Consider the following 57,671-nt stretch of genomic DNA (forward strand, 5'->3'; position numbering starts at 1 on the left):
CGAGGCGCAAGCTATGATCATGATTGGTACTTACATATTCCAATTAATGAATCGGTATCTGGTAGCTTAACAATGAACTTGTTCAAAGAAGACAGTGTCGAGCAAGTAAATGGTTTTCCTGTTACTACACAGGTAAATGATGCGCTTGATGTGAAGGTATTAGCTAACAGCAAATCACTGATGCATATCAGTAATCAGGCTTTTGTGAATACTTTGAGTGATGTCGAGAAAATTAAAGGCAAGAAGTTTTCATTCACCTTTAATTTAGATACACCTTTTCCTGCAAGCGCTTTAGGTCAACCACCTTATGACCCTTACCTACATGTGCTTAACACAGGTCAAGAAATTCATTTGCCAGGACAAGTCACTCGAATTGCAAGTTCAGCAAATTTTGGTGACACCAGCAATTTTAAAGATGAAAATAATTATCCGTATGCACTGATTTTCCCAGATGATTTTTACCCACCTTTAGAGGGCGTTGATATTGGCGATGCATACAGCGATTACTTAAATTATACGCAGAGTCCAGATCAAACAAACGAGACCTGGTATATGGCACCCGATACCAATAAGACAAAGAACATAGGAAAGGCATTCTGGAAGTGGTGAAATAAGGCGCGAAAGCGCCTTTTCTTTTGGTTCTTGCAGTAGTTATTGAGAAAGTGTTGGTTTTTAGAATTATTTTCAGATTTTTTTGCTATGTTCTAGATTCCATTTTTTGTTCTAAGCTAATAACAGAGTCATTAAAAGGATAGTTTTGTGCGTGTTTTATTACTGCTTACTTTGTTATTGAGTGGGGCTTGTTATGCTAAGCAACTCACCATAGCAATAGGGGGGTATCCCCCATTTTCTGGTAAAAAGCTTGAACAACAAGGCATTGTGCCACGTATTATTCGAGCTGCATTTGCTTCTGAAGGGCATACGGTCAAGTTTGAATTCATGCCTTGGGGAAGAAGTTTCAAAGCTGCCAAAGGTGGGCGCTATGATGCCGCTGCTTATTGGTTTTGCACCCCAAAAAGAAAGCAAGAATTTTATTGTTCTGAGCCACTTTACTATGAAGCCACTTACTTTTATTTCAATAAACGAAAACCACTCGAAACCTGGTCATCGTTAGAAGATCTGCAAGGTTTTAATATTGGTGCAACCAAAGGATACAGTTATACCGCTCAGTTTTGGCAGCTTGCGAAGCAAAAAAAACTTAAAGTTGATTCGGTGACCTCAGATTTACAAAATCTAAAAAAGCTTGTGAAAGGCAGAATAGATCTGTTCCCTATGGCAACCATTCCTGCAAGTCACCTAATCAAACAGCACTTTAGTCGTGAAGAAGCACAACAAATCTCATTTAATAGCAAGCCCCTTCTGATCCAAAGTAGTCATTTGTTATTTTTGAGAAAAAATGCAAACTCAGAACATTTACTGGCATCATTTAATCGTGGTCTTGCAAATATTAAACGTACGGGGCTGTATGAGGTTATTCTAAATTCAGCTGGGCCAGTCGAAGCATCATCTAACCGATACATATTTTTAAAATAGATGATACTTCGAGTTTCTGGCTTCAAATTAGCTTATCACTGACGTTTCAGGCACTACCAATAATAATCTAAAGTTAAGTACCAAGCGGCAAAGTCACCTTTGTTGATTCGCATGTCCCGGTCAAACCAAGCATCTTGGTTAAGATACTCTAAATAGATCCAGCCAGGGCCATAGTTATATCTTACCCCTGGTGCCCAAGCACTAACTGTCGAATCTAGGCCACCTAAAGTGTCAGACTTTGCAAACGTTGCATCTATCAAAAACGTCCAATCACCCATTTGATAACTCAATTCGGCATTGTATCTGGTGTTTTTAATCTCTTGAGGTAAGTTGTTGGCAGTGAAATAGGCATTCGGGAGCTGACGTTCACCATCGATATAACTGAGTTTTAACCCCCAACTTTCAAAGTTACCTAAGTAGTAAGCTGTCATCGCTTGGTGTTCACCATCAGTTTGCTTATTGCCCGTTAAAAACTCTTCGAGCTCTGCGGTTTGGGCTGAAACCCCTAAGGTATGTGAATCCGAAATATGCCACTGGAAATCACCAACTAGCGTATTCAGCTTTCTATATGTTTGGCGGCTTCCCCAGTGCCTGTTATCGTCGGTGCTGTCAGTTGACGTGCTTCGCCAATCATCTCTTGGATAATAAGCAATTTGAATCGCGGTATTATTAAAGTTGCCTTGATACTTTAAGCCAACGTCCATTTGGTCGCCATAAGCAGCCAAAAATATATCACCGGGCCAAAAATTGGCAGTTTTCCAAGCAAATGGCAACTGGCTTTTACCAATAATTAGCTTGTGAGCCTCACTAAAGTCATAGCTAACCCAGGCTTTATGCAAAACATAATCAGAACCTGTAGTGTTGTTCTCTGGGTCTGAGAATCCTCCAGGACCAAGTCTAAGTTCAGCGGAATAATGCCAAGGGCTGGTTTTATCTTCTTTTTTATCTAAATAAAAAATAAGCGCTTGATCGCCTAAATTGGTGTCATAGCTGTTTTCATCATAGCTGTAATTTATCCAAAAGCCGCCGGCATATCCCACTTCAGCAGTTACATTTGCTGATAGAGCAATACAGGGTGCTAATAGTAAATAAGAGAGTCGACGCATAATATGTCCTAAAAATACAACTACATTGCACTAATGATAGCGTACTTTAGCAACTTGACGTAACTGGATACGCTGACCATATTTATAAAAATAGTAATTCATGAATATATTATGTCGATTTCGAAAAAACTAATTTGGGCGTTATTGGCAACATTGTCAGTACCTATTCTGATTATTGCCATCATTATGGTGACTCAAGCTAGGCAACAAGCATTTGATAACTTCTCATCTGCGAATACTCGCGAGGTTGAGCAGGTAGATAACGCCATCTCAATGTTTTTTTCTGAGATAAGTAAAGATGTTATGTACATCGCACAACATCCTGATGTAACAAAAGGTCACTCAGGCATTGCTACTTATATGTCGAGCAATTCTGAAAAAACAATGACGCCAGAGCAAAATGGCGCTATTGAGGCTAATATTTTTGATTTGTTTAATCAGTTTGGCTCTTCTCATCCAGGCATAGCTTATATTTATATGGGAAACCAACAGGGGGGTTACACCCAATGGCCAAAAGGTAGCGTAAGCGCAAATTATGACCCACGGCCCCGTCCTTGGTTTAAAACTGGCCTTGAAGCGAATTCAGAACCCGTCAGAACAAACGCTTATTATTGGGAGCCGGATGATGCGGTCATAGTTTCAACGGTAAAATCAATAAAAGACAGTAGTGGCCAACCTTTCGGTGTAACCGGGATGGATGTATCTCTAAAAGGGTTAACTGAGCTTATTCAGAACATAAAGTTGGGAGAATCTGGTTATTTGGTGTTAGTGGAGGACACAGGTACTATTTTGGTTGATGCAAAGCACCCAAAAAACAACTTTAAAGCTTTTTCTCAAGCGTCTAACAACTTATATCAATCCTTATCCACAAAATCGTCAGGGCAGTCTGAAATTGATATCGGTGGTGATACGTATATTGCAAATATTTATACATCACCGACATTAAAGTGGAAGTTTGTCGGTTTGCTTAAAAAGAGTGAAGTAATGGCATCTGCGAATGCGATGACGTGGATTATTGTAGTCGTCAGTATTGTATTGCTATTGTTGCTTTCACCTTTAAGCGTGTATTTGGCGAGGTTAATTTCAAACCCAATTATTGAGGTAACCGATGGCCTTGAGCAAATATCTCAAGGAGAGGGCGATTTGAGCCAAAGGCTGAAAATTCGCAGTAATGATGAAACCGGTAAGCTGGCAAATAGCTTCAATCAGTTTTTAGGTTCAATAGCGGCATTAGTCAATGAAATAAACGATAGCTCAGGTAGCATTAATCAGTCTTCAGACAAAACCAAAGCACTTTCGCAAAACTTAAGCAATTCAATTCAAATGCAGCAAATGGCTTTAGAGCAGGCTGCAACGGCAATCAATGAAATGGCCGCTACGGCGAATGAAGTGGCGGCAAGTTGTGCAAATGCTGCCGATTCAGCTAATCAAACCAAAGATGCTGCCACAGACGGTAAAATTGTCATCGAGAAAACGGTAGACAGTGTGCAGAGCTTAAGCCGAACGCTGAGTGATTCAGCGGCAAATATTGAGCAATTAGATAATGAAAGTGAAAGCATTACCTCTATTTTAGATGTGATCCGTGGTATTGCAGAGCAAACTAATTTACTCGCCCTGAATGCAGCCATTGAAGCTGCGAGAGCGGGAGAGCAGGGCCGAGGTTTTGCAGTGGTTGCTGATGAGGTAAGAGCCTTGTCGGTAAGAACATCAGAATCAACAGAAGAAATCTCTACTCAGCTTTCTAAGCTTCGCCAGATGACACAAGGCATTTCACAAGAAATGAAGTCGAGTTTGCAGACTTCTAGTCAGACAGTAGATTACACACAAGAAGCACAACAGGCATTCAATTCAATTACCGACTCAGTTGATTTGATCAGTGATATGAATTCGCAGATTGCGACTGCAGCCGAAGAGCAGCAGCATGTAGCTGAAGATATAAATCGTAATGTGGTCGATATAAAAACAGTAGCAGATGAAGTGGCAGAAGTGTCGGTGGTTGCTGAGGGGAATGCACAGAACTTATCTGAATTGGCTGCAAGGCTGAATGCCCTAGTTGGTCGATTTAAGACATAGCCGTTAAACAACTCAAAAGTAAAATGTAAAGGGGGTTTACAGCTTGTTTAGGCTATTTACCTTCTGATGGCGTATTTGTTTCTACGATATCATCAATAGTGAGTTCGTTATGGGCAAAGGCATAAAGTAACTCATAACTCAGTGGTTTTCTGGTTTTACCTCTTAACTCAGTCACAGTTTGCAGTTGCGTTTTTTCATCGCAAGTAATGAGCCCCATTGCCCAATCTCCGAAGTTTCGCTTATCGATAGGGTTGTGTATCAGGGCTTCAATATTGTGATGTCTGGGATCTGATTTTATCAGTTCAAACAGTGCGAGCACTTTTTTTTCTTGGCCCTCTAACACTTGCATAAAATGTTTTCCATCATAGAGCAGCATACCTGTGATTTTTTTAATATGATTTCGCTGCTCGCATTCGTGCCTGAGAACTTCTAACTCTGTCCAAGAAAAAGGTTCTGACGCTGTACTGGTATAAATAAATTCGATAAGCATCTGAGTTAAGTTGTATGTTTACTTGCTATAAAATATAGAAGGTTTGATGCAGAAATAACAATTAAAATGCTGTTACTTTGTCAGTCAGCTTCAGTATTTTGACAAACAGAGAAAAGGCGTTTGATGTTAAGACCAAGACTAGCACGAGTAAGCCCTAGTCTTGTTGTCACTTAGTAGGTTAACTAAAGCAAAGATTTTAGAATTAAGAAATCATTGCTTACTTGAAGTACATAATTGTTAGCAGCTTTGATTAAGGGCTGACTTTGCTGAGGTAAAAGTTCATGGATGGCTTTTTGAAAATCCACTGAGCGGCGATCCCCACGCATATGCGCGAGTGCCAGCGCTTCACCACAGCTCAGTGCATACTGAATAACACCGCCTTTTTCGGCTGCTCTTTTACCTAACATAAAGTGCTCAGAATCAATGCCTACGCGGGCGTGATGGCGTGAGCGAAGTAACCAATGTTTGTCTTGCCAAATTGCATCATCGAGAATTAGGTCGGGTCGGCGCTGCATTTTTCTTTGACAATTTACTGTTAAATGCGCCGCAGAGAGTCGGTTGTTTACTGATACCTTAGAGAAGTACTTTATGGGCGCAGCTTCTCTTTGCTGTTTTATTTCAACAATATGCGTTTTAGCTGCATCATGGGGCTGGCTCGGGCCCACTAAAACATAGTAGCGGCCTAAATTATTTGAGCCTGTGCCCGCGTTATGACGCATGACGATGTCGAGTATTTCATCATCCATAAAAGGCCTGAATTGCATGTACAGGTTCTCATAGATGTCATCAGGCAAAGGAATAAACTTGTCAGGGTTTTGTTTAAATCGCCATTGCACTAAATCAACTTCTTTAGCCAAGGTGCTTTTAGTCATAAAGGCTTCGCCACCGACTACTCTAGTGAGCGCTTTTTGCCAGCGCTTATACAAAATATGACCTTTTGAAAATTCAGTGAGTGCAGTTTGACTGTTGTTTTTCTGCTGTAATGAACGCTCACAAGTTTCGATATAGGCCGTTAAAAAAGCCTGCTGCGCTGAATGTATCTGCTGTTCATCAGCAAGAGGTTTTGCTTTGAATTTTTCACACTCAGACTCTGCCTGAATTTGAGCGGCCTCGGCATGCGCAAGTGGAAGGCTAACTAAAAATCGGAATAGATCCCAACTGGCATGACCAAAGCAGGCGTCATCGAAGTCATTAGGTGAAAACACCACAGTTTCACCGTGGGAGCCTTCTTCACTTAAAAAGCCAAAATTACTGGTATGACAATCGCCCATAATGGTTGTAAGAGGAAGGTTTGATAAAGCTTCTGGAAGCTGAATAATTTGGCTTGCGATATCTCGGTACATCAACGGCGCTGAGCCGCGTAAAAACTGGAATGGGCTATTTACCATTTTTTGGTGTTTTGAGAGTTCAGAAGAAGGCGCGCACCCATCATGCTCTTTGAAATATTGAACCAGCGTTTCTTGTCTTTCCACGAGTATTCCTTTGATATATCTTTACTCGCTTTTTTAGTTCTTGCGAGCAGTACTTAATCTTCATTGTAACCATAAATACTTTGCTCGCAATGGTGTCTTTATTGCTTTATATCTCAACACAACGCCGGAACTTAGCGAAGATGAGTCGCTACCTCTGCTAGCACAGCTGAGAGCACAGGGTCGTTGCCTTGCTGATATTCTAGCCATGAAGTTTCAACGACTACATCGGGGTAGACAGCATCTGTATCGTCAAAAAGAAACGGGTAATAGCGTTTTGATACACTCAGTTTTCTTTTCGAGTTTGGCAAAACAAAGCGATGGCTTTCTGAGAATTGGTTTGGATCACCGCCAGTTGGTGTGCCAAAAATTCGCGCATTGAGAATTTGTTTAAACTGTACGGTGTTACTCATTGCTGCAGAGAATGTGTGCTCATCAGTGAGAACAAGCACACCTGTTTTCCAATCAAATTGATCCATAGGTAACAGACAAGATGAAAAAGCCAACCCTGTGTAAAAACTGCCCCCGCCATTGCCTCTGAAATCGATTATCAGATACTTTGATTTCGCAGCCATTAATTGTTTTTGCAGTGCTTGGCACTCAGCAATGACCTGCTCAAAACTGGGGTAGGCGTTAAAATCAAAGTAAGCGACTTTGTGCTCTTTTAACAAGCTGAGAGTTATCCCCGGCATGGCAATATCTAGTTTATTTAATTTATCGGTGTGATTTTTAAAAGCGGAACTGAGTTTGGCAAATTCACTCATCGCAACTGGGGTTATTTGTTCGCTAAGCGTATTGCCCTCAAGCTCAAATACAAACTGTGCCGCAGCATTCTCTTTTACAAGACCCAGACCCAATAACAGCTTATGTAGGGTTAAATAAAATTCGAAGCGGGCTTTGGCGCTAAATTGGTTATCGACGCCAGGCAATATAGGTGTGATTAACTCAAAGAGTGCCTCAACGGTTAAGCCATTGATGGTTTTAAGTTCGGCACCGATAAGGTGCTGATATGGCTTAGTTGCATCAATGACTCGTAATTTTTTATCAAAAAATTTGTACCTAAGCGGAAAATGCTGGTGGGGCCCTGACATCATAAAATAGTTAGTGTGCCCGTCACCAATGGCACCAGTTATCGCCATTAGCCGCGCTTCTACTTGAGGCTCACTGAGTAGTGGTAAATCTTGTTTTAGCTCTTTTAAAAGTTTAACGAAGTCACTCTCTGCAAGCGTATGAAACGGTTCAATGTGCTTGGTTCTGACTTGGTTTTCATAAAAGTTAATGTCTTCTAGCCAAGCTTGTTGTTGCTCAGTCGAAAGGGTGTTCGCATAGGTGGCAAAGCTACATAAGGCGATAACGAGTAATTTCAAAACGAATTTCATGCGTGAGTGCCCTTAGCATACTGTGAAGGTGAGAGGCCAAATTGCTTAATAAAAGCACGGCGAAAACTGTCGTAATTGTTAAAGCCTAATTTTTGCGAGATAAATTGCAGGCTGATGTTTTCTTCACACAATAGATCTCTGGCATGATTAAGTTTGAGTACCCGAAAATAATGACTCGGCGTGCAGTTAAGGTGTTGTTTAAATAGTCGTGTGAGTTGTCGCTCACTCAAACTGCAAAACTCTGCCATACGAGTAACGGTGACAGATTTGTCTAATTGTGTACTTAACCAATCAATTAATGGCGAGAGCTTTAAACTTGCACCAGACTGTAGTTCTAAAATATCTGAATATTGCTGCTGTGAGCCTGCTCGTTGTAGATAAACCACCAAGTCTTTAGCAACTTTGGCAGCCATGCTATTGCCATAGTCTTCGCGAATAATTGCCAATGCTAAGTCAACACCAGAAAGCACCCCTGCGGATGACCAGATATTTTCATCGCGAATAAAGAGCGGCTCAGGCGTGACGGTTTTATTTGGGTTCTGCTTAGCTAAGCTCTCACAATGACGCCAATGTGTTGTAATCGTCAGGGCTTTCTCGTCAAAGAGTTTGGCGAGAATAAACGCCCCGGTGCAAATGCTAAAGACGCGTTTTGCTTTTTTTGCTATGTCAGAAAGCGCTTTGAGCTGCTTTGTAGTTAGTTGCAAGGTACGCATGCCTGTGCCTCCACAAATGATCAAATCGTCATACTCAAAGTCATCGTTCAGACAGTAATCGACAGACACGCTTTGTCCGTAAGCGGTTTGTACAGGCTGTTTACTGATCCCTAATAGCTTGCACTGGTAGGCTTTGGCTTTAATGCTGTTAGTTTCCATAAAGGCATCAAGCGGGCCAAATAGGTCAAGAGCTTGAAAGCCATCGGCGATGAAATAGACTTGTTTGATGGTCATATAAGTTGTTCTATAAAATTAGACTCTTTGATTAAGCCTATATTAACGTGACTAAATATGTCGTTTAAAACACAAAAACGACAAAAAAAGACATTTTGTGAGTGTGAACGCCAAAGCAAATACGTTTTCTGCAGGAATATCAGAGCGAGTTGGTCTTTGTTGTCTTTTCGTTTTAATCAAAAAAGTGCCCCGACGGGCGGGGCGATTGGGGAAGTTATATTTCAATATTAGTATATGGTTATATATTTTCAGGTTGATTAAGAGTAAACCACATAAAAACAGGGTTAAGTATTACGAACAATAACAGTGTAGATATTTTGGTATTAGCAACAAGGTATTGTTTAATGTTACTTAAAGGTAAAGTGTTTCTGTTTTGGAAATTGTCTATTCAATTTATTTACAGTGGAAATTTTTGTACTAACCTCAGTCTATAAGGGAAATTTATTACTGAGTTAAACCATGAAAAAACTGACTTTATACACACTTTGTTTTTGTACTTTTCCTGCGCTAGCAGATACATCTGTTACAGTAACCGGTGTGTCTGATTATTTGTTTAATGGGGTAAGCCAAACTCAAGAAGACCCAGCCATTCAGGCAAGCTTTGATTGGGCGGGAGGTACCGGGTGGTATGCAGGTGTCTGGGGTTCAAATGTTGATTTTGGCGAAGATACCAACATCGAGTTTGATGGTTATGTAGGTTACTACACGGCTCTGAATGATGTGCTTAATTTAGATGTAGGTATCGCGCAGTACACCTACCACGGTGCTGATGTGAGCTCTAGCTATAACTATGCAGAAGCCTATGCAAAGTTTAATTACGGTAACACTAACCTTAACTTTTGGTATGCGTGGGACTACTTTGGTACTGGAGCGGGTCATAGCATTGTGATGCTGACTCATAACTTCCCTATTAACGAGTCATTCTCGGTTGATGTAGGTATCGATTACTCCATGAGTATGGATGATGATAAATGGACTTGGGAGGGTAAAGACGATGACTACATTCATTGGCGAGTGACGGGGAATTACTCAATCAGCGGCTGGGACTTATCTTTGGGTTATGAAGACACCGATCTCGACACCTATGGCGATTCGACAATCTTGTTTACCGTAGGTAAAACCTTTAGCTTATAAACACCTTCTATATTTCTCTGAACGGCCATTTCCATAATTCATTCAGGAAATGGCAATTCTCGATTTTCTTCCTATGCTTAACATTAGTCATGAACTTGAAACATAAGTTTTTCATACTCTTATTTTTACCTAAGGTGTTATTTGATGAAGTTAAAAAGGTGCTGTATTGCTCTGTTGTTTGCTTCGACCTACGCTATTGGCTCTGAGCAATCGCTCACCATCTATACAGAAGAATTTCCACCTTATAACTTTCTAGAAAAAGGCGTTGTCGTTGGCGTGAATGCCGATATTGTGGCTATGGCTTGCAAAATGGCAAATATAACATGCACGTTTGCACTATACCCTTGGAAGCGCGCGATGACACTGAGTTTAAAAGACGCTCGTAGTGGTCTAATATCGACTTCAAGGCTGCCAAGTAGAGAGCAGACATTTCAGTGGGTTGGGCCGCTTATTTCAAGCCCTGGGTGCTTTTATAAGCTTACTGAACGTGATGATATTCAAATAAATAACAACGAAGAGTTGGCAAATTACACGGTTGCTTTGCATAAAGGCGATGCATATGAAGAAGTGCTCAAGCAGTGGGGGTTTAAAGAGCACATAAATTACATTCCTTTTTCTGAAAAGTTTGCAGAAATAAAAGCCTTTACGGAGGGCAAACTCGATTTGTTTATTGCCTCAGCGAATAGTCTAAAGTTCCACATTCAGAATTATCGACTTCGACCAGAGCAGGTTGTACCAGCCTACTTTATAGATGATCCTCGGCTGGGTGGAAATTACTTGGCCCTGAATAAGAGGGTGCCTCAAACGTTGGTTACTCAACTACAGAGTGCAATTGACGAAATTTATTCAAAAGGCTTGGACTTACCCATCAAAGAACGCTACCTAGAAACCATCACACAAATTTCAGAGCAAGAGCTCTCGCTAGAAGCCCGTTGCACCCACCAATAATATGCATTCGATGAATAGCCGCTATTAGCTTAAGAGATTGTGAATTTTTAATTTTAACTGCTTAAGTAAGTATTACCTTGTCTTAAATTGGAATCATAAATGTCTGTTTTTACGACCCCCGATCTGTACGACGAATACGGCGATACTTTACAAGTTATGGATCATGGCTTGTCACACTTTGGTAAATCACGCTATATGAAAGGCCAAGCCGTGATTATCCGCTGCCCAGAAGATAACAGTCTAGTTAGCGAGTTTTTACGACAACCTGGCGAAAATAAGGTGTTAATCGTTGATGCTCAAGGGTCTAAATCATACGCTTTTCTTGGTGATAATCTGGCTATATCAGCCATTAAAAACCAATGGTCAGGTATTATTGTAAACGGCTGTGTTCGCGATGTGGAAATATTAAAAACATTGCCATTTTGTGTCATGGCGCTAGGGCACGTACCGCGTAAAACTAAAAAGCAAGGCTTAGGCAGTATGCTAAGCTCGCTTACTTTATTCGGTGCAGAGGTGTCAGAAGGTGATTGGGTGTATGCAGATGAGAATGGTGTGGTGATCAGTAAAATGGAGGTTTAATAAGGGAGAGTTTTGGCTTGTTTGGCTGGATACAGTGAGCACAGTATAGGCGTTGATAAAACTCAACTCTGTATGAAATTTATAAGAGCTGTCCCATTGATTCTGAAAAAATACTATTTTGTATACTTAATTTCAGTTAAGAATTTGAAAGTATAGTGTTCTTTATGTAGTTGGCCCACTTTTTAGATACCGGTGAATCTTGGTAAGCGAGGTAAAATGTTGTTGGTTCAACATCACCTAGGATACTCAAGCGATTTTTAACTTTCGAATCAGAAACAAAATACTTTGGTAAAATAGCAATACCAAAGCCTGCTATAGTTGATTCCATCATGCCAAAACTATTAGTAATTAGTTGTTTATTCTGATGATGAGTAAATGTGTTCCCTTTCTTAGTAAAAATAGATTCCCAACTTTTACTTTTTGTCTTATTCCTTACAATTAATTTGTGTTCGTGTTTTACATCACTTGGCGTTTTTAAGTTATTGGTTTGTGCGTACTCTTTGGAGCAAATCACCATATTCTCTATGCTTAATAGCTTAAGATACTCTACTCCTTTTTCATCTTGATTATTTCTTATTGCAAAATCGAAGTGACTGTTTTGCAGCTGGATCACCTGATCATTTAGGTCTAAATCTAAAGTAACGCCATCTTTTTCGAATGTAGGTAAGAGTGGTGTAATTACCTTTACGCCAAAGTCGGTCGGCAAGCTTATTTTAAAGTGCTTCTTTTTATTATGGATTTGGACATCGTCAAGCAATACATTAAAGCTTTTTTCTAGGCGATTAAACTCATTAACCATTAACTCACCTTTACTGGTTAATGTTATTTTGCTTCCTTTTCCACGAGTAAAGACTTTAAAGCCTAATTTATCTTCCAGTTTTTGTATTTGGTAACTAAGTGCTGATTGCGTCAAGGCAATTTCATCTGCTGCTTTTGAAAAGCTGCCGTGTTTCGCTACTGCTGCCAAATAGGGAAGGTGGGTTAATACTTTAGCTAACATATAAAATAATTTAATAACTATAGAAAATTAATCAATTTTACTGGAGTTATGAATGAGTGGGAAGATGAATACTCCTTATTATCTAAGAAGTATTCGCTATGAAAATTGAACATATTGGTATCTGGGCCAAAAATTTAGAGCTGTTAAAAAGTTTCTACGTTGAGCATTTTAACGCTATTGCTAACGCCAAATATTACAATCGTAAAAAGCAGTTCTCATCATATTTCTTGTCGTTTGCAAATGGCGCCAGACTAGAGATTATGCACTCACAAAATAGTCGCAATGCTAACGGTTCGTTACATATAGCTATTTCTGTGGGCTCAACTTCAGCTGTCGATGAATTTTATGAATATGCGTTACTTAAGGGAATTAACGTGCTTAACCAACCAAGAGAAACAGGAGATGGGTATTACGAGTTTATTCTAGAAGATCCGGAAAAGAACCAGATAGAAGTTACGGTATAAGGAGCTGAAATATGAAGTTTATTTCAAAACAGGTTGTACCTGTAGCACTCGTTTTTATTTTCAATGGTTTGCTTTTCGGTGCATGGGCTTCTCGAGTGCCGTTTATCAAGGAGTCATTTGGTTTTTCTGAAATGCAGTTGTCTGCGCTATTGCTCTTATTAGCGTTTGGCGCAATATCCTCATTCGCGGTAGCTGGAAGCATGGCTGATAAAGTGGGGGCGTCCAAACTATCATTTTGGCTTTGCATACTGTACCCATTTCCTTTTGCTCTGATTAGCTTGAGTGAAAATATTCTGTTGTTAGCAATTTCATTATTCTCGTTTGGTTGGGTTCACGGCGCAATGGATGTAGCAATGAATTCATGGGGAACTAGCATTGAAAAGCAGAGCAAAAAAATACTGATGCCATTTTTTCACGCAATGTTTAGTTTCGGAGCTGGATTGGGGGCTGCAAGTGGCGTTTTAGCGGCAACTTACCATACAGCACTATTTGCTCATTTCATAATTGTTAGCTTTTTAGTTATTCCAATATGTTGGTGGCTTGGAAAACATAAATATTTATCTACTGATGATGGGGAGAATAAGGCAAAAAAAGCGAGTTTTTCGTTTCCAAAAGGCTCGCTACTTGTGGTTGCCATGGTTGCATTTTCTTGCGCATTAGGAGAGGGAGCTATGGCAGACTGGGCTTCAATTTATATGTCGAGCGAAATTAACAGCTCACACGCACAGGCGGCTTTAGCGTATACGGTTTTTTCAATTTTTATGGTGCTAACACGTTTAAGTGGACACAAAATTATTGAAATTTTTGGTATTGTTAACACGGTTAGGCTTTGTTCAATTAGTAGTATGCTTGGTGCATTGTTATTGGTTGTAATTAATAACACTTATGTGAGTTTATTTGCGTTTTCGCTGTTAGGAATAGGCTACGCGATATTAATGCCATTGGCTTTTTCAAAAGCGGCTAAAATCAATGAAAATAATGCTGGAGCGGCGATTGCAAGTATCGCGATGTTTGCTTATGGCGGAATGTTATTGGGGCCAGTATTAATTGGCGTTTTAGCAGAGTTTCTATCATTAAAAACCGCATTTTATACTTTTGTAATCACGTCAATATTTGTCCTAATTTGTTCAAACTATTTTAAAGAAGGGCATGAGGTAGTTTAATTTTCAAAATTATTAAGAGACGGTGATTTTATTAGTACTCACCGTCTGCTTATGCACATATTTAGCTCTCAGAAAGCTACTCACAAATCAAATTGTCGATAGAAAACGCGCGCTTGGTATCTGAATCGCTTAAGAAGTCGGCAAAATTACACTGGTTAAAACGTTTTTGTTGCAATGCTGACATGAAGGCTTTATAGGATTTGATGTTACTGTGTTGAAAAATCGAATGCTCAACTCTTTCAGGTTGCCTTTTACCTTCAGATAACTCTTTGATCATAACCATGGCATAAGCGCCAAGCGTGACATGGCCACCAACAGAAACCGCTAATCTCCCTTCAGGAATATCGTCATCCCAGTTTATGCCGCCAATTCGAATTGTTGGTAGTAAGTTGTAACTCGCTACAGCGGAGGTTGCCCCACAGGCCATGGCATCATTGGCTGCCCAAATGATATCGACTTTTTGATGCTTCAAAATGCCTTTTACTTTTTCATAAGCTTTTTGTTTTGACCAGTGTGCAACTGTGCTATCAATTAAGTGCACTGCAGGGTGTGAATTCAAAAAGCTATTGAGTCCTTCAGCTCGGGCAACAGAAGCAGGAGAGGTTGTATCTCCATGTAGGGCGAGCACATTGACTTTGCTGTGTGTTGTTTTGTTTGTGACTAATGCATCATGGAGTTGTTCGGCTAAAGAAAAGCCTGCATCAAAGTTATTCGGGATCAAGCTGCCCGCATAATATTGCCTCTGCTCTGCTGAGATGGAGCTAAGCTCTTCATCTGAGAGATCATTTAGCAACATAAATACTGGAATTTTATGTTTGGTGATCTCTTTAACCAATTTGACCGCGACCCCTTTCTCATTGACCAAAACCGCATAATCTGGTTTTTTAGCTATCACATCCTTAGCAAATGACTTCATGAGAATATGATTACGATTGGCATAAATGGTGGTTAGGTTGATGTCTAAATCGTCAGCAGCTTCTTGCATGAAATAGTTCACGTTAGGCCAAAAGTAACCCGTGGGATTATTTGAGGGATGGCCTGGATTTAAAAACATCACGTTGAGAGGGCGCAACTCACTGGCAATGGCTTGGGCATTTAAAATAAAGGTGATAATACAAAAACAAAAAAATCTGATCATAAATTTGTGTTGCCCAAAACAGAAATACAACTATAAAGCTGACAATGAATTAATTAAACACAGGATTAGATAGAATGTAAAATTAACTCAGCCTTAATCTTGGTACTTTTTATGTTGTTCTTTTACCATGCCAATGGCGAGGTTTAGTTTATTAATAAAGTCGCTCTTGTAGGGAAAGTTACCATGAGGGCTGTTACTAAAGCCGATATGGGCAGTCTGTCGGCTGAGCTCGTCTTCTTCATTAAAATTACTTATATCCATTTCAGGGAATTTTGCTAAGTTGTGCTCTATTGCGCGACTATCATTTACATAACAATCGATTTTGCCATCAATCAGCTTGTGTAAATTGGCATAAGTACTTTTGTTTTCCCAGACCTTAATTTTTTCTTCGGCAATGAGTTTTTTATATTTATCAGTAAACATAAGGTAGCCTGCGTTTATACCAATATTAAGTGGTTTGCTTTGCAGCACGTTTTTGCCTTGAAAAAGCGACTTTAGCGAAATGTGCTTGTTACAAACAGCAACAACTCGTTCGGTTAACAATGACACTGAATAAGGGCCAATATAAGGTCTAGCCTGTCGATGGATATAAGGGGGGAGAATTGCAAAAGCATGGCCTAGTTCTATTTCTTTTAGGGCGCGTTTCCATGGCATTGATTCAAACTCAATGTGGTATTCATCGTTAAGTAATGTTCCAGCTTTTCGGATCATTTCAATATAAATGCCACGAGGCGCACCGTTAACGGCATAACTGTAGGGCGGGTAGGCTTCATCAACTATGATTTTTACCTTAATTGGTGAGTCTGACGCTATAAGTTGTAGTGGCGTAAAACAAACCGTTAAAGCCAGCGCTGATAGAAAGAAAAGCTTATTCATCTAAAAACTTCACATAGTCATATCTAAAGCCCACCGAAATAGAATCAAACCCTGTGTTATTAGCATAGTCTTTTGTTAAATACTCTAAATGAAAGCGTAGTTTGTCGGCCGGTAGCCACTCTAGCGTCACGTTATAACCGTCAAAACCATTGCCACTGCTATCTAGGCCGTCGTCGAAATCAAAGTATCCGATCTTAAGTTTATAGTGCTTGGTAATTGGATAGCCCATAGAAATGTCGAATGTTGAGCCATCTCGGTCATTACTTGTGATGCGATCGTAACTTTTATCTTGATAACCAACAGCAATATAGAGGTCTGATGGGAAAGTATAAGCTCCAGAGAAAGCTAAAATACGGTTCTCACCTAAGTGTGTTTCGCCGTCATACACTTGGTTGTTTTGATAAGTAATCGCCAAGTGTAGGTTATCGACATCGTAACTTAGGCCTGTGTTAAATAAATCTGAGTAATTATCGCCATTTTCACCATCGTATTGTGCGCCTGCCTTAAAGGTAAAATCACCGAATTGTTTTGAGTAGGTGAGAAAGTTGTTTACGAAGAAAATGCTCTCGGGGTCGTAGGCAAACGGGCTACTAGCATGATTAAAAATATCAATATACTCAGCAATATATAAGTATTGTGCGGGGCGTTGTTTACCTATGCCTACTTCACCAAGGGGCGTGTCGAGTGCAACATACACTTGCCTTGCTTTACCAAAATCGCCGTTGTTAGATAAATCTATGCCCCATTCACCATGTAGTGTGGCTTTAAATTCACTCGAGAATTTGTGGGTAGATTTAATGCCCATGTGCGACAACGCATCTCTGACGTCAGTGGTGCTCTCACCTGCATTATCAATGTAACCATAAGTTGGTCTAATGGTGGCGTAAAACTTTAGGTCTTTGTCAGACTTAGCCTTACTCGTTTTATCCATACTCGGTTTTGGCGCTGACTTTTTAGCTACCGGGTGATTTGCTTGGGCTTTTTCAAGTGCTTCTATTTTTTGCTGCAATAATCTTAATTGCGCTTTTAGCAAGGCTATTTCGTCTTGCGTATTTGAAGTTGCTGATACGTTTACTGCATAGATAAGACTTAACAAGGCGGCGACATAAGCGATGCTTCTCATAAGAATTCTCTGCAAAAGTGCGTGTTTTTTTCAGTATAGTTTATATTTACACAATGCTGACGGCTTTCTTGCATAATTCAAATAAGGCTGAGAAATGAAGATTAGATCTAAGTTTTCGGTGGTATCTGGGGTTGTAGTATTTGTGGTAATTTCGCTCTTGGCGCTTTCAACATATATTTTGGTTGAGAATAGCTTAAAGCAAAAAACACAAGCCTATGTGGTCGATAATACCGCTTTACTCAGTAGTAGTATCAGTAATTGGATGGCAGGAAAAGCCGCGCAAATTCGCATTCTTAAGCATCAGCTTGAAGGCGACTTTTCAAAAGACAATTTTCAGAAATCCCTCGAAAATAATGCCCTAAGAAATGAATTTTTATTGGTGTTTGGTACCTTGGCAGATGAACGAGGACTTCGCTCTAATAACAAAAATCGCGTAAACCCACCTGAAATCGACTTTAGAGAGCGCGCTTGGTACCAGCAAGCTAAAAATACTCAAGGAATTGTGTTTACACCGCCTTATGTTGATGCGGCTACAAAAGAACTTCTGGTTTCTATTGTTACTTCAGTAAATAGCGCTGGTTTTAAAGGGGCGATAGGCGGCGATTTATCTTTGCAAACCATCGCAGATAGTGTGAATACCATTAATTTCAACAATACCGGCTTTGCGTTTATTGTTGACGGACAAGGCACGATTATTACTCACCCTAATGCCAGTTTAAATGGTAAGTCTAGCCAAGAAGTGTACGAACTAGGTCCAAATAGGCAAGGTGAAATTTTAGAGTTGAGTCATCAAGGCGAAGATAAGCTGGCTTACTTTTTTCCGCTTGATGACAGTGCAGGGGTTGATTGGTATTTGGCTGTGTTGCTAGATAAGTCTTTGGTTTATGAGTCTTTGTCTACTTTTACCAGTCGCACATTTATTTTTGCGGTATTTAGCATTGCGCTGTGTGTATTTTTATTAAGAAAACTTGCTAAACACCTGCTGAGCCCACTCGATACATTAGAAAGTGCAATTGGCCAAATCGCCAGTGGCGGTGGTGATTTGACTCGTCGTTTAAATGTGCAAAGTGAAGATGAGTGCGGGGTTGTGGCTAATAACTTCAATCAGTTTTTATCTTATTTGCAACAGTTGGTGTCAGACATTAAGCACAAAGCTGAGAACATCACCTCAGAAAGCAACCATGCTTCGCAGTTGTCAATGCAGTCATCTGAGTCTCTCAATCAGCAATACTTGTCGATAGATAATTTAGCGACAGCAATGAATGAAATGAGTACCACATCGTCAGATATTGCTGCTAGCGCTCAAGATGCAGCGACTTCTGTGACCGCAGTTAATAAGACAGCAGATGAGAACAAACAGGTCTTTGCAAAAACAACTCAAGATATTGTGCAGTTGTCGGCGTCTATTAGTTCGGCTCAGCAGCTCAGTAGTGAACTGGCCTCTTACAGCAATAACATTGAGCAAATTCTTTCTGTTATTAACGGCATTGCAGAGCAAACAAACCTGTTAGCACTTAATGCGGCAATTGAAGCTGCGCGAGCGGGTGAGCAAGGTCGCGGTTTTGCCGTTGTGGCCGATGAAGTGCGAACATTAGCATCAAGAACGCAAGAATCGACCACTGAAATTAAATCTATGATAGAGCAAATTCAGCACTATTCTTCGCAAGTGCAAACGGCGATGGATGAAAGTAAAGACAAAGCAAATCGTTGTGTTGAACATACACAAATAGCCAGTGATTCTTTAGAGAGCATATCGAACGAAGTGAAAGAAATAATGGACCGTAATATTCAAATTGCCGCGGCCATTGAGGAGCAAAGTGTGGTGATTGAAGATATTAATAAAAACACCATTAGTATTCGTGATATCAGCCAGCAAGTAGACAGCTTTGCGCACGAACAGATCACCGCCAATGAACAACTTCTGGGAGACGTGAAGTCGCAGCAAAACTTGTTGAATAAGTTTATTGTTTAAAGAGGTTTTCGGCTGATACCAACCCTCTAGAATTGGTATTATTCATCGCTCAGCCATTTATACATAATGAGACTATCAACATAACCTAACTTCGGGTGATTATAGGCTTTTGGAATTGTGCCAATAACCTCATAGCCGAGCTTTTGCCAAAGCGATACCGCAACGGTATTAGTTGAGACCACAGAATTAAACTGCATGGCCTTAAAACCAAGCGCTTGGGCGATTTCTTGAGAGTGCTCACAAAGTTGTCTGGCAATGCCTTTTCCCGCTGCAAGAGGTGAGACCATATAGCCGCAGTTACAAATATGTGAGCTTGGCCCCATGGCATTGGCTTTTAAATAATAACTCGCTAGTACTTGTCCTTGCTCTTCGTAAACGAAACATTTTAGCGGCGCTTCACACCATAGTGAATATGCGCTCGACTCGTTCATGTCTGGTTCAAAGGCATAGGTTTCTTGGGCTTGAATGATACGCTGAAAAGTTGACCAAAATGCAGAAAAATCTGCCCGTGTCATTGCTCTTATCATATTGACCTCAGATGTTAATTATTTGCATATCGCGCTAAAAACATAGTAATTGTTTGTTCGATAATATGTTTTTGCTGTGTCGGAGTCGGTTTTTCGAATCCATATAAGTGCGGATAAAAAATAAACGACTTAAGCTGGAAAAGAAACTGTTTTGCTGCAAATTCAATGTCATCTATGTCTAACTCGTTTGCATCGGCGGCATCTTTTAAGAAGGTCTCAATAAATGTCATGCAGCCCACTTTGTTGCTACCAAGTTGTGAGGCTAATTCTGGATCTTTTAGCATCTGCATAAAGGCAATTTTTGCAATGCGCAAAAAATTGTCTGAAGTCAGTAGCTGTACTTCTTGCTCTGCAATGAGCTGTAATTGCGCATGCAAGGGTTTGCTTTGGTCAAAAACCACCGCTTCTGTCGCCATTAATTCGTCTTTCATTTTGAATAAAATCGCGTGAAACAGCTGATCTTTAGTATCGAAATGATTATAAACCGTGCGTTTAGATACTTTGGCAAGCTTGGCTATGTCGTCCATGCTGGTGGCATCGACGCCTTGCTCATAAAACAATTGTTCTGCGGCAGTTAAAATGTGCAATTTCTTTTGATCAGATAACTTCATAATTTTCCTCTCGATAACCGCCATATTCTAAATCCAAATTAAAAAAGTTGCACTCAGTAGTTTACTTTTTATGTTTTTAGTGAAAAACTACACCGTGTAGTTTACTTTCGTCTGGTGCATTATGAAAATGAGTAATACCAACATGCTTAATTAAGTGAACTATTTTGAGGCGAGAAAAACTTGGCGATAGCAAGGCAAAAATTTTGTTATTTAGTTCTTCTAAATTAGAAATTTTTAACGCAGCAAGCGTCAGTTTTAGTCCCTCAAATCGGATAGGTATTATTGCGTGTTGGTATGTTTGGTTAGGTGTAGGTTTTATTGCTTTAACAGTGGGAGCATGTTCAGTGAATAATCAATTAGCAACACAAGATTCAACTTTGTCGCAAGGGTCGAGCCATTATCATAATGGTAAGTTTCATAACGACGACATTATGGAAGCGAATGGCTTTGGCAAAATGCTAGGGTTAATCGGTCGTTATATCACTGAAGAGAAAAAACATGCAGTGCCAGACCAGCTATTGCCTATGAAAGCCTTGAGTACTGAACAGTTACAGGCACTTTCAGATGATCAAATCTATATGGTCAAGCTAGGGCACTCGTCAATATTGCTTAAAGTTTATGGTGAATTTTGGTTGCTTGATCCGGTATTTTCAGAGCGTGCGTCGCCATTTAGTTTTTTGGGTCCTAAGCGTTTTCAGCAAACGCCTATCAGCATTGATGAGTTACCAGAGATAGATAAAGTACTTATTTCACATAACCATTACGATCACTTAGATAAAGCGAGCGTTAAGAAGCTGGCCGATAAAACCAAGCAGTTTTTAGTGCCTCTAGGGGTTGAAGCCGACTTGTCGCGCTGGGGTGTTGAGACGTCAAAAGTGTTGTCATTTGATTGGTGGCAAGAACTACAAACTGATAATGCACTGGTCGCTTTTACCCCAACTAAGCACTTTTCTGGTCGCGCTTTATCGGATGGCAATAAAAGCTTGTGGGGTTCTTGGGTGATCAAAGGCACCAAAGAAAGCATCTATTTCAGCGGTGATTCTGGCTACTTTGATGGCTTTAAGAAAATTGGTGAGAAATACGGCCCATTCGACTTAACTTTCATTGAAACAGGCGCATATGATAAAGATTGGGCCGATATTCATATGACACCAGAGCAAAGCTTACAAGCACACCTTGATTTACAAGGTAAAGTGATGGTGCCGGTGCATAATGGCACATTTGATTTAGCATTTCATGCATGGTTCGAACCATTGGAGCGCGTGTCAAAAGCGGCAGATGAGCATCATGCTGTAATTAGAACACCAATAACCGGAGAAATTTTCAATTCAGAAAAGCAATTTGTACAAACATATTGGTGGAAGCCACTCCTGCCTAGTTTGTAACTAAAATTTAACAATGTTGATTGTGTCAAATTTATTAAATTAAATAATTGAATCTAATGAATAAAATACTTAAATGTAAAGTTATAGGTACGAATTTAAAGATGAGAAAGTTTAAATTTATGTAAATAAAATGTGATCTTTAAGATTCCTTGCGCTATGGTTTGAGTGATTTTTAATCAAACAACAAAGTAAAAGGAATCATTATGCGTAAATTATCGACTCTAGCATTTGCTATCGGTGCAATTGTATCTGGTCAAGCTTTAGCTCAAGCAGAGCTTAAACAAGTTTCTGCAAGTAAAGCTATTCCAAATCAATACATTGTAGTATTTAAAACGCCGTCTGTTTTAAATATTCAAAGCGCTGATGCAGTAGCAAGTTATGCTGAGCAAGCCAGCCAAACACTCGTTAATAAATATAACGTAGATGTATCACGCAAGTTTGCTGGTTCTTTAAATGGTGTGGTTGTGAATGCATCTGCAAACCAAGTTCAAGACTTACTAAACAACCCTGATGTTGACTATATCGAGCAAGATCAGATTGTGAGTGTGTCTCCTCTAGCAGCAACCAATGTTGATCAAGGGAATGCAATTTGGGGTTTAGACCGTGTTGACCAACGTTCACTGCCACTTAACTCAAACTATCATTATGACTATGACGGTGCGGGTGTAACAGCTTATGTTATCGATACTGGTGTGCTTATTTCTCACAATGAATTTGGTGGTCGAGCATCACATGGTTACGACTTCGTTGATAACGATGCAGATGCAACAGACTGTAACGGTCATGGTACTCACGTAGCGGGTACAATTGGTGGTAGCCAGTACGGTGTTGCGAAGAATGTAAATATCGTTGGTATCAAAGTGCTAGGGTGTTCTGGTTCAGGTACTAACTCGGGCGTTATTGCAGGTGTTGATTGGGTGAAAAACAATGCGTCTGGCCCGTCTGTTGCGAATATGAGTTTAGGTGGTGGCGTTTCACAAGCACTTGATGATGCAGTTAACTCCGCAGTTGCTGCAGGCGTAACCTTTGTTGTCGCAGCTGGTAATGACAACTCAAATGCATGTAACTACTCACCAGCACGTGCTGCTGATGCTATTACAGTTGGTTCAACAACGAGCAGTGACAGTCGTTCAAGCTTCTCTAACTATGGTAGTTGCTTAGATATTTACGCGCCGGGTTCAAGCATCAAGTCAGCTTGGTACAACTCTAACACGTCAACTAATACCATCAGTGGTACATCAATGGCTGCACCGCATGTTGCTGGTGTTGCAGCACTTTATCTAGATGAAGATAGTACGCGTTCGCCTGCGCAAATTGATTCTCTTTTAAGTAACCGTAGTTCGAAAAATAAAGTGAGTGACGCAAAATCAGGTTCACCAAACGAGCTTCTTTACAGCCTAGCTGGCGATGGCGGGCCAATTGACCCAATCGACCCTGATCCTGTTTTACAGGATGGTGTAGCAGTGAAAGTTTCCGGTGCGACAAACTCTGAAAGCTTCTTCACATTTGAAGTGCCAGCAAATACGGCTGGTGTGACATTCAATATGTCTGGTGGTACGGGTGATGCAGACCTTTATGTTCAACAAGGTACTAAGCCTACACAATCATCATATAGCTGTCGTCCATACAAAAACGGTAACGAAGAAACCTGTACTTTCAATAACCCAGCTGCTGGTACGTGGCATGTAATGGTTCGTGGTTATAGTGCGTATTCTAGTGTATCGCTGGTAGCACAAACTTCAACGGGTGGTGGCTGTGGCGCCAATTGCCTTGATAATGGTGTACCAGTAACGGGTCTTTCTGGATCACGTAACTCTGAGATTGTCTACACGATTGATGTACCTGCAGGTGTTACACTAAATGTAAATACATCAGGTGGTTCTGGTGATGTAGACCTTTATGTTCGTAAAGGAGTTGCACCAACAACTGGTTCATATGACTGTCGCCCTTACCTAAGTGGTAACAATGAGAGCTGTAGCTTGAGCTCTGGTACAGGTGGTACTTACTACATCATGCTTCGTGGTTATAGCGCTTATAGTGGTTTGACGCTTCAAGCTAGCTACTAAGTTTAAACGTTTTAAATCCAATTAATTAAGTCGTTAAGTAAAGCGCATAAAGCAATCTGTTTTATGCGCTTTTTATTCTTTTAATCCTTTCAGATAAAAATCTGCGTAAAACTCAAATTATTTCTCTGTTTTAGTTAAAATGTTAACAATATGTATTGCTTCGGCTTCATATTTCTACCTTAATTCCATATTACTCTTGCTTTGATAGGGCAAGATCGCCTGAATTTTAGTGAATTAATATTTTTAAAAATTTAAACACAGATTGGAAAACAGCGTGCGTGTGAAAGATCCCTGGGATAACCAATTAACTAAACCACTTTTGACTTTATTTTTAATTATTTCTGTTTGTGGTTTTATCTTAAATAGCTTTTATCAAATCCAGCAGACACGGTCTTTTAGTGAAGGCGTTCGTGAGCAAGTCAAAACCCAGACTTTAAATGCCGCGGCAGAAGTGGGTAGTGAACTAGAAAAAATCATGACAAGTGTTGATAGGTTTGCCCGTGAAGTCACGGCAACGCCAGATAAAACATTTGTGTTAAAGCTGTTAGAAGATGAGTTTGCCGTCAATGAAGATATTTATTCTTTGAATGTGACCTTTCACCCTTATCAATACCAGCCTAATATCCGATATTTTAGCCCCTATTATGAAAGGTTAACGGGGGTCGAGCGTAAATATAACTTGGTTGATTATGACAAGCCTTATAAAGAATTTAGCTGGTATCACAGGCCGTTAAAAGAGGGACCTATCTGGACTGAACCTTATTACGAGCCGCAAAACAATGTGTTGATGACGACTTACTCGGTGCCTTTTTATCAATATAAAAACGCCAAGCGAGAAGGGAAAATGCCAATAGGAGTGGTTCCTTCTGATATATCGTTGGATCATTTAACTGCTTCACTCAAAGAGCTTGATTTGGGTTTAGGTGGTTATGGTATTTTATTTTCTAAGCAACAAAACCTAATCTCTCACCCTGTATTTAGCCATGTCAGAGAAATGGAAAACTTACAAGACTTAGTGTCAGAAACTGAGTTTGCTTATCTCTCTAAAATATCAGGGTGTTTTGAAAGCGATTTAGATTACTTGTTTTTTAATGGTGAAACCCTTGATAACAGCGAGCATTATGCCGCTTGTACTAAAGTGCCACACACAAATTGGACATTGATCACCCGGATGTCTTCTGACATGTTTTACATGGACAGAGACGATCGTCGTCAAAATAATATTCATATTATTGCTTGGGGCGCAGCTTCATTTATCTTTCTTATTTTATTGATGACGAAGCAAAGAAAACTGACTTGGACACAAAACAATGTGCTGTTGTCAGTGACACTAATACTGAGTACATCACTTGTACTTGAGTTTGCCAGGAGTTTTAAAACCCTTGAACGCGCTGATAATGTCGTGATCACAACACAAGCACAAAGAGAGGCGTTTTCAACGAGCTACAGTGACAGGATGGAAACAATGCATGTTGCGCAGCCTGAGTATGTAGCAACGGGTTTGTATGTTGAGTCACTTGAGTTTGTAAATGCCAATAACGTGCATTTGACAGGCCATGCTTGGCAAAAGCTAACGGCTTTTCAGAAAGCCTTTATTGAGCCTAAGTTGGCTTTTAATCATACTGTAAACAGTAAAATTGAACAGGCCTATCGGCAGGATTTAAAAGATGGCGGTGTGTTAGTTGGCTGGCATTTCTCTATCGAAACTAGGCAGCAGTTTGATTACAGTAAATACCCGTTTGATCATAAGAGCATAGAACTGAGTTTTAATGAAGCTGATATGGGCGGCAATGTTATTTTAGTGCCGGATCTTGAGTCGTATGAAAAACTGTCAAAAATGGATAACCCAGCTGTATCTCCCGATATTGTGCTTGATGAGTGGCAGTTAAAGAGCAGTTACTTCAAGTATCGATTTGAAAGTTATAATACTAATTTTGGTTTAGATAGCTTTTATAACCAAAATGTCGCGCCTGAGCTTAACTATAACATTAACATTGAGCGTGAATTTATCGGCCCATTTGTGACGACGCTTTTGCCTGTAATGGTCATGGTATGCCTGTTATATGCGTGTGTTGTGAGTATGAAGTACACACCTTATGGTGACTTGCGTAATAATATAACCGCAGTAGTTTTTACGATTTTACTTGCCCATTATAGTATCCGAGAGCACTTACAAATCGATGAGGTCGTCTATTTTGAGATCTTTTACTTCTTACTTTATTTGGTATCGTCATTGTTTATGCTGATAGCACATCAATATTATAAAGCGAAAGAAGAAACTGGAGACGGGCGAGTATACAAACGCTTAGCCAATATTTGGTTCTGGCCTGTGATGACAATCTCAATTTTCATTATCACTATACTGACCTATTATTAAAGTTCTAAGTACAAAAAAGGCGACCATGTATCCTCATGGTCGCCTTTGCTAGCAGTTGTTAAGAATAAAATTAGTTAGCTGTAGCCGTTAAGCTTACGCCACTATAAGCGCTATAGCCTCTAAGCATAACGTGGTATCTACCTGCCCCCGAGCTCACTGCACAAGTTTCTTCATTGCCCCAGCGATAAGGTCGGCAATCATAAGTTGTTCGAGTAGGTTCGCTGCCCTTACGGACATATAAGTCAACGTCACCTGAACCGCCTGTTATCACAATGGTTGCACCTGACATACCTGCTGGCACATCAAAGTAGAAGAATTGTTCATTGTTTCTATCACCACTTAACCCAGTCTTAGCTACGCCATCTTTAAGCAGTTTAGGGTCAGTACCATCGTCGACAGCGAGTGTGTAAGTTTTGCTTGCAGTTGCGCCTGTTTCATCAGTGATGGTGAGCGTAGCCGAGTACTCACCAGCTACAGCGTATGTATGACTTACACTCGTGCCAAAGCCGTTGGCTGAGCCATCACCGTATTGCCACTCGTATTGTGTAATTGCACCATTTGGTGAAGTAGAGCGGCTGCCATCAAAACTACAGCTCATTAAGTTACAGTTGATATCGAAGTCAGCGATTGGTTGTGGGTCAACTGTGCCATTATCACCAGAAGGTACTTGGCCATTGAAATGACTCGAAACCTGAGGCCAAATTAAACTGATTTTTGCGCCCTTGTTAGTACATCCACCTAAATGATGAAGAGCGATAACATTGTTTGTTGCTGCAGCAAGTACCGGAGAGCCAGAAGAGCCGCCAATCGTATCGCAGTAGTAGCCTAAGTCAGTACCTGTGCCACGGCCATTGGCGTTTGCATTGTTTACAGAGCAAAGACCATTGCTGTCTCTGTCAGATTCAATCGACAGCTCCTTTGGATTACCAGAACCATGCTGAGGAATGTAAATGCGCTCACCTTGTGTTGCGTCACGTACATCTAGACCAAAATAACCAAATGGTGCCGCTTTAGCGAAATCATTAATGGTAAATAACGTATAGTCGAGGGTGTAATCGGTCTTTAATAGATCTTTACCTGTGACTTTTACAACACTCTCTAGCGTATTTCCGTCACAACTTGTGTGTTGATAGTTAAACCAGACTTCTGTATTTGCAAGTTCAGACGCCGATTCAACACAGTGGTTATTGGTGAACATGCGGTTATCACTGCCAACTCGCCAGCCAGTACATAAGCCACTGCCGTTCATAAGTAATCGAGTAACTGGTCGAGAGCGTTCAAACTCTGTTGGATTTGAAGTAGCCCAACACTGCACGTCTCTGCGTTCCATTGCACCACAAGTAGAGGCAATGCCAACATCGGTTTCAATAGATTGTGCAAAGTCGTTCTCTGTGCCATGGAAGTAACTATCGATTTCAGCATCTGCCAGTGAGATTTGGCTTTGTGCTGCGAAGGTATTGTTAATTTGACCTGGCGTGTATTCAACAATCACCTTGTCTGCTGAGACTGACATAGCATAAAACGATGAAACCCCATCATCGCCCTGCGCTTTTGTTGCGGTGCTCATGTTGAACTCAGTGTACTCATAACGCTCGCTACCATCCTCAGAGCGCACGACTAGTTTGCCGCCATTCTGTAAGTTGATATTTTTAAAGTGCAGCTTGATGTAACTGGCATTTGGGTGTGAAACCGTTTGCGTAATGACCGTTTGATTCACAGCATTTGCAGTTGCGAACTGACTGTTAAGCGGCAGGTTAAGCTGTGCAGATTTACCTATTGTGGTTTTTTGCGCTTGAGATGTGTATTTCATCATTTGTGCTTCTGTCAGTGGCGCTTGAGCTGCTACAGACAGTGAAACCGCACTTAACAGCGGTAAGATGTGGCGTGCTTTCATTATCATATCCTTACAATTACTTGTTTATGGTTTTGGGAACCGAGAATAAAAGTAGCGCATATTAATTGTTATGTAAAATAAATGTTAATTTTATTTTAACCTTAATTTTACATTGGATGGTAATTACGCAGCCGATTTTTTAAAATGTGGTGAACACAAGGCAATAAAAAAGGTGATTAATAACATATATATCAATCACCTTTCGGGTAGTTTAATAGCGTGTCAGCCCGTAAACTTAAGGATCAATACGGGCGAATATGACTTATTTGACTAGCGCCCAAGGTCCGCCATCAGCCTTAGGTTGGTCGCCTTGTGTCCACCATTTCGCGGTGTAAATTGCCTTATTGAAACTAACCTTGTCACCTTTTAGGTAAACTTTTGTGTTATCCCATGCCGCAATCCCCCCCACTGGCGGTTTGTCTTTAGGTGGGTCAAGCTTTTCAACCACAGTTACATTTGGCCAATTAACATGTGATTGATAAAAATTCGTGACACACTTTTCATAGTCACCTGGCACAAGTGCCGAATAAGCAGTTTGGTAACCCACTAATTTACACTCGAATGACTGGCCGCCTGGGCGGTCTGAGTGATAAGTCCAATCTGCTTCCCAATTAGTGTAGAGTACATCGGCAGAGCCATTGAGATTTAAGCTACCAAAAGGCGTTTGCTGCCAACAGGTATTTTCTTCGTCAGCTTCAATTGGAATGTTGTAATAGTTCGATAAACCTTCCCAGTAACGAATACGGTTTACTGGCTGACCTTTAGTACGGTTTTGCTCGCCACACTCTATGCCCCCATTGATCACATTTATGGTGGTGCCAAACCCATAACCAATACCGGCAGCGAGCTCTTTTTGAGAAGGCGTCCAAGTTCGGTCGATGACATGCAACATGGCGGGCTTTGGCGCTTGAGGTGTTAAGAAAAACCAAATAGCTGAAGCTAAGTTGAGCCAAGAATCAGCAACTAAACCGGGGTTGTTTAGCAGTACAGTTGCATCACCGTTGAACATGACTTCAGAGAAAGCACCGTAATTGAAGTGGTAAGAAAGTTGTTTTGCTCCTCGGCCAAAATAACCTTGACCATCAGCGCATGGCCAACGACGGTTTTGCCAGTCGTTTTGCCCACACCCTGTCGTGTAACCAGGTTGACCTTCAGACCACCCCATTTCACGTACATGTACGAGTGCCTGTTGCCACTCTTCTAACTGCTGTGGATTGTCAGAAATATTGTCTTTGGCAATATGTCCACCAGTTTCTTGTGCAAAGTGTGCGAATGCTGTGATGATAGACTTCTTACAAATGGCATCAGAATCACGACCATCCGTATATTCACCACAAAATGCTGGGAATTTACCTATGGCACGCAAGAAACGCGTATAAGTATATTCAGGGGCAGCCATACCTGTTAAAAAATCCCATTCTTGCTGACCAAAAACACGCTCAACGCGTTTCACGTTTTCAGGATTGTTGGCATTGTTAGGCGTGATCACTTCAACAATACTGTTGTCGCGTGTTTCTAGCGCCTTAGCCCAAATTTGATACATAGGATCAGAGGCTTTAGCATCACGCGCAGCATTAATTTCTGCTCGCGATAGTAAATAACCGTTTGAGTTGTTTGGATCATCGACAATAGTTAAAGCATTGGCCGAAGCAATTAAACCAACTTGCAGCGCAAGTAGTTTGAGAGAATGGTTTTTCATTTGAGTTCCTTTGAATCGCATGTTTCTGAAATAGGTCTCTTAACCTATTTTTAACATTAGTTGTCAAATGACATCGCTGTCAAGTCTGTATGTTAACCAATGTGAAATTAGCACTCATTGGTGGTGAACCTGTGGGGGAAGGCCTTGCCAATGAGTGCTGGTATCTAGCTTACTCTCATTTACTCAAGTCATACGTATCAGATTGGGTGCCAACTTTTCAAATTTTATAAGTTTATGATCTTAATGGCTTTTCGATTTTTTATAAAAAAGCATCTGAATGTGCAAAGCAAAATGCATCTATTGTTGCGAATTTTGGGATTTTTGACGCAAAAATAAAGGGGCATCATGCCCCTTTATCAGTCGCTTATGGAGGGTCTTACTTTCCTTTACCTTTTCCTTTTGATTGTTTGCCGCAATTACTTTCACCAGCGGCTTCTGTGAGGGCATCTCCTTCCTCCTCAGTAAGTAATCCGTTATTCACTTCAATATTCTTAGCATGGGCTACACAGCTCACGTATTGACCATGGTTTTTCCAAAGTACATCGGTGGCAGGACCTGCACAATTACAAGCATTCGCAACGTTTTGTGCACCTGAACAACCATATTGATCAGTAAGCGCACCAGAGGCTGTATCAGCACACATATCGTCATCATCTAAAATGCCGTCGCCATCGCTATCAACGACAGGTGCATCATTTTCATCATTTGGATCTGAGCCTGCAGCGACTTCTTCACCATCTGTAAAGCCGTCACCATCACTGTCAGGGTTTTGTGGGTCGGTTTGATTAAGCACTTCTTCAGGATCTGTGAGGCCATCGCCATCTGAGTCAGTGAATACTGTGCCAGTATTGGTTTCGAGCCTGAACATACCGCCAGCTAAACCACCTCCATCAAAAATTAAAAACTCAAGGGTATGATTGCCATTTAAAGACACCGGATAGGTAATGTTATTGGCATTCCAATAAGCGGATTGATAACCAACAAGATTGCCGTCTATGTAGACCCAAGAGCAGTTGTCAGCGAGTAACTTTAAAACAAAGTCGCCTTGACCGCTGATGTCAACGGCGTATTTAGTCCAGCTATGACCACCTGGGCCTTGAGAGTACAGATTACCCCAAGCATTTATCCAGCTAGCAAAGTAGCCTACACTGCCTTGCCAAGGATGGGCGTAATTGCCAAAAGAGCTGGCTGGATGTGGGTTTTGCCAGTTGGCATCGAGTCCAACACCAGGCTGAACGGTACACACCGAAGTAGGCCAGCTACCATCTGCGAATGCAGGATAAATGGGATCCCATGCAGTTACGCTTGCATCACTGGTATAAACAGTATTTGCTAAAACAGAAGTAGAAAGACACGCAGCAAAGGCTGTTGCTGCATACAGCTTTTTGGAAAAGGTTTTCATAGTGTCACCTTGCACTATTGAGTAAAGACTAGCTACAACTCCTTGACTATTGGTTTAAACCAAATAGGCAACTCTCTCTGACGTTGCAAATCAATTGTATCCCCCATAAAAAAGCTAGTTTATTGTTGCGTTAATTCAAATTATATTTGAGCTAGAGATGAATTTTCAGTGTTTGTTATGGGGTTTTTAAAATCAGAAAAAGTATAAAGTAGTATAAATTCGGGGTGTGGTCGTACCAGTTTATCTGTGTTATAAAAAACACATACATTTTATCTGATTCCACTTTAGGTTTTTACTATGAATTTACAAACTGTCCTCTCGCAATTAGAACAAGGACTGTCAGGGATTGTCCTTCCTAGCTCTTGGTGCCAAGGTCGTACTGCATTTGGTGGTGTATCTGGTGCGCTACTTTTCCAAGCAGTAAAACAAGTTGTAAAACCAACGCGTCGTGTCTTATCTATTAGTACAAACTTTATCGGTCCGCTGATTGCTGAGCAGCCGTTCGATATTAAAGTTGAAGTTTTACGTGAAGGTAAAAGCGCCTCGCAAGTATTGGCACGCATTGAACAAGACGGCAACACTTGTGTGCTTGCGCAATTTTGTTTTGGTGAGTCACGTAAGTCTGAGTTGTTGGTGAGTAATGATGAAACCCATCAATTAGTCGCGCCTAAGCCTGAGCAACGCATTCCTTATATCCCAAATATGACGCCAGAGTTTTTTCAGCATGTTGAAATTTGCTTGCAACACGGTGGTATGCCATTTACGGGCGCTATGACATCTCACTTAGGTGGATGGATGCGTTTTGCTGAGCATGAAGGTTTTCAAGATGAGCTGCAATTGCTGGCATTGAGCGATGCATGGCCACCGACTATGCTGCAAATGTATCCTCGTCCGGCACCAGCAAGTACCATGAGCTGGTACATTGAATTTTTAAAACCAGTGCAATTAGAAGAGAGTCAATGGTTTGGTTTTGAAGCGGTGACACATAACAGCGCTGATGGATACGCGATTGAAGAAGCTAAAATTTGGCACCCTGGTGGGGAGCTATTGGCAATAAGTCGACAAACGGTAGCGGTGTTTGCTTAACGCATGAAAAGAAATGGGGCTTCACTGAAGCCCCATTGATTATGATTGTCTATTTCTCATTGTAACAAGGCCGATCATTAAGCCTAGTAAGTAGAACAAGCTACCACCTGAGCCTCCCCCTTGGCTTTCACTTTTTTGTTCTGCCTTTTGGGAAGACGATGAATTATTATTGTCGCTTCCTGAGTTTGTGCTACTACTATCAGAACCAGAGTCACCAGAACCAGAATCACCAGAACCAGAATCACCAGAACCAGAATCACCTGAGCTTTCTTCTTTTTCTTCTACCTTAAACATTAAAGTATGCTTACTTGAAGCGCCTTCAATGTCATAAGTGGTGATTGGCAATTTAAATTCGCCAGCTTCTGAGAAAGTGATGGTTAACGTATTTTTTGATAGTGTCATATTGTCTAAAATACCATTTAACTCAACGATTATCGGTAAGTCTTTGTCATCAACAAAGTGCTCGGCAAACGTGATTGTTAACTCTTCATCTGTTTTAGCTGTAAACTCTAAATTGTTTATCGCTGTTGGCGCACTATTGTATGTGAGTTGCACTGACAGCTCTGCACTTTGTTCCAATGAATTACTGACAGAGATGATGAGGCTTTGAGAGTTTGTAGACTGACCATCAAATTCTAATTTACCTTGTTCAGATAATGACACGCCCTGCAGTGTTTGTGTTGTGACAAATTTAAGGTCCTGACGTTGTTGCTCGCTAAAATAGGCGGTTAAATCCCAGCTAGCTGGATTGCCTTGGTTTAGAATTAACTCGACTGATTCAGTGGTTGGTGACAGCTCATTGGTGATAACCATAGTACCTTTTGAGTAAAAGTGTAGGTAATGGTTTTTTTGTGCGTATTTTCCCTCATAAAGATTGAACTCACCAACACGTGAAAAAATGTTTTCAGCTTCAGTATCAAGCAGGTAAGTATCTAAAGTGTCGTAGTTTCCAACATCAAAAAACCACAAAGATTGAGTGTCACTCAACTGAGCTGGTTTCATTTTAGGCACTCGGGATAATGCAATATCTTCTTTAACGAATCCACTCTCTTCAAGACGGTAGATACCATGTTCACTTATACTACCAAGCCCCCAATATGCAGGTAGATAAAAACGCTTATTAACGTATGTAACTTCTCCATAGTAATCAGTCAGGCCATTAGTAAATATGGGTAAGTCGATAGTTTTATGAAGACTTAATTGAGCATTATCAAAGAGCAAGTGATGTAATTTTTGCAAATCTCTGTCAAATGCATAAATATTAATGCCATCAACAATATAACTTGTATGTTTGTTAAGTCTTGTACTCGATTCTAAGTTCAAGTCAAAGACTTGTTTGTATGTTAACCCTTCTTCACTCGCTTCAAATAAATAATAGTCACCAGCAGAAACAAACACGACTTGAGTGTCAGTTAATGCAAAAACAGCCTGCCACTCTGCAAGTTCAGAGCTGTTTTCAAGTACTAATTTACCTTTTTTGAAATTTAAATCAGTCTCGTCTTCGTTCGTCGAAATTAATGTATAAGAGTCATTTTTAACATATAAAACTTGCTTACCTAATTTGTAAAAACCGTTATATGAAGAAATTTGATTATGAAGCTGATCAGTCAGTGGGATATCTTTAGTAAATGTTTGTCCACGCTCAGATGAAAGTGCAGATAAAGTGAAAAATCGACCATTGAAGTTTAAGCTACTGCTGTCTCCAATTACGAGATTTGGGTAATAATCAGGGCCACTGGTTTTGAGTCTGCCTTGTTCTTCTTGTCTTTCTATTGAGCTAAAAGAGCCATCATTGTTAATGGCATTGACTTTTAAGCTTGTACTTTTTGAATAAAGGCGAAGTGTTTCTTTATCAAGGTTTGGGCTACTCGGCACACAGCCTGCGCATACTTCGGTCGCAGCGTAATTATTATCAGAAGTTAAAGTCAGCTCTAAAAGTTGTGCATAGTTATACGCAAGCAAACGATTGTCAGTGCTGAAGATATCATGCACTGACAAATTATCAGGCAAGAAAGCTTCGCGAGAAACTTCACGGTGGTTAGCCACACGGTTATCGGTTGTTAGTGTCAGTTCAATGACAGTGTCGTAATTATGTATGAGCAGAGTATGGTTAACTGGGTCATATGCACTGGCAATCCTTCCTGGGTATCTGAAATCAAAAGAACCGTTAAACATTTCTCGATAGTTGTTATTTAAATCAAACACCGTTAAGGCATCTTTAGCTATGTGTAAAACTAAGCCTAAATCTGGGTAATGGTGCTGTTTACCCTGGTCGAAATCTTCAACATTTATGGTGACACTGTTTCCTTTAGAGATTGAAAAGTTTGCAGGGTCCCAATAATAAGGTGTGAATTTGGTGACTGCTCTTTCACTATTTTCGTAAGCATAAAAAGCAGAGCTGGTTAGCTGACCTGATGTACTCCATGAATCAGGATTAAACTCTGTGACTTGCTTTTCAGCTAGCTTATATTCTTCAGTGATCTGCCAAACAATGATATTACCGGAGAAATCAACCGACAGAAGTGATTTACCATTTTCAGAGAGCGCATATTCCACGATATTTCTAGCATCTGAGGCAAAATGCAAATGAGGATATTCAGACTTTAAAATAAAGTTATCATCGGTTACTTCAAAAATGCTTAGCCCATCTCGACCATATAAGACGAGCGTAGATGCGTTTAATAAGGTTTTTGAAGAAGTTGCTTCGTATTGATTAATCTCATGTGAATTAATTTTTTTTAGTGTGAGATTGTTCGTATTAATTGCCGCTAAACAATCTGTACTAAATAGATAAATGCCTAAAGCGGTAAAAGTTGAGAGTATTGCTTTCATTATATGCTCCTTTAAGAGGAACGTATTCTAACTGGCTTTTTAGGTTAATGCTTTGCTATTTCAGCTTTTTATGTAATTTTGCATAAGTCATAGTTTATTAAAAACCCATTAAACCCTTAATCAATCAGAAATAAGGCTTTAATCATCAGTATCCCTAACGTGGTAAGGAGATTAGAGTGCTATGTAGGGTGAATTCTCACCAATTTTTCTGTTGCAGGTACTGTTTTGAACATATATTGAGTAAACAGTCTTGAGCAAAGAAAAAACTTCAATCCAAAGCGTTTTTTGAAACGTAGCTTATACTTATCAAATTAAAATATTCTAAACTCTATTGGAGATAGGAATGGATTACCCATGGATAAGTAAAGCGAACAGAATCTTCTCTGGCGTATTAGTTGCGCAGTTTTTACTCTCCCTCTTTATCGCTTTTTTCACTCAAACCTGGTTTGAGTCCATTGTTATTGGCTTGTTTACTCTGAGTCTCCCTTTATTTCTCATTAAGAGCGCACCGCAATCTTCTATCACTAGATACAGTGTTGGTGTGGCTGTTCAGGTGTTTGCTGCCCTCCATATCCAGCAGACTATGGGCTTAACAGAGCTACACTTTGAAATCTTTGTGATGTTGGCATTCTTGAGTTTTTACCGAGACTGGAAAGTTATTTTGGCGAGTGTGGGTTTTGTGGCTGTTCACCATATTTTGTTCTTTGTGATGCAGCTCCAAGGCTCTAGTGTCTTCATATTCGAAGAGGGTCATTTGCTGTTTTACATCTTGATGATCCATGCTTTATTCGCCGTTGTCGAAGCCGGCGTGTTGATGTATGTGGCAAAGCACTCTCACCGAGAAGCAGTTGCAGCACATGATTTATCGTCCAGTGTTAAAACCATTTTGGCAAACAATGGTAAATTTGATTTAGCCAGCTATCAGCCTAGTGACTCAAAGCAATTGGCTGATTTTAATAAGTTGATTAGTTCATTTTCTAATTTGATTACACAATCAAAACAGGTATCAGATTCCGTGGCAAACATGGCAGAGGAAGTAGCTATTCTTACCGCTCAAGCACAAAGCGCCAGTGAAGATAATGCGAATCAGATCAATTTAATAGCTACTGCGACAGAAGAAATGACAGTGGCCAGTAGTAATGTATCTGGTCAGGTTGCCAGTGCAAATGACAATGCCAATGACGCCTTTATTAATACAAATAAAACGAGAGCGATTATCGACAGCTCGGGTCAAAATATAGATGCTTTAACTCAAGAGTTAGCAGATACCTCAAATACAATCAGCGAGCTGGCTAATAAATGTAATCAAATTGAAGAGGTCATGAACGCCATTAAATCCATTTCTGATCAAACAAATTTACTTGCTTTAAATGCGGCGATTGAATCAGCAAGGGCAGGTGAACATGGTCGAGGGTTCGCGGTTGTTGCAGACGAAGTACGAAAGCTTGCTATGAAGACCCGTGAAAATGCCGAACAGATCAGTGATATCACGGCATCTTTAACCTCTGAGGCTTCTTTGTCTGTCGAGCAAATGGCTAAGTGTTTAGAACAAGCGCAAGGCACTGTGACACAAGCTAATGAAGCATCAGGTATGATGTCAGGCGTGGTGCAAAGTATTCAAAGCATTGTTGATAATATGGCGTCTGTGTCGAGTGCTGCTGAGGAGCAAACAACAGTATCTGACAGCATTTCTCAGTCAACTCAATCACTTGCGAGTAATTCAAAGCACTTACAAAGCTCTACGGTCGAAATGGGACAAAAATTTGCAAGTATGCAGCAGCAAATCAACAGCTTAAATCAGGAAATGAGTCGATTTGAAGTCTAAGTGGTTGCCAATCCTATTAATTATTTGGGCTGCAGGTTTATTGCTTGCAGTCTTATATGCTGCCAGTAATAAAGCCAAATATTTCGACCCTCAAAATGTATTGCATCAGTCGGCGCTGTCATTATCTTTCGATACTGTATTTGTTGAAGCGTTATTGAAAGAGAATTTAGAACTTGCTGGCAGTGTGATCCATTTTCAACGCAGTGATTGCTTTTGTCAGACTGTGGCGCAAAGTCATATTAATTCGGTAGAAAAGCTCGCTGAAAAACACCAGTTTAACAATGTCACTGTTACGCTAGATGAGCCGGGCATACTAAAAGCGTTTGTTCCCTCAGTACCAGCGGTTGCGGTGATCGATAAAGCGGGCAAGTTAAACTATTTCGGCCCATATTCATCTGGCATGTTTTGCTCGGAAGGCGACGGCCTTGTAGAGCCATTTATTGAAAAAGATCAATTCGCTAGAGCTGGTGCGACCGTGATATCTCAGAGTCAGGGGTGTTATTGTAACCTAACCTCTGTGTAGATATTTATTACTTAAGCCTTAAACTTCAACCGGTTATTATTATCTCGTGAATCGAGTATTTGCTGTGTATTAAACTGCTGCGTGTGTTTTGCTGCGCGGTCATATAAAAGCACATTAACTGTAGCAGCTAAATTCATACAACCTGTAGTTGGCATATAAACGACAGCACTGGCTTTATCGACAACCTCTTGTGGTAAACTGCCATCTTCTGGGCCGAATATATACAGTGCTTGTTCTGGGTGCTCAAATAAAGGCAATGGCGTTGCCCCTTCAACGAGTTCAACACAGACAATAGGAATGCCTTGGCTAACGGCTTGGGTTAAATCATCGACTTGCGTCAGTGGTATTTTCTCACTCACATTTTTAGTATCGGTTTGGTGCTTTGCCGCGATGGCATAACGCTTACCACAAAAAAACACCTCATTGGCCTCATAACAGCCTGCTGCACGCATAATACCGCCAACATTCGTTGGAGATTTAGGGTTGAATAAGCCGATGGCGCAGTAAGGTGAATTTTGATCTTTCATGGTAAAACTAAGCTGAGAAACTAAAGTCGCGCAGTATAAACGTTTCTTAGTCATCCTGCTTTATAAAATATATGCGCAAAACTACAATAAACTGAAACATGCGCCTATAAAGTCTTATTCATGATGGTTTCAACGCGATAAGTTTTTGGTTAGCATGGGGTTTTAAATTGCTCTGAGCGCCAAATGAAAAAAATTGCTGTTTTTGTCGATGTACAAAACATTTACTACACCACACGAGACGCGTTTTCACGTCAACTTAATTACCGAAAAGTCTGGCAATTTTTATCTGAGCAAGGCGATATTACTCTCGCAAACGCCTACGCCATAGCCCCAAACGACGACTCACAGCACAAGTTTCAAAAAGCCCTCAAACACATAGGCTTTAATGTAAAGCTTAAACCTTTTATTCAGCGTAAAGACGGTTCAGCGAAAGGTGATTGGGATGTGGGGATCACCATAGATATACTTGAACATGCGCCAGATGTAGACGTGATCTGCTTGCTATCTGGCGACGGTGATTTTGATTTACTGATGCAAAAAGTTGCAGTTAAACACGGCATCGAAACATGGGCCGTTGGAGTTGAGCAACTTACAGCGAATTCATTGATTAATAGCTCAAGTCGATTTATCGCGATTGAACAACCTTGGTTGTTGTAATTCGAAGTTAAAGGAATAAGCCTATTACTTGAGCATGCAGTGAAAAAATTAGACGAAATTTTTAATCACACTATTGAAGGTCTAAAAGCGCTGGAGATTGAAACCCGACATAAAATCGGTGTGTCTGTAGGTGCGATTTTATATCGCCCAAAAAAGCGCGGGGTAAACCCGCGCCTACAAAAGAGTGTGTTTAGATTTTGAGCCGATTGTTTTTGCTCGTTATCTAAACCCGACATAAAGTCGGTGCTACCGAGTTTGCCTGTAGGCGTGATTTTATATCGCGCAAAAAAAGCGCGGGCTAAACCCGCGCCTACAGAAGATGGTTTTAGACATTGAGCCGATTGGTTTTACTCGTTATCGAAACCCGACATAAAGTCGGTGCTACCGAGTTTGCCTGTAGGCACGATTTTATATCGCCCAAAAAAGCGCGGGGTAAACCCGCGCCTACAAAAGAGTGTGTTTAGATATTGAGCCGATTGTTTTTTGCTCGTTATCGAAACCCGACATAAAGTCGGTGCTACCGAGTTTGCCTGTAGGCGCGACTTTATATCGCGCAAAAAAGCGCGGGGAGAACCCGCGCCTACAGATTTAGAAACTTTGATAATTCCGTTATCGAGAAGGTGTTATCCAATTAATCTCTCACCTGACCTGTACCATTCACTAAGTATTTTTCAGTGGTTAATGACTCTAAGCCCATTGGGCCGTAGGCGTGTAGTTTGGTGGTTGCGATACCAATTTCGGCGCCTAGACCTAACTGGCCACCGTCGCTGAAACGCGATGATGCATTCACCATAACCACTGACGCATCAACACTGCGTTGGAATAGCGTGGCTGTTTCTTGGTTTTTAGTACAGATCACTTCAGTGTGATGACTACCAAATTGGTCGATGTGGTCAATTGCACCAGCAAAGTCATCGACAATACGAATGGCAATTTCTAGCGCTAAATACTCTTCACCAAATTCGTCATCGTTTAGTACTGTGACGTCGTCAAAGTATTCTGCAGCGCGTTTACAGGCATTCACTTTCACGTTGGCAGCACGCAAAATTGGGGCTACTTGGTTTAAGAACTTATCGGCGATGTCTTTATGAACCACCAAGCCTTCTAGGGCATTACATACGCCTGTACGCTGAGTTTTTCCGTTTAGTAGTAGGGCTTCTGCGACGTTTAAATCTGCGTCTTTATCAACATATAAATGACACACGCCTTTAAAATGCTGGATGACAGGTACGGTACTGTTTTCGGTCACAAAGTTGATAAGACCTTCACCACCGCGTGGAATAATAAGGTCGATGTATTCTTTTTGCTGCATCAACTCCATCATTAAACCGCGATCTGGATCTGGTACGACAGTAATGAGTGCTTCAGGCAGATTAAACTCAGCTAAAATCTTGTGCATGACCTTGGCAATGGCCATTGAGCTGGCTAGCGCTTCTTTACCGCCGCGTAAGATCACGCCATTACCTGATTTAAAGCACAGTGCGCCAGCATCCGCTGTAACATTTGGGCGTGCTTCATAAATCATACATACCACGCCTAAAGGAATACGCATTTTATTGATTTCGATGCCATTTGGTCGAGCACCCATGCTGCGCGTTCTTCCTACCGGATCGTCTAACGACACGATGGTTTCGATACCTTGTGCCATGTCTTCAATGCGTGCGGGAGTAAGCGTAAGACGGTCAATCATGGCTGGGCTTAAATCATTTTGCTTGGCATTGGCTAAATCTTCTTGGTTGGCGCTAAGAATATGATCTGTTTCTGCACGTAGCGCATTAGCCATTGCTTGCAACACTTGGTTTTTTTGCTCAGTTGTAAGTAATGCCAATACTTTTGCCGCTTTCGCCGCTTGTTTTGATAAATTAGTAATTAAGCTCATGATTGTTTTCTCTCCAGCACAGCAATGTCGTTTTTCGAAATAATAGGGCCAATACTATTTTGCATTTGGCTAGTATTTATACCATCGGTATTTTGTGTAATAAAGTTCAATAAGCAGCTGCTGTAATTACTGCTTGCTTTAGCCAAACGCTCCCCTTTGGTGTTTTTGATCAGCACGGTTTCACCTGCTGAGAACTCACCTTCTACAGAGAGGATCTCTTCACAATTGAGCTCCTCACTGTTGTGTAATCCTTCAGACTCAACAACAAGTTCGCCATGTTCGGCTGCTGTGTGTGTCATCCAGTGTTGGGCTTCTTCCATTGGGTTTTTAAATGGCGTGAATAAAGTCCCAGGATTGTCGCCATCGAGTAGTGCATTAAAAGTACCTTCATCAAACCCGTTAATGATATAAGTGGCAATACCGTGTGATGTGGCTTTTTCAGCCGCTTCAAGTTTGGTGCGCATACCGCCTGTACCCACGGCGCTATTTGGACCACCTGTCATGTCATAAATCGCTGAAGTAATGGTATTTACTTCTTTAATAAGTTTTGCATCTGGGTTTGTTTTTGGGTTTTGGTCATATAACCCGTCAACATCGGAGCATATAATTAATGTGTCAGCATCTGCCGCAGCGGCGACCATTGCCGATAAGTTATCGTTATCACCCACTTTTAAGTGCTCGGTTGTTACCGCATCGTTTTCATTGATAATTGGCAAAATGCCTTCGCTTAATAAACTAAACAAAGTTTGACGAATACTTTCATAACGTTCTTTGTCACGTAAATCAGCGTGTGTCATCAGTAGCTGTGCTGATGGAAAATCAAAAAAGCGATCCCACGTTGACATCATCTCCATTTGACCTGCTGCAGCCATAGCTTTTTTAATTGCGATGTTACTGCGATCTGGATTTTTAAAATGATGTGCGCCAGCGGCAACAGAGCCTGATGAAACCAATAAAACTTCAACACCTTGAGCGCGAGCTCTAACAATAAATTGAGCAATATTAAGCAGGTAACGTGCTTTACAGCCATCTTGTTGTGGCGCAATCAAGGCGCTACCGACTTTTATAACTAATCTTTTTGTGTTTGTTAAACTCATTTTCTGCAAGTTCCTCTTTTCCTACCGGCGCAATAGGGCATAGTTTTAAGACGTGAAAACACCATGATGGGCAAAACGCAGATGAGCAAATCTAATAAGTCAAAGACTCTTAGACATGAATACCCCGGTGCAGATGCACGACTTAGGTTAAATTAATAATTAAAAATTTGATTGTGATCCTCGCAGTAGCAAGGTATCAAACCGTTTTCGGCAGGCTAACCATGGTTTGGTTGAGCCGAAAAGGTCATGTCGCAATGAATGATTGCGTAACGGACTTTTTGACAAGCGACTAACTGTTTTGAATAACTCTTTAAGTTAAATTAGTTAGTGCTCAAAGAATTTGTGTTAAAAAGACTACTGGTTTTAGACGCTTATAGCAAGTGCCGTAACGAAATTTTAATATTTAAATTAGTGGGGAAAGTGACTATGTTTATATTTTTCAAGGTGTTATCTTATTTATCTGTTTTGTTTATAGTTCAAATAAATAGTTTGAATACTAATTATTTTTTCGAGGTTTAAAAACATCGTATGTTTATCAGGTACAAGAATTAACTCGTACCTGAGCATTATTTGGTAGGCGATTAGGTTAAGGAAGACAAAAAGTCTTGGTGAGTTGGCATGTTTTCGACGGTTTTATCGACCAGCGTTCGCAAACTTTCTATCATGTCTTTGATTTGTTCGTCACTTAACCCATCAACCAGCGGGTGAGTATCAGCAGGCGTAATACCTTGCCCAAGCATGACTTGTTGCCAAGCGATTTCAGTGAATAAGTCGTTCGGCTCGCAGTGCACTTTACCTGTTTGTTTGAACAGCTCAATTTTAGTATTCAGTGTGTCAGGAATATCCATTTGCTGACATTGTCGCCAAAACGCACTATCAGTTCGAGCATTTAACTTGTAATGCAAGATAATAAAATCACGAATGCCTTCAACTTCAATTTTGCACAAGCGGTTAAACTCATCGACAAGCGTCTGGCTAATGCCATTGTGCGGGAAAAATTTGAGCAAACGCGTTGCCACACTTTGTACAAGATGAATATTGGTTGACTCTAATGGCTCTAAAAAGCCACTTGATAGACCAATGCTGATGACGTTTTTATTCCAGACCTTTCTGCGACGACCCGTTCTAAACTTGATGATCCTAGGGTCGTTTATTGGCTTGCCTGGTAGATTACCAAGCAGTGTTTTTTTGGCTTCTTCATCGCTCATGTGTTTAGAGCTATACACTAAGCCATTACCTGTTCTGTGTTGCAGCGGGATTTGCCACTGCCAGCCAACATGATGAGCAATAGAGCGCGTGTAAGGCACAACAGTCTCTGCGTTCTCACTCGGGACTGCCATAGCGCGGTCGCAAGGTAACCAATGTGACCAATCATCGTAGCCCGTACTGAGGGTCTTTTCGATGAGTAGGGCATGCATGCCGGTACAGTCGATAAATAAGTCGCCGTTAAGCAGTGTATCGTTATCTAATAACAGGCTTTCGATAAAACCCGTTTCATGGTTTTGATTTACTTGTTTTACCGTGCCGATGACATGATTAACCCCTTGTTGTTTACCGTGTTCGGTTAAAAACTTGGCGTATAATCCCGCATCAAAATGATAGGCGTAGGCAATGCCCGGCAGATTAGTGTTTGGGAGGTGTTTGAGCTTTTGGAACTTGCTGTGTTTAGCGGCTTGGTAATTAAGTGAAAAATCCCAATAAGTGAGATTATCGACTTGGTCGTTTTTATTTTGCTCTCTAAGCCAAAAGTGATGAAAATCACAAAACGGGAAGTTTTTACCTATGTTGCCAAAGGCATGCATGTAGTTATGTTTAGGTTTTAGCCAATTCTCGAACTGAATCCCAAGCTTAATCGTGGCTTTAGACGCTTGCATGAAGTCGTGCTCATTCACACCAATGGCTTGATTGAATTGCATAATCGGTGGGATAGTCGCTTCGCCAACCCCAACAGTCGCGATGTCTTCTGACTCAAGTAGAGTCACATTAATGCTTTTACCTAGCACCCTTGCGAGTAAGTTTGCAGTCATCCAGCCTGCAGTGCCGCCACCAACAATAACGACATGGTTAATTTTGTTTTGCATAGTCTCATCCTATGTAGGCGCTGAATCAGCTACGCTGAACCTTACAATGTCTTGAACCCGACATAAAGTCGGTGCTACCGAGTTTTGGCTCAGTTGATAGATGGTATTATTTTCGCCAACTCGGCAACTCTTTAAAATCCGTATAAAAAAGCCCTTGGATTTTCATCGCAAGGGCTATCATAACTAACTTAGCTTTATCACACTCGTTTAGAACTTATATGCGAAGCCTAACGAGTAGTTACGGCCGTAATCTTGGTAATCACGTACCTGTAACGCATTGTCACCGCTTAGCGTAGTGAATGGTTCTTCAGTCAGGTTGTAACCCTGTAGGAATACAGATAGACCTTCAAGATCTTTGAAACCACCTTCACCAAAGTCATAGCCAATTTGTGCATCCCAAATTGTCTCGCCCATAATGTCTACTTGAGTTGCTGTGTAACCGATACCGTTTACGTCACCTTTGAAGTCATCACGCTTACGCATGCTAGCACGAGCTGAGAAACCGTGATTTTCATAGTAGAAAGTGAATGTTGAAATACTTTCTGAAAGACCTGGGATCTTGTATTCAGCGCCTTCAGGGTTTTTCAGATCAGACTCAACACCTGTGTAGCTTGCGATAATACCGAAGCCGTCTAGTGCTTCTGAGAAAACGTTTAGCGGTAATGTACCAGACAACTCATAACCCCAAAGCGTACCTTCACCACCATTCACTTTACCGCTACCTGTACCATTTGGGTTTGCAGGGATAGCGCCAGTTGCTGGGTCTGCAACACCTGTCATATCAACAGCATATTGACCGTCGAAGTGCCAGTTTGTAATGTCTTTATGGAATAATGCAACTGCAAAGTAACCTTCACTGCTGAAATAGTTTTCATAAGTTAGGTCTAAACCGAACGCTTCTTTTGGCTCAAGTTCAGGGTTACCACCGCCGATTGACCAGTTGTTACCATTAGAGTCTGGTTGCTGATTGTATGAAGCGCTAAAAGACGCATTCATTTCATCAAGACGTGCACGAGAGATTGTTTTCGCTGCACCAAAGCGTACTGATTGGTCGTCGTCTAGTTTTAACGTTAAGTTAAGGCTAGGTAATAAGTGGTTATAGTCATGACTGATGTCAGTAGGTGAAGTAACTACTTCACCATCCACTGTGTTAAACGCATTACCTTGTGAAGACTGTTCAGAGCGCACATAACGTAACCCCATGTTACCACTTAATGGCATGTCAGCGACTTCAGTGTCGATATCTGCTTTTACGAATAAAGAGGTTACTTTTTCACGTACAGTCCAAGACTTAGTTGCGTGAGATGAATTAGTTAAGCTTTCTTGCAGACCATAGTAATAACCGTCACGAACAAGGCCGTTCACGTCATAAGCAATCATTTCGCCCATGCCAATGAAATCTAGGTTAGCTGTACCCAGACGATATTGCTCAGGTACTACCATCATGCCAGTGTTACTCGGGTACTTGAAGCTTGAAAGCGTTAAGAAGTAACCTTCAGATAGTTTCGCCTTTTCACGGTCACGGTATGAAATACCCGCAGAAACTGATGAAATGAAGTCATTTTCAATCGCTTGCGTTGCTGCAAATTTCAGTGTCTTAAGCTCGTCTTCAACTTCAGGTGTATTGATGAAACCATCTTGTAGTTGGTTTTCAAAATCAGTACCCGTTACGTTGAATGCGTCATTTAAAGCGCCACTCCAACCCCAGCTTAAAGGGCCGCCTAATTGAATTAGGTCGTAGTCTGCATAGTTAAGGTTGTGATTGAATTTTGCGCCTGTGTTACCACCGTCAAGTGTATAGCTTAGTGTGTCTGCTTCACCACGGTTGTCACCACGACCAGTACCAGCATAGCTCTCGATACCAACGATTTTCTTTTCTACTTTTGAGTAGCTAACGTCGAAATCTAAACGTAAGTCTTCATTTACATCCCATTTAGTGTTGAAGCCTAGTGACTTCATCTCGGCGTCACGTTCGTTATAGTCGTTACGCACTACAACACGTTGACCCGCTGTTGTACCAGAAGTAATAAAGCCTGACGCATCGTCTACTGAGTTTGCACTCTTTTCACCTTGGCCCCATGCGAATGGGATTTCAATACCGCGCAGAATTTGCTTGTCTAAAAAGTCTACATATAGCGCATCGAATGTCATACGTACATCATCACGCGGTGCCGCTTCTAGTACGAACATCATAGAATCACGTTCAAGCTCAGAAGAGCGAACGTATGGTTTAGCACCACCTAGGATTGAGTACTGTTTGCCATCTTTTTCAAACTCAGGGTAGCCCCATGCATTCCAACGCTTTTCTTGGTTTGGAGAGCTCATGGTGTTAAGTGCAAATGCCACACCGATCGTATCATCAGCGAATTTGTCTAGGTAGAAGAATGTTGCCTTATGGCCTTGGTCTTCACCGTCTGGGTTTAGTTTTTCAAAACTGGTTTTCTCGATAACGCCATTAACTTGAATAATACGACCATCTTGGTCTAATGGCTTGATTGTTTGTAGGTTAACTGTACCTGCAATACCTTCACCTTCAATGCTTGCATCTGGTGTTTTATAAACGGTTACGCCGCTCATGATTTCAGAAGGGTAAAGGTCGAATTCAGCGCCACGGTTGTCGCTGATAGAAACTTGCTCACGGCCATTTAATGTTGTGCCGCTTTCATTTTCACCGAAACCACGGATAGAGATCTTACTTGCACGGCCATCTAAGCGCTGTGTAGCAAGACCTGGCAGGCGAGATAAAGATTCTGCGATTGAAGAGTCTGGTAGTTTACCGATGTCTTCAGCTGAAATGGTTTCAACTACGCTGGTAGAAAAACGTTTAGCGTTGATTGATTCAACTAGCGAGCGGCGGAAGCCTTTCACTTCGATAACTTCAACGTCTTTTTGTGCTTTTTGCTCTGCATCTTGTGCAACTGCAAACATTGGTGCACTCATTGCAGCAAAGCCACTTGCTAAAAGTGCCAAGGTCACTTTGCTTGGTTTTAGTTTTTGCATTTGTTTTATCCCCGTTGCCATAGGTGTTCGGTTATACCGTTAACATGCCAAACTTTATAGTAGCTTATGTAATCGTTCGGTCATGCCAACATGTTATGGGTTGTCGGAGCTTAATATATAGCCGTGTTGTGTTGATGAATAGTTAATGCATACGTATTCATAGTTACCAGTTTAGACTAGGCGCTTTGAATACGTATGCAAAAGCTATTCATTTGGTTGTGTCAAATATAGGGCATTCAGTAACGTATGACCTAGTTGAAAATACTTTTAAAATAATGGGACTCGCCAATGCGCAAAGTAACAAAGTCTTTGGGTTTAATTCCAAAAATGACAATAATCCCGCTTGTGGCATCTTTAAGTGCTTGCCAACTGGTAAACACACAGCAAGCTTTTGAACAACAAGCCGAGCAACTCGCAACACAAGCGACTTATGGCGCGCACTGGTTAACCTCAGAATTACTCTTACTGGCGCCTTCAGTTGCACAATCTAACTTACAGCTAAAAAGCGCCTTACTTGAAGGACAAATGTCACAGCAAATGGCATTAGATGCAGTTGAACTACCAGCCTGGGTTGCCGCTAGCTATCCACACTTAGCTGATTTCAAAGCATATAAAGTTGCACTTACCAATCAACAAGCGAAAGGCTGGACGAAAGGGCAGGTCAGTGTGGTTGATAGCAAAGGCGCACTTGTGAGCTTTGTACAGCAGGGTGAGCTATTAGACTCGCTTTATACTTTAACAGCGAATGATGCCAATGAAGTGTCTGATCTAGGTGCCACCGTACTGGCAGATTCTGTGCAATTTAAACTGTGGGCACCTACAGCGCAAAAGGTATCTTTACTAGCGTTTGGCAATAGTCTTCATAATCCGGCTAATAAAATACCGATGCAGGAAGATAAAAACACTGGCGTTTGGCAGGTAAATTCTAACAATGTCGCTGCGCTTGATTATTATCAGTATGAAATTACCGTTTATCATCCAGAAACTAAAAAAGTCGAAACAATAATTACAACTGACCCATATGCATTGAGTTTGTCAACAAACAGCACTCATGCACAAGTTGTTGACTTGAATGACAAAGTCACGCAACCAACGGGGTGGGTAAGTCATTCGGTGCCAAGCATCAATAAGCCTGAAGATAATGTGTTATACGAAACCCATATTCGCGATTTTAGTGCCAGTGACAAAGCGCTGAACAACCGTGCTTGGCGCGGTAAATATTTGGCGTTTACCGATATGAACTCAGATGGCATGAAGCATTTAACAGCGCTAAGAGATGCCGGCTTAAACAACATTCACCTTCTGCCTACTTATGATTTAGGCAGTATCAACGAAGATGCAGCAACTGTCATCGATCATACTTCAAGTATGCAGTTTGTTTGTAAGCAGCTACCTAAGTTAGAAGAGTGTCAAAGCACTTGGGAAAAAGGCACACGTGTCGTCGATGTATTAAAAAGCTATCCAACAGGCTCAGCTAAAGCACAAAAGCTTGTCAGTGCGCTACGTCAATTTGATAACTATAACTGGGGATATGATCCATTCCATTACACAGTGCCAGAAGGCAGTTATGCGACAGATTCTATGGGCGTAACGCGTATTGTTGAATTTAGAGAAATGGTTCAACACCTTCATTCAATGGGCTTTCGTGTGATCATGGACGTGGTTTACAACCATACCCATCAATACGGTTTAGCTAAAAACTCCGTGCTCGACAAAATTGTGCCGGGATATTACCACCGCTTAAATCCAACAACTGGTATTGTTGAGCAATCAACGTGTTACACCTGCGGTAATACTGCAACTGAGCGTACCATGATGGCAAAGCTGATGAATGACTCATTGGTTACTTGGGCGCGCGATTATAAGATTGATGGCTTTAGATTCGACTTAATGGGGCATCAGCCAAAAGCTGAAATGCTACAAGCGCGAGAGCGAGTGCGTGAAGTTGATCCAGATACTTACTTTTACGGTGAAGGTTGGAATTTCGGTGAAGTAGCCAATAATGCACAATTCGTTCAAGCTAGCCAATTAGAACTGGGTGGCACTGAGATTGGTACTTTTAGCGATCGTCTTCGCGATGCAGTACGTGGTCCGGGTAACAACACTCGTGACACGCAAGGTGTCGGCAATGGTTTGTTAACGCTACCTAACGAGTTACAAACTGATGAACAAACTAAGCAACGCTACTTTGTGGCGATGGATCAAGTGCGCATCGGTATGGCGGGTAATCTTGCTGAATATGACCTAGCTAATAAATACAATGGCTTAGATAAACGGCTAGGTAAAGAGGTGCCTTATGGCGACCAGCCTACGGGCTATGCGTTTGACCCGGCAGACACCATTAACTATGTGTCTAAGCATGATAACCAAACTCTATGGGATAACAGTCAGTACCGCCTAGCGTTTGATTTAACGACCACTGAACGTGTGCGTTTACATGCACAAAGCATGAGTTATGTGATGTATGGCCAAGGTATTCCGTTTATTCATATGGGATCTGAGCTATTACGTTCAAAGTCATTTTTACGTGACAGTTATGATTATGGAGATTGGTTTAATGCCACAGACTTTGCGGGGCAAAGCAATAACTATGATGTAGGTCTTCCCCCTGCCGATAAAGACAAAGATAACTGGCCTTTAATCAAAACGGTACTTGCAGGTCACCAAGACCGTGATGATGTGAGTGCTGCAGATATTCAATTGGCAAAAGGCATGTTTATCGATATGCTTAAAATCAGAAATAGTTCTGAGTTATTCCGTCTTGCAACTGCAGATCAAGTTCAGCAAAAAGTCCAATTTTTAAATACGCAAAAATCAGTGAATGATAAAAATCATCAATCAGGTCTAATTGTTATGCAGTTAGATGATACTCAGGGTGAGGCTGTAGATAACAAATTTTCGCGTATTTTGGTGATCTTCAACGCTAATAATGAACAAAATTCATTCAAAGTTGTCGAAAGTCAAGATTACCAGTTACATCCAGTGTTAAAACAGGGTCATGACCCTGTGGTCAAAGAGACAAAAATTACAGCAGAGGGAATTGATGTACCGGCACTGAGCACAGTGGTCTTAGTCAAGTATAAGTAAAACGACCTATACTTTACTGGACTTTTAGTGATTTCATCTATACTGGTTAAATTACTGAGAGTAAAGGTATTCAATTCCCCTTGAATACGAATCTAAAAGCGCCGGCTGCCCCCGGCGCTTTTTTCTTTTTAATAAGTCAAAGTAGTCTTATCTTCTTAGCAAAACCTGTAAAATACACGATAGACTATCTTTATTCTGTTTCGCTCTAGTATGACAACTCTCTCTGACAGTTACTTTTCACAAATTCATTCTCAAAAGCTGACTCAAGATCCTGCCCAAATTATCGCGTTGAATGCCTTAGATACATTGGCGAATGCACTTGAACAGGGCAAGCCATGTCAAAGTTTGTATTTATATGGCCCAGTTGGGCGAGGCAAAACCATGCTGATGGATTTGTTCTTTGCACATTTGTCGGGGGTGACCAAGCAAAGACTGCATTTTCATCACTTTATGGCACAAGTGCATCAAGCACTAAACGCACTTCAAGGTAAGCTTAACCCCTTACAACACGTCGCAAGAGATTGGGCCAGTAAAGCTAAGGTATTGTGCTTTGATGAGTTTTTTGTCACTGACATTGGTGATGCCATGATCATGGCCAGACTGTTCGAAGCCTTATTTAAAGAAGGTATGATACTGGTAACGACCTCAAACGCACACCCGTCTCAGCTTTACCATAATGGCTTAGCGCGAGAGCGCTTTTTGCCAACCATAGATTTATTACTTTTGAAGTGTGAAGTCATTAATGTGGCAGGAGAGGTTGATCATCGCTTTGCTTATGGTGCGAATTACACCTATTACTTTGTGCAGGATCAGGCAGGGTTTTTAACTCAATTTGAACGCGCTCATGGTGTGTTAGAAACTACACAAATAGAGATATGCCGCAGAGAAGTCGAAGTATTAGGTAAAAGTGAACACGGCTACTTGTTTGATTTTATGGCCTTGTGCTCAACCCCAAGAGCAACTGCAGATTATATCGAGCTGGCGAAAAATCACCGAATTATATTTATTAGCAAAGTGCCAAAGATGGGTGCAGAACCTGACGAAAAGCAAGTAACTCAAGGTATAGAAGACGGTTACCAACGCGCACATTCAAGCATTCAAAATGCCCGTTTTGATGACGAAGCGCGACGTTTTATTGCGCTGGTTGACGAGTGTTACGAGCAGCGTTGTTTATTGATAATCGATGCACAGTGTGATTTAAGCGAGTTATATGTGGGAGAGCAGTTAGCTTTTGCTTTTGAGAGAACCAAAAGCCGTTTAGTAGAAATGCAGAGCTGGTCGTTTGATTAAACATGTTCAGGGTATGCAACACTTCATTTGTCAGAAAAGAACATCCTTGTTTCTTTTGATTTGTGTGAGCCACCTTGCAGTTGACTCAAAGTAGGTCTGTGTTTATGAAGCGTTACTCTTTAAATAAGCTTTCATCAATCACATAAATGTTACTGCTGTCATTTAGGTCGAGCACGCCGTAACATTGACCATCACTGCCCATCAGTGCCATACGGTCGCCTACAACCCAGTTACTATTAGCGTAACTGTCGCCAAATTCGAGCGTGCCATAGTTACCATAATATAAAGACCCATCACTGTTGTTGACCCATGCCAGTGTCACTGGTGTCTCAGACTGGTTATGTACTGCAAATTCAGGCGCATTGTTACTTTGTCGGGAATATGTGGTGAGTAATTCACAGCTACCAATTTCAGCGGTTGCGACAGGAATAGGGGCTTCGCTCACTGCATCTTTTACAAACTCAGCATCCACTTCGAAGCTATTATCAGTATCGTTGACGATGGCAACCCCTAAACAGTTACCCGCAGCATCGCCTAGCATCATACGATCGCCGATCACCCAATTATCTGCACTGAATGTGTCACCTGCTGCTAAGGTTTGGAATGCAGAGCTTGGCTGAGTGCCCGAATAGTTGTTGATCCAATAAAGTTGAATATCTTTGTCAGAGCTATTATTGACTGTGAAGCCTTCAATCTGCTGGCGGCTACGGCCATAGGTTTCAACTAAATTACAGCTACCCAATGTACCTTTTTCTGGCCAGTGAGGTAGGTATGGTTCTACAGGTGTGATCAGTGGCATAGGTGTTGGTAAATCTACAGTACAGTCTGTGCCCGTACATGCCGTTAAATATAGGTCTAGAATATCTGCGCCAGCGAAATCAGAACCAACGGTGACAAAGTAAGTGCCTTGTTCTGGTGTTTCAAGCGTACAGGTTTCTTCATTTGATGACTCGGTAACTGAACTGCAAAGCACTGCCTGATCTATAGCTGGGTGTGCAGGTGAGTCTTTGCTCACCCAAAGATCCACGTTGGTTGAGCCACCAGACGTTTTGAAGGTTAACGCAGGTGTATTTTCTGATAGAGTGACACTATATACCCAGCCACCACGCCCGTTAATTGGCATCGCTTCACCTAAGGTTAAAGGTTGTGCGCTTGCTTTAAAGTTCTCAACTAAGGTCGTTGTACGCCATGTTTTAAAGCTTTCTTCGTAGGCAGTTGAAAACTCTGCGAGCTGGGTACTCACTGTTTCCCATTCACCAGCGCGCATATTTGCGATGAGTGTTTTAACTTCACCTGGGTGCTGCTCAATCATGTAAGCGACGGCTAAAGTGCCCCAATCATAAAAAGAGCTATAGCTAATGGTAGGGGTTGTGATATCACTGAGCGAATAACTTGTCTCTTGGTTAGCATCGAGTAACATTTGATATGGGCGCTGGTAATAAGTGCCTACATATTCAGCTAACCCTTCGGTCCACCACCCTAAGTCGCCGTTATAACCACCTTCTTTGTTATATCGGCCATCAAGCGCGTGTACATACTCATGAGCGAGTGACCGCACAACTGAACGGCCGCCGCTCCACTCTAGGGCGTTAAAAGTAAGGATGGTTGAGTCGTGATACCATTCAGTAGGCGCAGTTTCAAAATAAATACCACTGCTGTTATCTGAGTCCCATAAGTGTTCAACCCAGCTCATATGATTCGATAGACTTGCAAAGATATTTATATTGGTGATCTCGTTTAAGTCATTCGGTACAGGTACGCCAGTATCCGCTGACAGCTTGTCATTAAGTACTGTTTCGAAACGAGCTTTGGTTTCTATCAAGGTATCACAAATACGCTTTCTTGCTTCTTCATTTATCGTTTCTTGAATGCGAACTTGTACCATATCAGCACATAATTCGCTGCTAGCAAAAAGCGAAGTCGTTGCGAATAAAGTTGCATCATTGACTGCCGAGTCTTCATAAGCGTCAATGAGAATGTTGTATCGACCCGGTTGAGGGTTATCGATTATGCAAGTTTCGTGGCTATTAGGGCTATTAAAAGACACACAGTCAAACACGGGGGCGTCACCTGTTTCAGGGAGGCCTTCGTATTTAATGTAAACATCAGGATCACCCAGCTCTAAGCCAGCTTCGCCACGACCCAAACTTATTAATAAGCTTGGTGCAGCTTCTTCTAGATCGATGTAAAAGCCTATGGGTTCTGATGTCGACAGGTCTTTTTTAACGCTGTCTAAGGTTAAATTAGGCTCATCAGCGTATGGAAAGTTGCTTTCACTTGAGTTTTCACTGTCTGATCCTGAGTTACCAGAATTTGACCCAGAATCAGATTGTTCTTCGACTTTAGGTATCTCTGGTTGAGCATTATCACTGCCATTACACCCTGTTAATGCTAAAGCAATACACAAGCTTAGTAGTCTTTTCTTATTCATTTTTCGCTCTTTTTTTGTTGTTTTTTAGTACTTGATGTTAAAGAGGGATAATTTTTTAACATGAATAACATATATTGTATACAGTTTGTTTTTACTTTTAACTTAGCAGCATATCTTTTGTTGCTTTCACAAGGCTGGATTGTTGTTGAGAAATAAAGGTGTTTTAAATGGGGTATTAAAGCTGAAGCGGTGTGTATATGGGCTTTTTCACTGTTAAGAAAATATGTGCTTTCTATGAAAGCTCTTAATGAGAGGCTTTTAATAAAAAACACATAATGTTCAGAGTTTAGTCTGCTTGGTTATATGAATAGCTTTATCATCCCTGCCACACTTAATGTAACTAAAATACTCACAAGCGTGCCTAGCATCACATATTCAGTGAGCTTTCTGTCTTTACTTGCGGTTAAATCGCCAAAACGAAATACTGATTTAGCTGCTAAAATAAAGCCCACAGCCGCCCAGCTATCAATAAGAACACAAGTTAGTAAAAGTACTCGCTCAAGTTGCCCGATTAAATTTCCCGCTTGCGGTAAGCTCTCCTCTTCATTTCCCATGTATGCCCAGCGCTCAAGTAGCATTCTGATCATCACGGAGGCTGGAGTCAGTACCAATAAATAGCCAAGCCCAATGATGAGGTTACTTGGTGTGGTAATGAATGAGAGTAATTGCTCACTTAAGTTTGATAGTTCAGATAAGTTAAGGGTTATGAGTAAAATGACTAAGAGGTGCGCCAGTTGGTCGAGCAAAAAAGGTATCACTCCCTTACTCGAATATGATTTACCAATATCAATAAAATAGTGGCTGATAGTTATTAACGTCGCATAACCAAAAGCTGCGCTACTGACGCCAAAGTCATAGTTATGTTGCCACACAGCCAGTGCGATAAAGGCAAGTACACCATGGACTAAACTATGCCAAACGACTTTAGTAGATTTAAAGTGCCGATTATTTCTGTCATGCACCCAACTCATGGGTTGCAGATAAAAGTCAGCGATAACATGACCAATGACTAGCCATAATAAAAGTGTTTGCCATTCAGCCATAGTACGTCTCCTCGCTACAAATATAGGACTCGCTCAATCTGATAAACGCATCAATTAAGGTGTAGTTGGCTAAATTAAGTAATTTTGTCACATTTGCCCGGCTGGTACTGAGTTGTTCTGCAAGCTGCGCATGCTCAGGTTTATCTTGTTGTAGATATAAAAGTAGTGCTTGGGCTTGTTTACGGCTTAATTTACCCAGTAATAGATCAATAAATTGAATATTCAGTAAAAAGCTTTCGTCGCAGGCATTGTTATAGACCAAACGTTGATGTTTGATGTTATCAAGGCCATGACCGGCTATTACCAATGCTTCTCCTGTTGCGGTGGCAAGCCCACCTTGTGATAAATTAATTTGTCCTTGAGCGAGGCTCACTTTTACATCTAAACCTTGTTGTATAAAGAAAAGCCTTATTGCAATGGCCTGTTTGAATAAGGCTTGTGCTTTTGGCAGGGCAATTTGAAAGCTATCACCACGGAAAATATGAAACTCTGCACCAAATTCAGCTCTTAAAGCACTCAGGTAATACTTTAATTGAATAAGCAATTGCTCATAATCGCTTTGCTGTAGTGATTGTGAGCTCACAATGTCAGCGGTGATCACGCCCATATAGTTTTCTTGTGAAATCGGCATAATAAGTAACCAAAATGAGTATCTTCATTTAATGTAACTTAATTTGGTTACTTGTTCAAATGTAACCACTATTGGTTACTTCGTAAGGTTTGCTATTTGCAGATGTCACTAGGCTTTAAATTTGATTGTTCGCTTCAAGAACCCAGACATTCACGATGGGGTTTTCTTTTTGATAGCTGATTTTTATATCGAGGAGTTGTCCTGAGACCTGCTCATTGACTGTCATTTTACTTTTTGAGAGAAAATAAAACCCATCGTTAAATGACAGGGTGCTGGTATTTTCAATGGCGATCCCTTTAATTTTAGCTAACTCTATCAAGGCATCTTTAATGGCTAATTCTATGGCTGTACTGAGTAATAAATCTGAAGACATAGACCCCCCGTGACCAAAGCTACCTTGGATCAAACTGCGGTCTTGGTAAACAGTTTGGGATTGCCAATGTTCTTCTAACTCAATTGAATTAATGGGCAATACAAAATTGCCGATCAGCGTGCCATGATATTCACAGAGCTCATTTAAAATCATGCCATGATAATGGTCCACCTTTGCTTTCACATCACTTTGCTGGTTAAAACTGACAGTGTGCCGATTCGAGTGAGAGTTCGAAGATTGACTGATAAATTCTGTTGCATGTACTTGGCTATTACTCAGTAAATTAGCGATTAAGTTGGCATTTTGTTGCGCTATAGAAAGTTGCTGATGGGGTGAGCTAGTATAAAAACTCACACCAGTAATGGTGTTTGCTTGCTCATCACATAGCCATGTTGGATTACATTGTTTAAATTGACAGGTGGATAAATTAGTGAGGGTTTGTTGTTGGCTCAAGGCAAATGCATCTTGCTCTAATGTCGCGTAACTATAAATAACCCCTTGATAGAAAAACTCAGGCATAAACCGTACTGTGTGGCCTTCAGGTAACCGTAGTTTAGCGGTGCTCGCAAGTTGTTTAGCGTCTATCTCTGTTATAGCGAATTGATGATGGCTTTGTAATTTGGCTAAGGCCGCTTTTCTGCTGCCAGAGATATTAATTCTACCTTGGCTGTCATACTTTGCTGCTGCACCAATGAATCCGATGGTTTGATTATGAACTGGTTTAATAAACCAGTGAGGCGCACGATTGGTTTGCTGTTTTTTTAGCCCTAAAGTGCTGTTACAACCTGAGGTAGATGCAAGTGTGATAAGTAAAAAGGTAAAAGAAAAGAGACTAAATTTCATTGTGCTATTCATCCTTAAAAGCAGCATAAAGCGTATTTTGATTAGCGCATATTAAACATGAATGACCACTAATCGCAAATTTCTGTTGAACTGTCAGTTTGAGCTTGTTGTTCGGCTTCTAACTTGGCACGTTCAGCTTTAGAAATGTACTTTGGTTTATTACTCTTATGTAATTTTTCATTCGCTTTTTTGTCTTTCTTCTTTAGCTTTTCGTAGATTTTCTTACGTCTATTCATAGTTGGGGCGTATGTAGCCAATCTCGTTAAATTAATGAAGCGCTATTTTAATACCAACCCTCAATAATACTCAATCATTTTGAGGGACTAAAACTGACGCTAGCTTTGTTAAAAATTTTTGATTTAGAACAACTAAACAGCAAAATTTTTGCCGTGCTATCGAGCAGTTTTCTTTGCCTCAAAAAGAGCATTTGATTAAGAGGGTTGGTATAACTGTTTTTCAATAGGCAAAAAAGCAACAAGTACTTTCTTATTGTACTAGCACAACAACTCTAATTGTATACAATGTGCAAAGTGAGATGAATAATAAAAACTACCAATATTCACAGGCAAATAAAATCTGAATATTGACGAGAATACCTTGGAGCAAAATATGATTAAACACACCCTAACTGCGCTTGCTGTTTGTGCGGTACTCGCCGGTTGCTCTACTGAGACAACACAAAAAACAAAGTCAGTAGCAGCGCAACAAGCTCAAGTAAGTCGAGCTGAAGTCGACAGCGTGGTTAACACCTATACGAAAAACTTCATCAATCATCAGCCTGCTTTAGCAACGTCTTTAAAACTAGATAGCACTGAGTTTGGTCAATACGAAGATCGTTTACCAAATTACTCATTGGCAGGCATGCAAGCCCTGCAAATTGATATGGACAAAGCGGCAGAGCAACTTAACGCATTACAGAGTAAAAACCTCTCAGAAAAAGACCGCTTACATGTTGCCGTAAATGAAGTGATTGCTCGTTATTATGCGGGCGATAAGCAGTTCAGTGGTGGTTATATTGATACGTGGGGCGGGCATTTACCGTATGTGGTAAATCAAATCTCAGGGCCATTAATTGATATTCCAAATATATTAAAAGATCAGCATGGTGTTA

The 57,671-nt window shown here is 40.9% G+C and carries 44 protein-coding genes (2 of these 44 cut by a window edge); 19 read left to right on the forward strand and 25 right to left on the reverse strand.

What is annotated here, in order from left to right:
- Both AC1HJP_RS01675 and AC1HJP_RS01680 read left to right on the forward strand, forming a co-directional pair.
- Positions 1 to 609, forward strand: partial view of an LruC domain-containing protein gene (locus AC1HJP_RS01675; RefSeq protein WP_480359927.1) — the 3' portion only. Its footprint begins 918 nt before the window's first position; 609 of the gene's 1,527 nt are visible here — the last part of the coding sequence; the start codon falls outside the window, past its left edge; the stop codon is at positions 607 to 609.
- A 150-nt stretch (positions 610 to 759) separates the two neighbouring features.
- A complete protein-coding gene (locus tag AC1HJP_RS01680) occupies positions 760 to 1,533 on the forward strand; it encodes a substrate-binding periplasmic protein (RefSeq protein ID WP_480359928.1) in 774 nt (257 codons plus the stop codon).
- Positions 1,534 to 1,586: 53 nt separating this feature from the next.
- Here AC1HJP_RS01680 and AC1HJP_RS01685 read toward each other — a convergent pair whose 3' ends face one another.
- Complete coding sequence (locus tag AC1HJP_RS01685; RefSeq protein WP_480359929.1) at positions 1,587 to 2,639, reverse strand: hypothetical protein; 1,053 nt, start codon at positions 2,637 to 2,639, stop codon at positions 1,587 to 1,589.
- A 111-nt stretch (positions 2,640 to 2,750) separates the two neighbouring features.
- On the opposite strand from AC1HJP_RS01685, the gene AC1HJP_RS01690 reads away from it, so the two are divergent.
- Complete coding sequence (locus AC1HJP_RS01690) at positions 2,751 to 4,712, forward strand: methyl-accepting chemotaxis protein (RefSeq protein WP_480359930.1); 1,962 nt, start codon at positions 2,751 to 2,753, stop codon at positions 4,710 to 4,712.
- A gap of 52 nt (positions 4,713 to 4,764) precedes the next feature.
- Here the strand turns inward: AC1HJP_RS01690 and AC1HJP_RS01695 are convergent, their stop codons facing one another.
- The 4 genes from AC1HJP_RS01695 to AC1HJP_RS01710 form a co-directional block, all read right to left on the reverse strand.
- Positions 4,765 to 5,202: a BLUF domain-containing protein gene (locus AC1HJP_RS01695; protein ID WP_480359932.1), complete on the reverse strand. Its 438-nt coding sequence runs from the start codon at positions 5,200 to 5,202 to the stop codon at positions 4,765 to 4,767.
- 182 nt (positions 5,203 to 5,384) lie between these two features.
- Entirely contained in the window at positions 5,385 to 6,674 is a 1,290-nt protein-coding gene (locus AC1HJP_RS01700) for a DUF2252 family protein (RefSeq protein ID WP_480359933.1), read from the reverse strand.
- A gap of 131 nt (positions 6,675 to 6,805) precedes the next feature.
- Entirely contained in the window at positions 6,806 to 8,050 is a 1,245-nt protein-coding gene (locus AC1HJP_RS01705; RefSeq protein WP_480359934.1) for a peptidase S41, read from the reverse strand.
- A complete protein-coding gene (locus AC1HJP_RS01710; RefSeq protein WP_480359935.1) occupies positions 8,047 to 8,997 on the reverse strand; it encodes a GlxA family transcriptional regulator in 951 nt (316 codons plus the stop codon). The genes AC1HJP_RS01705 and AC1HJP_RS01710 overlap by 4 nt, the downstream gene beginning before the upstream one ends.
- A 459-nt stretch (positions 8,998 to 9,456) precedes the next feature.
- On the opposite strand from AC1HJP_RS01710, the gene AC1HJP_RS01715 reads away from it, so the two are divergent.
- From AC1HJP_RS01715 to rraA, 3 genes are all read left to right on the forward strand, one after another.
- The gene (locus AC1HJP_RS01715) at positions 9,457 to 10,131 is read left to right on the forward strand and encodes a TorF family putative porin (RefSeq protein WP_480359937.1); all 675 of its coding nucleotides are present in this window, start codon (positions 9,457 to 9,459) and stop codon (positions 10,129 to 10,131) included.
- Between the two features lie 144 nt (positions 10,132 to 10,275).
- A complete protein-coding gene (locus tag AC1HJP_RS01720) occupies positions 10,276 to 11,079 on the forward strand; it encodes a substrate-binding periplasmic protein (protein ID WP_480359939.1) in 804 nt (267 codons plus the stop codon).
- 99 nt (positions 11,080 to 11,178) lie between these two features.
- Positions 11,179 to 11,658: a ribonuclease E activity regulator RraA gene (gene rraA, locus AC1HJP_RS01725; RefSeq protein WP_480359940.1), complete on the forward strand. Its 480-nt coding sequence runs from the start codon at positions 11,179 to 11,181 to the stop codon at positions 11,656 to 11,658.
- 136 nt (positions 11,659 to 11,794) lie between these two features.
- On the opposite strand, the gene AC1HJP_RS01730 is transcribed toward rraA, so the two are convergent.
- Positions 11,795 to 12,658 carry a LysR family transcriptional regulator gene (locus AC1HJP_RS01730; RefSeq protein ID WP_480359941.1) on the reverse strand — a complete coding sequence of 288 codons (864 nt, stop codon included), beginning with the start codon at positions 12,656 to 12,658 and terminating at the stop codon, positions 11,795 to 11,797.
- Between the two features lie 98 nt (positions 12,659 to 12,756).
- Between AC1HJP_RS01730 and AC1HJP_RS01735 the strand changes: the two genes are divergently transcribed.
- Both AC1HJP_RS01735 and AC1HJP_RS01740 read left to right on the forward strand, forming a co-directional pair.
- The gene (locus AC1HJP_RS01735; protein WP_480359942.1) at positions 12,757 to 13,122 is read left to right on the forward strand and encodes a VOC family protein; all 366 of its coding nucleotides are present in this window, start codon (positions 12,757 to 12,759) and stop codon (positions 13,120 to 13,122) included.
- A gap of 11 nt (positions 13,123 to 13,133) precedes the next feature.
- Entirely contained in the window at positions 13,134 to 14,285 is a 1,152-nt protein-coding gene (locus AC1HJP_RS01740) for an MFS transporter (RefSeq protein ID WP_480359944.1), read from the forward strand.
- Between the two features lie 76 nt (positions 14,286 to 14,361).
- Here the strand turns inward: AC1HJP_RS01740 and AC1HJP_RS01745 are convergent, their stop codons facing one another.
- The 3 genes from AC1HJP_RS01745 to AC1HJP_RS01755 all read right to left on the reverse strand — a co-directional run bounded on the left by AC1HJP_RS01745 (position 14,362) and on the right by AC1HJP_RS01755 (position 17,422).
- On the reverse strand, positions 14,362 to 15,423 hold the full coding sequence (locus AC1HJP_RS01745) for an ABC transporter substrate-binding protein (protein WP_480359945.1): 1,062 nt from the start codon (positions 15,421 to 15,423) through the stop codon (positions 14,362 to 14,364).
- 93 nt (positions 15,424 to 15,516) lie between these two features.
- The gene (locus AC1HJP_RS01750; protein WP_480359946.1) at positions 15,517 to 16,299 is read right to left on the reverse strand and encodes a substrate-binding periplasmic protein; all 783 of its coding nucleotides are present in this window, start codon (positions 16,297 to 16,299) and stop codon (positions 15,517 to 15,519) included.
- Positions 16,292 to 17,422: a porin gene (locus AC1HJP_RS01755; protein WP_480359947.1), complete on the reverse strand. Its 1,131-nt coding sequence runs from the start codon at positions 17,420 to 17,422 to the stop codon at positions 16,292 to 16,294. Before AC1HJP_RS01755 ends, AC1HJP_RS01750 begins: the two co-directional genes overlap by 8 nt.
- Before the next feature lie 94 nt (positions 17,423 to 17,516).
- Here AC1HJP_RS01755 and AC1HJP_RS01760 point away from each other — a divergent pair, with 94 nt between their 5' ends.
- On the forward strand, positions 17,517 to 19,394 hold the full coding sequence (locus tag AC1HJP_RS01760; RefSeq protein WP_480359948.1) for a methyl-accepting chemotaxis protein: 1,878 nt from the start codon (positions 17,517 to 17,519) through the stop codon (positions 19,392 to 19,394).
- A 38-nt stretch (positions 19,395 to 19,432) separates the two neighbouring features.
- On the opposite strand, the gene AC1HJP_RS01765 is transcribed toward AC1HJP_RS01760, so the two are convergent.
- Both AC1HJP_RS01765 and AC1HJP_RS01770 read right to left on the reverse strand, forming a co-directional pair.
- Positions 19,433 to 19,921, reverse strand: a complete 489-nt coding sequence (locus AC1HJP_RS01765; RefSeq protein WP_480359949.1) for an N-acetyltransferase family protein — start codon at positions 19,919 to 19,921, stop codon at positions 19,433 to 19,435.
- 14 nt (positions 19,922 to 19,935) lie between these two features.
- Positions 19,936 to 20,532, reverse strand: coding sequence for a TetR/AcrR family transcriptional regulator (locus AC1HJP_RS01770; protein WP_480359950.1), 597 nt, complete (start codon positions 20,530 to 20,532; stop codon positions 19,936 to 19,938).
- A 344-nt stretch (positions 20,533 to 20,876) separates the two neighbouring features.
- Here AC1HJP_RS01770 and AC1HJP_RS01775 point away from each other — a divergent pair, with 344 nt between their 5' ends.
- From AC1HJP_RS01775 to AC1HJP_RS01785, 3 genes are all read left to right on the forward strand, one after another.
- A complete protein-coding gene (locus AC1HJP_RS01775) occupies positions 20,877 to 21,917 on the forward strand; it encodes an MBL fold metallo-hydrolase (protein WP_480359951.1) in 1,041 nt (346 codons plus the stop codon).
- A gap of 203 nt (positions 21,918 to 22,120) precedes the next feature.
- On the forward strand, positions 22,121 to 23,983 hold the full coding sequence (locus tag AC1HJP_RS01780) for a S8 family peptidase (RefSeq protein WP_480359952.1): 1,863 nt from the start codon (positions 22,121 to 22,123) through the stop codon (positions 23,981 to 23,983).
- Positions 23,984 to 24,257: 274 nt separating this feature from the next.
- Positions 24,258 to 26,360, forward strand: a complete 2,103-nt coding sequence (locus AC1HJP_RS01785; protein WP_480359954.1) for a PDC sensor domain-containing protein — start codon at positions 24,258 to 24,260, stop codon at positions 26,358 to 26,360.
- 70 nt (positions 26,361 to 26,430) lie between these two features.
- Here the strand turns inward: AC1HJP_RS01785 and AC1HJP_RS01790 are convergent, their stop codons facing one another.
- The 3 genes from AC1HJP_RS01790 to AC1HJP_RS01800 form a co-directional block, all read right to left on the reverse strand.
- Positions 26,431 to 28,254 (reverse strand): PKD domain-containing protein, encoded by a 1,824-nt coding sequence (locus tag AC1HJP_RS01790; protein WP_480359955.1) that lies wholly within the window; start codon positions 28,252 to 28,254, stop codon positions 26,431 to 26,433.
- 262 nt (positions 28,255 to 28,516) lie between these two features.
- The gene (locus tag AC1HJP_RS01795) at positions 28,517 to 29,953 is read right to left on the reverse strand and encodes a chitinase (protein WP_480359956.1); all 1,437 of its coding nucleotides are present in this window, start codon (positions 29,951 to 29,953) and stop codon (positions 28,517 to 28,519) included.
- A 376-nt stretch (positions 29,954 to 30,329) separates the two neighbouring features.
- Entirely contained in the window at positions 30,330 to 31,355 is a 1,026-nt protein-coding gene (locus tag AC1HJP_RS01800; protein WP_480359958.1) for a thrombospondin type 3 repeat-containing protein, read from the reverse strand.
- A 297-nt stretch (positions 31,356 to 31,652) separates the two neighbouring features.
- On the opposite strand from AC1HJP_RS01800, the gene AC1HJP_RS01805 reads away from it, so the two are divergent.
- Entirely contained in the window at positions 31,653 to 32,441 is a 789-nt protein-coding gene (locus AC1HJP_RS01805; RefSeq protein WP_480359959.1) for an acyl-CoA thioesterase, read from the forward strand.
- Positions 32,442 to 32,480: 39 nt separating this feature from the next.
- Here the strand turns inward: AC1HJP_RS01805 and AC1HJP_RS01810 are convergent, their stop codons facing one another.
- Positions 32,481 to 35,273 carry a hypothetical protein gene (locus AC1HJP_RS01810; RefSeq protein ID WP_480359961.1) on the reverse strand — a complete coding sequence of 931 codons (2,793 nt, stop codon included), beginning with the start codon at positions 35,271 to 35,273 and terminating at the stop codon, positions 32,481 to 32,483.
- A gap of 343 nt (positions 35,274 to 35,616) precedes the next feature.
- Between AC1HJP_RS01810 and AC1HJP_RS01815 the strand changes: the two genes are divergently transcribed.
- Entirely contained in the window at positions 35,617 to 37,098 is a 1,482-nt protein-coding gene (locus tag AC1HJP_RS01815) for a methyl-accepting chemotaxis protein (RefSeq protein WP_480359962.1), read from the forward strand.
- A complete protein-coding gene (locus AC1HJP_RS01820; protein WP_480359963.1) occupies positions 37,088 to 37,621 on the forward strand; it encodes a DUF6436 domain-containing protein in 534 nt (177 codons plus the stop codon). The genes AC1HJP_RS01815 and AC1HJP_RS01820 overlap by 11 nt, the downstream gene beginning before the upstream one ends.
- A gap of 11 nt (positions 37,622 to 37,632) precedes the next feature.
- Here the strand turns inward: AC1HJP_RS01820 and AC1HJP_RS01825 are convergent, their stop codons facing one another.
- Complete coding sequence (locus AC1HJP_RS01825) at positions 37,633 to 38,148, reverse strand: RNA methyltransferase (protein WP_480359964.1); 516 nt, start codon at positions 38,146 to 38,148, stop codon at positions 37,633 to 37,635.
- Positions 38,149 to 38,331: 183 nt separating this feature from the next.
- Between AC1HJP_RS01825 and AC1HJP_RS01830 the strand changes: the two genes are divergently transcribed.
- On the forward strand, positions 38,332 to 38,805 hold the full coding sequence (locus AC1HJP_RS01830) for an NYN domain-containing protein (protein WP_480359965.1): 474 nt from the start codon (positions 38,332 to 38,334) through the stop codon (positions 38,803 to 38,805).
- 631 nt (positions 38,806 to 39,436) lie between these two features.
- Here AC1HJP_RS01830 and AC1HJP_RS01835 read toward each other — a convergent pair.
- From AC1HJP_RS01835 to AC1HJP_RS01850, 4 genes are all read right to left on the reverse strand, one after another.
- Positions 39,437 to 40,684 carry a glutamate-5-semialdehyde dehydrogenase gene (locus AC1HJP_RS01835; RefSeq protein WP_480359966.1) on the reverse strand — a complete coding sequence of 416 codons (1,248 nt, stop codon included), beginning with the start codon at positions 40,682 to 40,684 and terminating at the stop codon, positions 39,437 to 39,439.
- Positions 40,681 to 41,781, reverse strand: a complete 1,101-nt coding sequence (proB, locus tag AC1HJP_RS01840) for a glutamate 5-kinase (RefSeq protein WP_480359967.1) — start codon at positions 41,779 to 41,781, stop codon at positions 40,681 to 40,683. The genes AC1HJP_RS01835 and proB overlap by 4 nt, the downstream gene beginning before the upstream one ends.
- Before the next feature lie 581 nt (positions 41,782 to 42,362).
- Entirely contained in the window at positions 42,363 to 43,862 is a 1,500-nt protein-coding gene (locus AC1HJP_RS01845; protein ID WP_480359968.1) for a tryptophan halogenase family protein, read from the reverse strand.
- A 207-nt stretch (positions 43,863 to 44,069) separates the two neighbouring features.
- Entirely contained in the window at positions 44,070 to 46,862 is a 2,793-nt protein-coding gene (locus AC1HJP_RS01850; protein WP_480359969.1) for a TonB-dependent receptor, read from the reverse strand.
- 288 nt (positions 46,863 to 47,150) lie between these two features.
- Between AC1HJP_RS01850 and pulA the strand changes: the two genes are divergently transcribed.
- The gene (gene pulA / locus AC1HJP_RS01855) at positions 47,151 to 49,949 is read left to right on the forward strand and encodes a pullulanase-type alpha-1,6-glucosidase (RefSeq protein WP_480359970.1); all 2,799 of its coding nucleotides are present in this window, start codon (positions 47,151 to 47,153) and stop codon (positions 49,947 to 49,949) included.
- 210 nt (positions 49,950 to 50,159) lie between these two features.
- The gene (zapE, locus tag AC1HJP_RS01860) at positions 50,160 to 51,239 is read left to right on the forward strand and encodes a cell division protein ZapE (protein ID WP_480359971.1); all 1,080 of its coding nucleotides are present in this window, start codon (positions 50,160 to 50,162) and stop codon (positions 51,237 to 51,239) included.
- 112 nt (positions 51,240 to 51,351) lie between these two features.
- On the opposite strand, the gene AC1HJP_RS01865 is transcribed toward zapE, so the two are convergent.
- The 5 genes from AC1HJP_RS01865 to AC1HJP_RS01885 all read right to left on the reverse strand — a co-directional run bounded on the left by AC1HJP_RS01865 (position 51,352) and on the right by AC1HJP_RS01885 (position 56,796).
- Complete coding sequence (locus AC1HJP_RS01865) at positions 51,352 to 53,670, reverse strand: collagenase (protein ID WP_480359972.1); 2,319 nt, start codon at positions 53,668 to 53,670, stop codon at positions 51,352 to 51,354.
- Between the two features lie 299 nt (positions 53,671 to 53,969).
- A complete protein-coding gene (locus AC1HJP_RS01870; protein ID WP_480359973.1) occupies positions 53,970 to 54,713 on the reverse strand; it encodes a DUF3307 domain-containing protein in 744 nt (247 codons plus the stop codon).
- Positions 54,706 to 55,344, reverse strand: a complete 639-nt coding sequence (locus AC1HJP_RS01875) for a hypothetical protein (protein WP_480359974.1) — start codon at positions 55,342 to 55,344, stop codon at positions 54,706 to 54,708. The genes AC1HJP_RS01870 and AC1HJP_RS01875 overlap by 8 nt, the downstream gene beginning before the upstream one ends.
- A 115-nt stretch (positions 55,345 to 55,459) precedes the next feature.
- The gene (locus tag AC1HJP_RS01880) at positions 55,460 to 56,560 is read right to left on the reverse strand and encodes a hypothetical protein (protein ID WP_480359975.1); all 1,101 of its coding nucleotides are present in this window, start codon (positions 56,558 to 56,560) and stop codon (positions 55,460 to 55,462) included.
- 68 nt (positions 56,561 to 56,628) lie between these two features.
- Positions 56,629 to 56,796 (reverse strand): DUF2986 domain-containing protein, encoded by a 168-nt coding sequence (locus AC1HJP_RS01885; RefSeq protein ID WP_083496681.1) that lies wholly within the window; start codon positions 56,794 to 56,796, stop codon positions 56,629 to 56,631.
- A 373-nt stretch (positions 56,797 to 57,169) separates the two neighbouring features.
- Here AC1HJP_RS01885 and AC1HJP_RS01890 point away from each other — a divergent pair, with 373 nt between their 5' ends.
- A protein-coding gene (locus AC1HJP_RS01890; RefSeq protein WP_480359976.1) for a DUF885 domain-containing protein crosses the window boundary here: on the forward strand, positions 57,170 to 57,671 show its 5' portion. It continues 1,367 nt past the right edge of the window; 502 of the gene's 1,869 nt are visible here — the first part of the coding sequence; its start codon is at positions 57,170 to 57,172; the stop codon falls past the right edge of the window.

It is taken from the genome of Pseudoalteromonas sp. NFXS53, assembly GCF_056629255.1.

Excerpts from the sequence above, each read along its gene's own strand:
- AC1HJP_RS01885 (WP_083496681.1), bottom strand. The coding sequence starts at position 56,796 with ATGAATAGACGTAAGAAAATCTACGAAAAGCTAAAGAAGAAAGACAAA.
- AC1HJP_RS01705 (WP_480359934.1), bottom strand. The coding sequence starts at position 8,050 with ATGAAATTCGTTTTGAAATTACTCGTTATCGCCTTATGTAGCTTTGCC.
- AC1HJP_RS01870 (WP_480359973.1), bottom strand. The coding sequence starts at position 54,713 with ATGGCTGAATGGCAAACACTTTTATTATGGCTAGTCATTGGTCATGTT.
- AC1HJP_RS01815 (WP_480359962.1), top strand. The coding sequence starts at position 35,617 with ATGGATTACCCATGGATAAGTAAAGCGAACAGAATCTTCTCTGGCGTA.
- AC1HJP_RS01710 (WP_480359935.1), bottom strand. The coding sequence starts at position 8,997 with ATGACCATCAAACAAGTCTATTTCATCGCCGATGGCTTTCAAGCTCTT.
- AC1HJP_RS01685 (WP_480359929.1), bottom strand. The coding sequence starts at position 2,639 with ATGCGTCGACTCTCTTATTTACTATTAGCACCCTGTATTGCTCTATCA.
- AC1HJP_RS01690 (WP_480359930.1), top strand. The coding sequence starts at position 2,751 with ATGTCGATTTCGAAAAAACTAATTTGGGCGTTATTGGCAACATTGTCA.
- AC1HJP_RS01835 (WP_480359966.1), bottom strand. The coding sequence starts at position 40,684 with ATGAGCTTAATTACTAATTTATCAAAACAAGCGGCGAAAGCGGCAAAA.
- proB (WP_480359967.1), bottom strand. The coding sequence starts at position 41,781 with ATGAGTTTAACAAACACAAAAAGATTAGTTATAAAAGTCGGTAGCGCC.
- AC1HJP_RS01880 (WP_480359975.1), bottom strand. The coding sequence starts at position 56,560 with ATGAAATTTAGTCTCTTTTCTTTTACCTTTTTACTTATCACACTTGCA.
- AC1HJP_RS01830 (WP_480359965.1), top strand. The coding sequence starts at position 38,332 with ATGAAAAAAATTGCTGTTTTTGTCGATGTACAAAACATTTACTACACC.
- AC1HJP_RS01730 (WP_480359941.1), bottom strand. The coding sequence starts at position 12,658 with ATGTTAGCTAAAGTATTAACCCACCTTCCCTATTTGGCAGCAGTAGCG.
- AC1HJP_RS01715 (WP_480359937.1), top strand. The coding sequence starts at position 9,457 with ATGAAAAAACTGACTTTATACACACTTTGTTTTTGTACTTTTCCTGCG.
- AC1HJP_RS01765 (WP_480359949.1), bottom strand. The coding sequence starts at position 19,921 with ATGATAAGAGCAATGACACGGGCAGATTTTTCTGCATTTTGGTCAACT.
- zapE (WP_480359971.1), top strand. The coding sequence starts at position 50,160 with ATGACAACTCTCTCTGACAGTTACTTTTCACAAATTCATTCTCAAAAG.
- AC1HJP_RS01740 (WP_480359944.1), top strand. The coding sequence starts at position 13,134 with ATGAAGTTTATTTCAAAACAGGTTGTACCTGTAGCACTCGTTTTTATT.
- AC1HJP_RS01810 (WP_480359961.1), bottom strand. The coding sequence starts at position 35,273 with ATGAAAGCAATACTCTCAACTTTTACCGCTTTAGGCATTTATCTATTT.
- pulA (WP_480359970.1), top strand. The coding sequence starts at position 47,151 with ATGCGCAAAGTAACAAAGTCTTTGGGTTTAATTCCAAAAATGACAATA.
- AC1HJP_RS01845 (WP_480359968.1), bottom strand. The coding sequence starts at position 43,862 with ATGCAAAACAAAATTAACCATGTCGTTATTGTTGGTGGCGGCACTGCA.
- AC1HJP_RS01750 (WP_480359946.1), bottom strand. The coding sequence starts at position 16,299 with ATGAATAAGCTTTTCTTTCTATCAGCGCTGGCTTTAACGGTTTGTTTT.
- AC1HJP_RS01865 (WP_480359972.1), bottom strand. The coding sequence starts at position 53,670 with ATGAATAAGAAAAGACTACTAAGCTTGTGTATTGCTTTAGCATTAACA.
- AC1HJP_RS01695 (WP_480359932.1), bottom strand. The coding sequence starts at position 5,202 with ATGCTTATCGAATTTATTTATACCAGTACAGCGTCAGAACCTTTTTCT.
- AC1HJP_RS01825 (WP_480359964.1), bottom strand. The coding sequence starts at position 38,148 with ATGAAAGATCAAAATTCACCTTACTGCGCCATCGGCTTATTCAACCCT.
- AC1HJP_RS01745 (WP_480359945.1), bottom strand. The coding sequence starts at position 15,423 with ATGATCAGATTTTTTTGTTTTTGTATTATCACCTTTATTTTAAATGCC.
- AC1HJP_RS01790 (WP_480359955.1), bottom strand. The coding sequence starts at position 28,254 with ATGAAAGCACGCCACATCTTACCGCTGTTAAGTGCGGTTTCACTGTCT.
- AC1HJP_RS01755 (WP_480359947.1), bottom strand. The coding sequence starts at position 17,422 with ATGAGAAGCATCGCTTATGTCGCCGCCTTGTTAAGTCTTATCTATGCA.
- AC1HJP_RS01875 (WP_480359974.1), bottom strand. The coding sequence starts at position 55,344 with ATGCCGATTTCACAAGAAAACTATATGGGCGTGATCACCGCTGACATT.
- AC1HJP_RS01800 (WP_480359958.1), bottom strand. The coding sequence starts at position 31,355 with ATGAAAACCTTTTCCAAAAAGCTGTATGCAGCAACAGCCTTTGCTGCG.
- AC1HJP_RS01760 (WP_480359948.1), top strand. The coding sequence starts at position 17,517 with ATGAAGATTAGATCTAAGTTTTCGGTGGTATCTGGGGTTGTAGTATTT.
- AC1HJP_RS01805 (WP_480359959.1), top strand. The coding sequence starts at position 31,653 with ATGAATTTACAAACTGTCCTCTCGCAATTAGAACAAGGACTGTCAGGG.
- rraA (WP_480359940.1), top strand. The coding sequence starts at position 11,179 with ATGTCTGTTTTTACGACCCCCGATCTGTACGACGAATACGGCGATACT.
- AC1HJP_RS01795 (WP_480359956.1), bottom strand. The coding sequence starts at position 29,953 with ATGAAAAACCATTCTCTCAAACTACTTGCGCTGCAAGTTGGTTTAATT.
- AC1HJP_RS01735 (WP_480359942.1), top strand. The coding sequence starts at position 12,757 with ATGAAAATTGAACATATTGGTATCTGGGCCAAAAATTTAGAGCTGTTA.
- AC1HJP_RS01850 (WP_480359969.1), bottom strand. The coding sequence starts at position 46,862 with ATGCAAAAACTAAAACCAAGCAAAGTGACCTTGGCACTTTTAGCAAGT.
- AC1HJP_RS01770 (WP_480359950.1), bottom strand. The coding sequence starts at position 20,532 with ATGAAGTTATCTGATCAAAAGAAATTGCACATTTTAACTGCCGCAGAA.
- AC1HJP_RS01720 (WP_480359939.1), top strand. The coding sequence starts at position 10,276 with ATGAAGTTAAAAAGGTGCTGTATTGCTCTGTTGTTTGCTTCGACCTAC.
- AC1HJP_RS01780 (WP_480359952.1), top strand. The coding sequence starts at position 22,121 with ATGCGTAAATTATCGACTCTAGCATTTGCTATCGGTGCAATTGTATCT.